Source organism: Ruminococcus sp. AF17-12, from assembly GCF_003479245.1.
Classification (GTDB): Bacteria; Bacillota; Clostridia; order Lachnospirales; family Lachnospiraceae; genus Blautia_A; species Blautia_A fusiformis.
This window is the reverse complement of record NZ_QUGY01000010.1, coordinates 1-57,671: the sequence shown is the minus strand read 5'-3', so window position 1 is coordinate 57,671 and position 57,671 is coordinate 1. Positions and strand designations below refer to the sequence as shown.

Genomic DNA, 57,671 nt, shown 5'->3' with positions numbered 1-57,671 from the left:
AGCGTGATATAGTTTTTAATCGCGTCAGGAGGTCCCCTGCTTCAAGTGTAAGAAGCAATAAGCAGCGGTTGGTGACTTGCTTGTATCAGGAAGAGTACAAGCAAGTTTTGATAAAATGCGAAGCAGTTATTCGGTGTAAAGCTGCGTAGCAACTGCGGATGCTTTTGTTTGTATGACTCGAATCAGGAGTTCCCCCCTGTTTTTGGCTTCAATTGCAAGAAACGATAAGCAGTGGTTGAAGAACTGCTTCTTATCAGGGAAGAGTAGCTTGTAGTCCTTTTGGTAAATCGCGAAGCAGTTATTCAGTGTAGAACAGCGAATGTGTTTACAGATGCTTTTATTCGCTTGATAATAATAGTAATGTTTTTAGTGTTCAGATAAAATTTGAAAATGCTATAAATGCTGTAAAAGAAAGGGATTTCGATGCCTATGTAGCAGTGTGCAAGGTTCCATAAAAGATAATATCTATACCGAGAAAATCGAATTATTTTCGAGATTACGATAAATCAGAACAATTTCAGCAAAATATCTATAAATGGGAACTTCATTTCTCGGTACGTTTTTATGGCGTAATGGCGTAAAATATATAGTCTGATTGAAAGCAAATAAAACTGGAAGTTTATGCGGAGTTGATGGACTTTATAATCGATGTACTGTTACTGTCAAACTTCTGTTTAGTCCGGAATGAGTTTGGGTATACTACACAATAAATAAAATAATTCAAAACCTATTTTCTATTGTTTCACGTGAAACATTATGTGGCAGTTTAAAAATAAAAGTGTTATAATGATATCCAATGAGTAAAAATCCCTTAAAAAAATAAAAAGGAGGGGTACAATGGGACGAATCATTGCAGTTGCCAATCAGAAAGGCGGGGTTGGAAAATCAACGACAGCCATCAATCTATCGGCCTGCCTTGCTGAAAAAGGGAAAAAGGTTCTTGCCATCGACATTGATCCGCAGGGAAATACGACCAGTGGACTTGGCGCAGACAAGAATGCAGTAGAAAACACCCTTTATGAGCTGCTGCTTGGAGAAGCAGAGACCAAGGATACCATTATAAAGAACGTTGTAGACAATGTTGACCTGATACCATCGAATATGAATCTTTCCGGTGCAGAAATTGAACTGGTTGATCTTGAGGATAAAGAATTTATTCTGAAAAAGATCACGGATAAACTTCGCCGGAAATATGATTACATAATCATGGATTGTCCGCCGTCACTGAGTATGCTTACAATTAATGCTTTGACAGCCGCAACCTCCGTTCTGGTGCCGATTCAGTGTGAGTATTATGCATTGGAAGGTTTGTCACAGTTGATACATACCATCGAACTGGTAAGAGACCGATTGAATAAGAGATTGAAGATCGAAGGCGTGGTCTTTACTATGTATGATGCCAGAACAAATCTGTCACTTCAGGTTGTAGAAAATGTAAAAGAAAACCTGGACCAGAATATATACAAAACGATCATACCGAGAAATGTACGACTTGCAGAGGCACCAAGCTATGGAAAACCGATCAATCTGTACGATTCACGATCTACAGGAGCAGAGAGTTATCGCCTCCTGGCAGAAGAAGTTATAGGCAGGGAGGGCGAGTGATGGCTGGAAGAAGAACAGGAGGCCTTGGAAAGGGTCTTGACGCACTGATCCCGAACAAAGCAGGCGGTCCGTCAAAGGAACCTGCAAAAAAGACAAGATCTGCAGTTGTAAAAAAAGACAAACCAACTGAAAAAGATAGTCCGGCCGCAGAACGACTTGTGAAAATTTCCAGCGTAGAACCAAATCTGAATCAGCCCAGAAGACATTTTGATGAGGATGCGCTGCTGGAACTTTCGGAATCCATTAAACAGTACGGTGTTCTTCAGCCGTTGTTGGTATCCGATAAGAAGGATTATTTTGAGATCATTGCAGGCGAACGCCGCTGGAGAGCTGCCAAGATGGCAGGGCTCAAGGAAGTTCCTGTTGTTGTAAAAGAGTTTACAGACCAGGAAATCGTAGAAATTTCCTTGATCGAGAACATTCAGCGGGAAGACCTGAATCCTATAGAGGAAGCGATGGCATACAAACGTCTGATGGAAGAGTTTCACCTGAAACAGGATGAAATCGCAGACAGAGTTGCCAAAAGCAGAACTGCAGTAACTAATTCCATGCGTCTTCTGAAGCTTTCTTCAAAAGTTCAGGAAATGGTAATTGCAGATATGATCTCAGCTGGTCATGCGAGAGCACTTCTGGGAATTTCTGATGAAGCTCTTCAGGAAACAACAGCCATGAAGGTTTTTGATGAAAAACTCAGTGTTCGTGAGACGGAAAAACTTGTAAAGAATCTGGTTTCTCCTGCGAAAAAAGTAAAAACAGAGAGAAACACAGCAGAAGATGCCATTTATGAGAGCCTGGAAGAAAAAATGAAAGGTATCATGGGAACAAAGGTATCCATTCAGCGAAAGAAAAACAACAAAGGTAAAATTGAAATTGAATATTATTCCAGAGATGAACTGGAGAGGATCATTGATCTGTTCGAATCTATCAGATAGGAGGCAGAATGAGCGGGATTTTTGAAAGCATGGGAATTGATTCCGGGATTGTGATCATTGTTTTGCTGATCCTTACCATCATTCTTCTGATCAATGTGGTGAGTAGCAATATGCGTCTCAGCCGTTTGGAACGGAAGTACAAGATGTTTATGAGAGGCGGAGATGCACAGTCACTGGAAAAAGTTTTTGTAAGAAAATTTGCACAGATCGACCGGCTGTATGAAGCAAAGGAAGATCATGATCATGACATCAGCTTTATCAAAAAAAATATGAATGTAATGTTCAGCAAATATGGCGTTGAAAAGTATGATGCATTTGATGATGTAGGTGGAAAACTCAGCTTTGCACTGGCGCTTCTTGATAAAAACAATACGGGTCTGATCTTGAATGCGGTTCACAGCCGCGATAACTGTTTCCTTTATTTAAAGGAGATCGTAAAAGGTGAGTCCTATGTTGTACTTAGTCAGGAAGAAGTGGAAGCTTTGAGAAAAGCAGTAAACTTTGGACTTGGTGAGATTGAGAAGGAATAAAAAACTGCAAAGAGTAAGAATATTTTTAATACAGGAGGAATATCATGTTAGACATTAAGTTTGTGAGAGAGAATCCGGAGGTTGTAAAGCAGAATATCCGCAATAAGTTCCAGGACAGCAAACTGGAGCTGGTTGACAAGGTTCTCGAACTTGATAAAGAAAACAGAGAGATCAAGCAGGAGGTTGAGGCTCTCCGTGCTGAGAGAAACAAGATCTCCAAACAGATCGGTGCTCTTATGGGCCAGGGAAAAAGAGAAGAGGCAGAAGAGGTTAAAAAACAGGTTGCTGCATCCGGAACTCGTATTGAGGAACTTTCTCAGAGAGAGAAAGAGGTTGAGGAAGAGCTTCTGAAAGATATGATGGTGATCCCGAACATCATCGATCCTTCTGTACCAATCGGTAAAGACGACAGCCAGAACGTAGAGATTGAGAAATTTGGTGAGCCGGTTGTTCCGGATTTTGAGGTTCCGTATCATACAGATATCATGGAGAATTTTGATGGAATCGATCTTGACAGCGCAAGACGTGTTGCCGGTAACGGATTCTATTATCTGATGGGTGATATCGCACGCCTTCATTCCGCAGTAATTTCCTATGCAAGAGATTTCATGATCAACCGGGGATTTACTTACTGCGTACCGCCTTTCATGATCAGAAGCAACGTTGTTACAGGCGTTATGAGCTTTGCGGAGATGGATGCTATGATGTACAAGATCGAAGGTGAGGATCTTTACCTGATCGGAACAAGTGAGCATTCCATGATCGGTAAATTCATTGACCAGATTATTCCGGAGGAAGAGCTTCCGAAGACACTTACAAGCTATTCTCCGTGCTTCCGTAAAGAGAAAGGTGCTCATGGACTTGAGGAGAGAGGTGTTTACCGTATCCATCAGTTCGAGAAACAGGAGATGATCGTTGTTTGCAAGCCAGAGGAGAGTAAGATGTGGTTCGACAAGCTGTGGCAGAATACAGTAGATCTGTTCCGTTCTCTTGATATTCCGGTTCGTACGCTTGAGTGCTGCTCCGGTGACCTTGCTGATCTTAAGGTAAAATCCCTCGATGTTGAAGCATGGTCTCCACGTCAGAAGAAATACTTTGAGGTAGGAAGCTGCTCCAACCTTGGAGATGCACAGGCACGTCGTTTGAAAATCCGTGTAAACGGCAAAGATGGCAAGAAATATCTTGCTCATACATTAAACAATACAGTAGTAGCACCTCCGAGAATGCTCATTGCTTTCCTGGAGAATAACCTGAATGCAGATGGATCTGTAAACATTCCAAAAGCTCTGCAGCCATATATGGGCGGTATGACAAAGATTGAGAAAAAGACACGCGCGTAAGAGAAACGCAGGCTTTTTCAGGGAGGTGTTCTTGTGCACAGTTATTTAAAGACCGTTGGTTTTTCACAGATTACCAGAAGAAGTGAAATAAAAGAGATCATTCGTGATGTGATCGCAAGCTACGATGAAAAGGTTTGCGTGGAAAATCATCCGGAAGGCGTATTTGTACAGTTTTCCAAGAATTATGGCTGTGACTGTGGAATCAGCGTTTGTGGTCAGTACGATGAGAACGGTGAGTTTCACGTGGAATATTATTTCCCATTTTTCAGGGGAACAGGAATCACATCCAGGGAAAAAGTGACTGTTGAACGTCATACAGATAAGGAATCTTATGCAGGAGCATGTGATGATTTGCGTATTGGCGTGACTATGATCTTTTATCTGCAGAATCTGGCAGAATATATGCAGGAGAAATACAAAGGCCTGAAAGACCCGGGGGACCGTCCGGTGACGGTTTCCGGTCTGGCTTCTGAGGGAAAGATCCTGTTTCCGCTGCAGAAGGATAAGGAAGCGGTAAAGGTGGAGAGAGAACTTTCCAAAAACAGGACTAATCTGATCGCAGCAGCGCGTAATGGTGATGAGGAAGCTATGGAGAGCCTTACAATGGAGGATATGGATACTTACTCCATGATTTCCCAGAGAATTGTTACAGATGATGTTCTCACGATCGTGGACTCTTATTTCATGCCTTATGGAATTGAATGTGATCAGTATAATGTTCTTGGTGAGATTCTGGATATCATGAAATTTAAGAATATCCTGACAGGTGAAGAAATCTGCCAGATGACTATAGAGAGCAATGATATACAGTTTGATATCTGCATCAACAGCAAAGATCTTCTCGGTGAACCGGCAGTTGGACGCCGCTTCAAAGGAACAATCTGGCTGCAGGGTCAGCTGCACTATTAAGTTTTCAAATTTAGAATTAATTCTTGTAATTTCAAAATAAATATAGTAAAATAATGGTTGTGAAACTTTTGGAAGTGTTCGAAATGTTTCACAACTATATATGTCCATATAGCTCAGCTGGATAGAGCACTCGCCTCCTAAGAGAAAGCCGAGGCATTCCCCAAAGGGAAAAAATGAAAAACAACTTTCAGTTCGAATCTATTCTGAAAAATGCTAATGGTGACAACAAAGCATTCCCCAAATTGGGGAACGTTCTAATGTTACCAAATCAAAAAAATCTGTAGATTGACAACTCGAAAAAGAGTTGATAATCTTATATATGGCCGAAGGGAAAAATCCTAGAAACCCAGTAAAATCAAGGGTTTGCGGCATGTGTCGTCATAGCTCAGCTGGATAGAGCACTCGCCTCCTAAGCGAGGGGTCGGAGGTTCAAATCCTCTTGGCGACGGGCTTCAAAGCGTTCGAAAATGTTAGCTGGATTAGCTGACAACGAACGCTTTTGTTATTTTCTAATCACGTTCGTGACATGATTTTCCATTCAAAATGATCAATTTCCAGCTAACGCAATCTGATTTTTGTTAGCTGACAGCTAATCAAAATTACCGGTTTGCAAACATGGGTTTTAGGAAGTTCAGCTAACATTTGGGTTCCGCTCTGTTGTCACCCCTTATTCGGGGATGTAAATCAGAGAAAAGGCGGGAAAAGAAACAATCTCTCCCAAACCTGCAAACATGAATTAGCTGAAACAGTATTCAATTCTATTAGCTACAGCTAATGGTCAAACAGCAATGTCTGTTTGGAACTTTACTATCTATAAAAGTTCCAGGCAGGCATTTTTTATTTCCTGAATCCTGGAGGAAAGGAGTCAAGATGACTGAACCAAACAGACAATCAGAAGAAAACGAAGAAAGAATCATAGAAATTGAGATTGAGCGTCTTCGACCGTTCAAAGAGCATCCGTTTCAGGTGAAGGATGATAAGGAAATGTTTCTTCTGCAGGAAAGCATTGAAAAGTATGGAATATTAAATCCGCTGATCGTCAGACCGGTACCGGATGGATACTATGAGATCATATCCGGCCACAGAAGAAAACATGCTGCGGAGAAACTGGGATACCGTAAAGTACCGGTAATCATCCGGGTATTAAGTGAAGATGATTCCATCTTGAGCATGGTAGATTCCAATCTTCACAGAGAACGGATCAGCTACAGTGAAAAAGCTTTTGCTTACAAACTGAAGAATGACGTATTAAAAAGAAAAAGTGGTCGAAAAAAGAGCCAAGTTGACCACAAAACACCAAGAAAGCGGGCAATAGAAATCATCAGTGAAGATTGTGGTGATAGCCCAAAACAAGTGCAGCGTTATATCTCACTGACAAAACTGATACCGGAAATGTTGCAGAAACTGGATGATGAGATCATTTCTTTTTGTCCGGCTGTAGAGATAGCTGCATTAAGTGAAAAAGAACAAAGAGAACTGCTTGTAGCAATGGAGTATGCACAGGCAATCCCATCACTCTCACAGGCCCAGAGGATCCGGCAACTGAGTAAAGAAAAACAGTTGTCACTGGAAAAGATGGAAGAGATCATGTGTGAAGTGAAAAAGGGTGAGATCACAAGAGTGGCATTCACAAACGAGCAGTTGCACAAGTATTTTCCAAATTCTTATACACCGGCAATGATGAAACGGGAAATACTGGCACTGTTGAAATTATGGAAAAAAGAATCATGGGATAGTTAAAGGAGGAAGAAATCATGTGTAAAGTTATATCCGTAGTAAACCAGAAAGGTGGCGTCGGAAAGACCACCACAACCGTAAATGTAGGCATTGGACTGGCAAGAGAAGGTAAGAAAGTGTTGCTGATCGACGCGGATCCACAGGGAAGTTTAACCGCAAGTCTTGGATATGAGGAACCGGATGATCTTCGCATCACACTGGCAACGATTATGATGGATGTCATTAACGAAGAAGAAATCTCTCTGGAAGATGGTATCTTACATCACCAGGAAAATGTAGATCTACTTCCGGCAAATATTGAGCTTTCTGCCCTGGAAGTAACGATGGGAAATGTTATGAGCAGAGAAATGATCATGAAGGAATATATCGATGCGATAAGAGGCCGATACGATTATATCCTGATCGACTGTATGCCAAGTCTTGGTATGATGACAATCAATGCACTGGTCTCTTCCGATTCCGTGCTGATACCTGTACAGGCCGCATATCTGCCGGTGAAAGGACTTCAGCAGCTGATCAAGACCATTCTTACAGTAAAGAAAAGGCTGAACCGGAAACTGGCGATTGAGGGCATTCTGTTGACTATGGTTGATTTCAGAACCAATTACGCAAGGGACATTGCATCGAGAGTACATACAACATACGGAAGCCAGATAGAAGTATTTGAAAATGTGATTCCGATGTCTGTAAAAGCAGCTGAGACCAGTGCAGAGGGAAAAAGCATCTACATGCACTGCCCGAAAGGAAAAGTTGCCGAAGCATATAAGAACTTAACACAGGAGGTTTTGAAAAATGAAAAATAGAAGTGGCGAAAAGATTAAACTGGCAAGCATTGATGAACTGCTTGGTGTGGTAAATGAAGAATCTGCAATGGAGATAGAGATTAGTAAGATCCATCCGTTTAAAAATCATCCGTTCAAGGTGCTGGATGATGAAAAGATGCAGGATCTGGTTGAAAGTGTAAGGATCAATGGAGTACTGACACCGGTACTGCTTCGAATGGATGATAATGAAGAATATGAAATGGTATCCGGTCACAGAAGAATGCATGCAGCACAGCTTGCAGGACTTACAACTATTCCGGCAATCGTAAGAGAATTATCGGATGATGATGCCATTGTGGCTATGGTGGATGCTAACATTCAGCGAGAGGAATTGTTGCCGAGTGAGAAAGCATTTGCTTATAAGATGAAACTAGAGGCAATGAAAAGACAGGGAGTTAGAACAGATTTAACTTTGTCTCAAAATGAGACGAAGTTGAGATCTGATGAAGTCTTGAGCAAGCAAGTTGGGGAAAGTAGAGCTCAGGTTCAAAGATTTGTACGATTAACAGAACTTATTCCGGAACTTCTTGATCTGGTAGATAACAAGAAGCTTCAGTTTACGGTTGCTGTCAATATCTCCTACATCGATAAGGAAGTACAGGGATGGATCTACGAATATATCAGCGACACCGGATTCATCAAACCAAAACAGATTGCAGCACTCAGAAATCAGCTGAATGATGGACCAATCAATCAGATTCAGATGTTATCGATTTTCAATAACTGTGTGATGGCAAAGAAAGTATCCCGGTCTCTTACTTTCTCAGAAAAGAAACTGACAAAGTATTTTCCGGATGATTATACAGCCAAAGATATGGAGCAGGTGATTGAATCATTATTAGAAAAGTGGATGCAGGAACAGTCCTGTTAAGGAGAGAAAAAGCTAAGAAAACAATGTCAAAGAAGTTTAAAAAGAGGACTTCTTAGCAGAAAATGAAAGGAGGAAATTATGGAGAAAAAAATGACATTTAATTATTTTTACGGTACCGAAGCTGATCAGTTCAGCTTCTACCGCATACCAAAAGCATTATTTACAGACAGCTATTTTAAAGATTTATCAAGCGATGCTAAAATTTTATATGGACTGATGTTGGATCGAATGTCTCTTTCCATCAAAAATCAGTGGTTTGACGACAAAAACAGAGCATATATCTACTTTTCCATCGAAGATATCATGGAATTACTGAACTGTGGCAGAAATAAAGCCATCAAATCCATGAGAGAGCTGGATGACGAAACAGGAATTGGTCTGATTGAGAAACGCAGGCAGGGATTTGGAAAGGTGAATGTTATCTACGTAAAAACCTTTATGCCTGAGAAAACAGATGAGAAAAAATTTGGAGAGGAATTAGAGAAGTTTAAAAAACAAACTTCTGTGGAAAATGAAGAGCCTGCAGAAGTTTACAATTTAAACTTCATGAAGTCCCAAAATCAAACTTCTAGAAGTCCCGAAAACAAACTTCAAGAAGTTTACATTTCAAACCCTAATAATACTAATCTTAGTTATACTGAAATGAATGATAATAAATCTAATCCTATCATATCTGTGGATGAGAAAAGATTTGATAGCGATAACCGCTCTGAGGATTATCAGGCTTATGAAAACCTTGTCAAAGAGACCATTGATTATGAATCACTGGAAGTAACCCATCATGACGATATGCGACAGGTAGATGAAATCGTGAACCTGATCGTAGAAACTGTGATGTGTAAAAATGACAAGATATTGATTGCCAGCAACTGGTATCCGGCATCACTGGTGAAGAAAAAATTTCTGATGCTGACCTATTCACATATCGAGTATGTCTTACACTGTATGCGTGGTAACACCACCAAAGTGAAGAACATCAAGAAATATTTATTAGCATCCCTGTTTAATGCACCGTCTACGATGAACGGGTATTATCAGGCAGAGGTGAACCATGATATGCCAGGACTGGTAAGATAGGAGGTGCACATGTTTATTTTAAAACTTGCTGGGAAAATATTATTACTGCCGGTATGGCTGATCCTTTTTGTGATCGGACTGGCAGTAAAGATGACAGTACAGACTTATGCGGTTGTCAGAGGGATCCTTGGGTTTATATTCACTTTGTTGATTATAGCGACTGCATACTGTTACCATGACTGGGTACAGGTTGCATTTCTGTTTTCGCTGAGTGTAATTCTGTATCTGATCCTTTTTGCAGGAGTGTTCGTAGATACTGTACTGGACATGACAAGAGAACGCATTATTGATTTTATTATATCGTGAGGAGGATATGAAAATGAGCGAAAACAATGATTATATTCAGTTACCACCACTTAAAAAAGACACACCGTCCGATGTGGTAGCATTTATGTGGGAGTACATAAAAGTACCGGAGGATTCAAGAGAAAAAGTTAAGAATCTGCTTAAAGATGCAAATGAAAATGGCGTAAAATTAAGTCATCAGGCACCAACACTGTATGATGTTGTCCCAAAAGAAGAAATTACTGAATTTGAAGAGCTTATGCGCAAAACCATAGCTGACATTGTATCAGAAGCCAGTAGCATTGCCTGTTGGGTGTATGTGCAGAAATATGTGAAACAGAAAACTCTTGACGAAATGCTACAAGAATTGCCAGGAGCAGGCCAGTTTATCATTGTCATGGATACCTGGTTCGAAAGACTGATGGCGGAATAATGGATGCTATGATAGAATAAAGAAAACGATTTGAAGTGCAAATCGGAAGTTGTGGAGGTGCTTTATGAACGAGAGAGAAAAAATTATCCGATTATGGTTTGATATGTGGATTAAGAAAGCAGATTTAGGAATTGACAATATTTTTACAGATGATGTTGTATATACTGAGAGTTGGAGTCCTAAATATGAAAACCGCAAAACGGTAAAGCACTGGTTTGACGAATGGAATACACGTGGAAGTGTTCTTGTCTGGGAGATTAAGCAATTTTTTCATCAAGGCAATCAAACAATCGTGGAGTGGTATTTTAAAAACAAAATGAATAATGGAAATGTTGAAGAATTTGACGGAATATCTTTAATTGTATGGACACAGGATAACAAAATAAAATCATTAAAAGAGTTTGGTTGCAATCTTCATAATTACAATCCATATCGAGATAGTGATATTCCCGTATTTCGAGAAGAAAAAGCAAATTGGTTTTGAGAGGACTATAAATTCAAGTTTACAGAACTGAATCAAAAGAGTTCGAAGGAGCTCTTTTTCCTTTTTTATAATAGTATCTGGGACTGTTGTTCCGTTGATAAGATTTTCAAGTTGTTGTGCGACTTCGGCTTGTTTGTTTGGATACAGACGACTATAAGTATTTAAGGTTTGAAAGAATTGTAGAGCAGATGAAACAGGCACAGGGGATCACGGAACAGTTAAAGGCAGAAAATCAGATGGAATGGGTAGCGAGAATGAACAATATGTAATCGTGTGCAAGGGAGATTGTGGATACAGAGATGGTTTATCAATAATGGAAATAAAATGAAGGAGAAAAGGCGGCAGTTTAGAAAGGCTGTTGCCTTTTAGGAATTGTTGTTTATTTGTTGTTTTTTATAAGATATACTATAAAGAAAAGATAGCATTATAGCCAGAGGTGGAATTTATGAACTATAAAATTTTAATGGTTGATGATGATAGAGAATTGCTAAAAATGTTGAATCAATACTTTACATTGAAGAATTATACAGTGATTATTGCAGAAAATGGCATAGAAGCAATGGAAAAGATAAGTGTAAATCCCGATATTATTTTATTGGATGTAAATATGCCGGGAATGGACGGAATTGAAGTGTGCAGAAGAATCAGAGATATGGTTTCCTGTCCGATTATTTTTTTGACTGCAAAAGTAGAAGAACAGGATCGAGTAATGGGATTGTTGTCTGGTGGCGATGATTATGTTTTAAAACCATTCAGTTTGAAAGAATTAGATGCCAGAATTATTGCCCATTTGAAACGTGAGGAACGTTTACATAGAAAAACAGAACAACGGTTTTATGGGGAATTAGTAATTGACTATGCCAGTAAATGCGTACATATTAAAGGAAATGCTTTAGGGCTTACTAAATTAGAATATGAGATTATAGAACTTTTATCCATGAACCCTGAAATGGTGTTTGATAAGGAACGTATTTATGAAAAGATTAGTGGATACGATGCAGAAGGAGATAGCCGAGTGGTGACAGAGTTAATTCGTAGAATTCGTAAAAAAATCAATCAATATACGGAGCATGAATATATTGAAACGATATGGGGGATGGGATATAAATGGACAAAATAAGAAATCTTTCGTTGAGAAAAACTATAGTTTTGTATATGATTGTTAGTTTGATAGTTAGTTTTTATCTTTCAGCATTGATTATGCGAATGGCAGCCACTATACAAGATGACATTTGGTGGAAATATGTAGATCAAGAAAAGTATTTTGAAATGGCAGAAGGTGAAGGTAGAAAGTATTTGACAGATGTTCCGAGACCGAATTCTTATGAAATGAAAAAATTTGATTATCATGTATCAGAGATATGCGATTTCCTTCAGACGTTTACAGTACTTATCGTGTCTGTGGTAGGCAATATCATAGCAGTGTTTCTTTTTTATAAGCATAAATTGAAAAATCCCATTGAAGAATTAGAACTGGCATCACAACAAGTTGGTCGAAATAATTTGGATTTTCATATTACCTATGAAAATAAAGATGAAATGGGAAGATTGTGCAGAGAATTTGAACGGATGAAGGAGCAGCTTGCAGAAAATAACCATCAATTATGGAAAATGATTGAGGAAGAAAAGGCTTTGCGAACAGCGATTGCACATGATATACGTTCTCCACTATCTGTGCTGGAGGGGTATCAGGAAATGCTTTCAGAATATCTCCCTAAGAAAGAGATAAATATGGAGCAAGCCCTAGATATGGTAAATGAAAGCAAAAAACAGATTGAACGTATGGATATATTTGTGGAAACAATGCGAAAGATGAGCAGTTTAGATGCAAGGGAGTTGGTGGCAGAAAAAATTACAAGTAAGCAGTTAGAAACAGACATACGTGCAGAGATGAATGTGTTTGAGAAAAAATTTGGAAAGCAATACGATTTAGAATGTTCGGAAACAGCAGAAAAATTTTCGGGAGATAAGGAAGTGATTTTAGAGGTTATAGAAAATCTTTTGTCAAATGCCTTTCGTTATGCCAAAACAAAAGTGGAAATGGAAGTTCTCCTTACTTATTCTGAATTACAAATCAGAGTAAAGGATGATGGAGTGGGATTTACAGTAGACAAACAAAAGGCAACAGAGCTTTTTTATCAGCAAAATGTGAAAGATAGTTTGAAACATTCAGGAATGGGTATGTATATCAGCAGATTGTATTGTGAAAAGCATGGCGGACAGTTACTTATAGAAAACGAAAAACAGAGTGGAGCTGTAATAACAGCAGTATTTCATCGGATTGCATAAGCAGTCCGATTTTTTTATGCTGTTGTCTTTTTATTGTGATTTATATTTTATGATGTCTATAACAAGGAAAGGAGGCAAACGTATGATTGCTATTTTTAAAAGAGAGATTAAGAATTATCTAAAGCGACCGTTATTTTGGGTAGGTATTCTGCTTGTGATTTATGGTGTGTTTAATACGACAAGTCCATATTTAACCACACATTATTTAGGGCAAGGCGAGAAAATTATCAATGATTATCCTGATACAGTTCGCTTAGGAGATGTTTATGAAGGATATATTCCTGCGAATCCTGAAAAACATCGAGAAATATGGAGTGGACAGATAAAACAAGCACTAATTGATGAATTAGAAATGTCTGATTTAGAGGCACAATCCGTAATGAGCAAACTTGTTGATATGGAGTTAGAAGAAGCATTCGTATATCTGGAGGAAAAATATGATTGGTATAGTGCAAGATATATGTACGAAGATAGTGCCTATTACAAAGGAACGCCAGAAGAAATCAACACATATCTGAACGAAAAAATGAAAAATAAGGCGTTTTCTTTTTATTACTCAAGAAAATTTGCTGATTTTGCAGGGTTGTTTATGTGTTTTTTTGCAACAATTATGTTAGCGGTTCTGTTTTTACAGGATACGAAAAAGCATACTTATGAATTGCTTCACACGAAACCGATCACTGCCGGAAAGTATGTATTTGGAAAAGTAAGCGCAGGATTTGCAATTTGTTTGATTGCTCTGACTATTATAAATCTATTATTTTGGGCATTGTGTGTTATTTATACAAAAGACAGTGGGTTTGAAGTGCGGTTCTGGGATTTTATAGTTTCTACTGTACTTTATATACTTCCCAATATGCTGATGATTGTAAGTGTATATACATTGATTTCACTCATATTTAAAAATCCACTTCCGGGAGTGCCGCTTCTGATTCTTTACATGGTATATTCCAATATGGGCGGAAGAAATGCGGAAGGAGTTTATGGATATTGGGGAAGACCTTTTGCGATTATGGTTCGATTCCCTGATCAGCTTTTCGATACGACACCGCCACCAATGGCATTTTTAAATCAGAGTCTACTTATTTTAGCATCTGTAGTGATTATTCTGATTTCAATACAGATTTGGAAGAGGAGGCGGATGTAAATGAAGAAGGAAATGAAGATTGTTCTGCCGTTTTATAAGATTGCTTATGCAGTATCTTTTGTTGTGATTTTAAGCTTGATACGTGGGGTTGTATTCACAAATGAAATAGGACTTTCCATTGAGGCACCTTTTGCTATATTGACTGCTGTTTTTTGTGCGGACACTTATGTGCAGGAAATTACAAGCAAGAGATCAGAAATCCATAGGCTGTATCCAATAAGAAAGAGAATTTGCTCCATCATGCAGCGAATAATGATACAGGAAGTTTTTTTATTACTGCTTGCTGTTTTAGGTTACGGATTGTTTTTTGTGTTTCAAAAACCGGTCACACATCCGGCAACAGAAAGTGAAATACTTCAGTTTATTGCCTATTTTTTAGCGATTGTAGTAACCATTTTCTTTTGGGGAATATTGGTCAATACATTGTCTATGCTTTTTCGCAATATGTGGATGGGGATTGGAAGCTGTCTTCTGATATGGGTAGCAACAAATTCCACGGGAGGAGATAAACTTTTTGGGGCATGGAATCTGTTTTCCTATGCTTTCAGAGATATAGAAAATACTGCTGATGTTACATGGCTGCAAGGGAAAGCTTTGTGTATTGGTATTGGATTGATTTTATTGGTAGTATTGCCGAAAATAGTTAGAAAGAGAGGGTAAGTTTATGAGTATTCATATTGAGGATTTAACAGTAAGATTTAAAAATGGTGTGACAGCAATCAATCATGCGAATTTAAATATACCGAATGGAATTTTTGGATTATTGGGAGAAAATGGAGCAGGAAAGACAACTTTGATGAGGGTTTTAACTACTGTACTTAAACCTACAAGTGGAACGGTCACATTGGACAGGATTTTATATAGTGAAGGAAACTATGAAAAAATCCAGAGAAAAATAGGGTATCTGCCACAGGAAATTGATCTTTACCCGAATTTGACAGTTCAGGAGTGTTTAGAGTATATGGGGGATTTGGCAGGTGTTCCAAAAGCGGAGTGCAAGAAACGAATAGAATATTATTTGAAAAAGACCAGTCTTGCAGAACACCGGAAAAAGAAAATGAAACAGTTGTCAGGCGGGATGAAACGACGGGTAGGATTAGTGCAGGCGCTTTTAAATGAACCGGAATTTTTGATTGTGGATGAGCCGACTACCGGTTTAGATCCAGAGGAACGTATTCGCATCCGCAATTTGTTAGTAGATTTTTCTGAAAACAGAACGGTTTTGTTTTCAACTCATGTGGTGGAAGATTTGGCTGCTACCTGTAACCAACTTGCAATTATGCACAAAGGTAGTTTCTTATATGCGGGTTCTATGAAGAATTTGACAGAAGAAGCACAGGGGAAAATCTGGATTTGCAAAGTACCTGATGAGAGAAAAGCAAGAGAAGTGGAACAGAAGTATCGTATTACATCAAAACAGTATGTTGAGGGGGGATTGCAGTTAAGAGTGATTTCTGAAATACAGCCAGAATTGGAGTGTATGTCAATTCCTGCAACGTTGGAAGATGCTTATATTTATGTGACGAATCAATACGAGTAGATAAAGCACCATCTGATGCTTTACTACCAGTTGCACGTTGTTCGCTTTGAATATTTGTGGAGAAAAAGTATGTATTATTTTGACTTTCTATAAAACCTATAAACCAGCCATTTATATCCTGCCCGTTCACTCGTCCGGTTCCGGTTTTTCCATAAATTCTCCATTTTCAGAGGCGGTAAGATGGATGGAATTTTTGACGGCATGAATATTAGCAGGAGTAAAGTTGAAGTTGTTTCGATATAAATTTTTCAAAAGTTCAACTTGTTCTACTGGTGAAATCTTTAAGGATGACTGCATCCAGTAGGAAGAGAAATCTCCGGATATATTTTCATTGCCATATCCTATTTGCTGAAGGTATGAATTTATAGTGGAAGCTCCGAGCTGCTTGTCGATTGATTCAAAATACCAGTTTGTATATATATTTTAAAAGGTATATGATTAAGAAAAACGGCAGGAGGTATCTGAATGAAAGCACATAAATATTGGTCTATCAGTGCACTGATTACAATGCTTGGAACTTTTTATACAGGTTATAAGGGATCAAAAGAAGGCCATAAGTACTTTGCAGCAAGTACTTTGCTTTGCATGATTATGGCTATTTATACAGGACACAAGATGATTTCTGGTAAAAGTAGGAAGAAAAAAGAAGTTTCAGTAGAGAGTGTTGAAGATTAAAAAACAAAATATTTTAATAAATAACGCCGGTGCGGGATTTTTGATATCCAGTACTGGCGTTATTTATTCTACAGGGGCTTGGGGGTGTAGCCACCAAATATACTATTCGTTTTCTGCTTCAGCAAGTTTGTTAAGAATCCACTCCCGATTGATAACAATATCCTCATCATCTCGGAGATCTTTGAAATCAGTGCAGTGTGAAGAAGCAAATTCATACATATCGTCAATGTCAACTGCACCAGTGGTCTCACCCTTATTAATGATTACAAGAATATTTGTTCCGTCATCGTCGACAGCAAAGCGCAGTTCATCAAATTCTTCATCAGGATTATTTTCGAGAAGAGAATCTGTCGCAAGTAATTTAACAAGTTCCATTATCCTGTCATCTTTACCTGCATCAAAAATCTGTATCTTTTCAACGAGCTGATTTGGTGACGTTACGATTCGGGATAAATATTTTTCAGTACGAAAATCAAACAAAGCATTTTCACCATAAAACATTTCATATGTCTTTTTTACTTCTGATTCAGAAACCAGATAAATCATGATAAGATCTTCCATCTGGTGATAGAGTGTAGGATAGTTTAAACGAAAGGTCTCTCCACAGCTCGGGCAAGTATAAAGGAAAATAGATTTATTAAGTACCTTCTCTTTCATTTCAGGATCCAGTGCAGTATTAATACTGTCCCAGAGCTCAAAATCCCCCTCATGATGGCAGGAAGGACAAGTTACTTTTTCAATATGATGTCTTGACATAAATGTTCCTCCTTTCAGTGAGATAAATCTATAGTTTTCTTATTGTAGAATGCGCTTATCCTTTATTATTTTGCCAGGAAATTACTCTGAATCTCCATCGGCATATGATAAGCCTGGCCTCGTTTTGTCAGGCTGTATAGTTTAAAGCTCATGAGTTCCGGAGTTGCATTCAGAGAACTGCAGAGTCCGAAGTAATCCAGGTCTTCGTTCTGAACCATATCTTCGATCTCCTCATCATCAATCAGAAGATCGGCAGCAAACAGATTGGCCTGGTATTCTGTATTATCCGTCATATTGTAGAGTGTATCATCTTGCATCGGAGCCATTTTCAGCTGGGAACGATGCAGGATGATATGCCCTAATTCATGGGCGGCAACGATCATCTTTTCTTCTTCTGAAAGGAAACTGCTGATCATGACATAGATCGTCTTGCAGCTCATAAAACAATATCCTTTCAGTGTCTTATATCTGGAAGTTTCCCCGACAACAATGTTCATCTGATCCATGATCTCAAATGGATCTCGGGTTCCATATTTCTTGATTAATTTCTTTGTTTCTGTATATATGTAAGTGTTTCTCAAATAAATCACCTCAAAAGTAAAAAATAAAAGGGCAGAAATATCCTTGTAACTATAAGGTAACAGATTAGGTGTACAATAATCCCGCCTTCTATTATTTTTCCTCTTGGTTTTTCAGATATTTTTTCGGTGTAAATTTCTTTGCACGTCTTTTGGAATCCAGATAAAGGCTCTGGATCTCATCCATAAAAGCTATTTTATCTTCGTCGGTCAGTGATCCACCGGCAAACATAGCTGCAGCCTGTTCCAGAATCTGCTGAGCCTGTCTGGCACCACGGTTACCAAACTGTTCGGATGCTTCTGTGATAAAAGCTTCATTCTCACTCATGAGATAAGAAACGTCACACTGTAATGCATCTGCCAGTTTCTGATACAGAACATTTTGTTTTGGAAAACGTCCTTCTACTTCCCAGGATCGAATGGTCCTATATGAAACACCAACCATACTGGCCAGTTCCTGCTGACTCATCTTTTTTTCTTTTCTTAATGATCTTACTTTTTCACCGAATGTCATAAACATACCTCTTTCTAAGCCTTGTCTTATAAGTTTCATTAGCCGCTTCAAGGCAAAACGGGAAATGTGTCTCCTAAAAAATAAAAATTAATCTTGACAAAGGGAAATATCTCTCCTATAATGTGAATCACAGATAAGGGAAACATCTTTCCTATAAGATACACAATATTTCCTCTTTTGTCAATGAATATGTGAAATGAATTTCCTGTATTTTGAAGAAAACAGGAAAGATAGACAATCATTGATAGTTAAAATGGGATACATGTTACAAAAAGAGGAAAGACGTATGGGAGGTGGCAATGTGAGTCAAGATCAGACTTCTATTATCTGTATTGATCTGAAGTCCTTTTATGCTTCTGTAGAATGCGTAGAGCGTGGACTGGATCCATTTAAAGCAAACCTGGTGGTTGCAGATCCGACCAGATCAAAGTCAACAATCTGTCTGGCAATCACTCCGGCCATGAAGGCGCTTGGCATCAAGAACCGGTGCCGGATCCATGAGATACCGGATTGTGTGAAGTACATTACAGCCATGCCGAGGATGCAGCTGTACATGGATTATTCCGCAAAGATCTATGGAATCTATCTGCGGTATGTCTCAAAAGAAGATATTCATGTGTACAGTGTCGATGAATGTTTTATTGATGTGACAAACTATCTGCAGCTTTATCATCTCACTGCAAAAGAAATGGCGGTAAAGCTTATGCAGGCAGTCATGGAGGAAACTGGCATCACTGCAACTGCAGGTGTGGGAACCAATCTGTATCTTGCTAAGATCGCAATGGATATCGTAGCAAAGCATGTGGATGACCACATTGGAATCCTGGATGAATTCTCTTACAGAGAGAAGCTATGGGATCATAAACCATTAAGTGACTTCTGGAGGATTGGATCCCGGACTGAAAAAAAACTGGCCGGTTATGGAATCCATACGATGGGCGATATTGCAATGGCTTCTTTAAGATCCGAAGACTGGCTGTATAAGATGTTTGGGATTGATGCAGAGCTGTTGATCGATCATGCATGGGGCTATGAAACATGCCGGATGAGTGACATCAAGAACTATCATTCGGAGGAACACAGCCTTTCAAATGGTCAGGTGCTGATGCGAAATTATTCTTTTGACGAAGCACTTGTGATCGTAAGGGAAATGACAGATAATCTGGTCCTGGATCTGTTTGAAAAAGGACTGGTAACAAGCTCTCTCACCTTATGGATCGCATATGACCACAGGTATGAGCATGAGGCATCCAAAGGAACAGTAAAACTCGAAAGAGGAAGTAATAGTTCAAAAAAAATCATAGATGCAGTGGCAGATTTATATCTCAGGATTGCAGACAGATATACCGGAATCCGAAGAATCGAGGTGTGTGCGAACAGGGTTGCTCCTGAAAGTTATGTGCAGTACAGCCTGTTTGATGATCCCAAACAGACCGATAAGGAACGGCATTTACAGGAAGCAGTATTGAATGTAAAGCAGCGTTATGGAAAGAATGCGATCATGCGTGGATCCAATCTGCTGGAGTGTTCCACCTATAGAGAACGCAATGAACAGATTGGTGGTCACCGTGCTTAGAGGAGGTGCAAAAAGTGCTAGCAAGTGCATATCAACCGTATTTATATTTACCAAGACCGGTTTCCAGGAGGCATCCCATGGATGTAGGACGCAGGGCAAAACAGTTTGCTCCATTTGCGGCACTTCGTGGACTGGATGAAACGATCCGGCAACAGGAAATCATTTACGAACCAAAAAGAGATTTATCTGAGGAAAAGAAAAATGAGCTGGATATGAAATTAAGAATCCTGGCATATGGAATGAAGATACAGGCAACTTATTTTCAAAAATCCTGGAAGGATCCATTAATTGGTCAGTACCATACATTATCTGGAACCGTAGAATTTTTTGATCCATCAGTCCACTTACGGATTGATGATACCGAGATTCAGATCCAGGACATCTGTGATCTGACTGGTGATGTATTTGAAACTATTGAAATATCATGTTAATTAATCACAGCGGAATTTTTTATACCGGAAAGAGTGAGTGGTAGCTGGTGAAAGGATAAAAAAGGATGCACAGATCGACAAAGCAGATCTGATCAGAATAGAAATCGTGCTGTTCGTGCAGCTTTGGCACTTACGGAATGGATGGCATGATGCTCATAAGGCGGATTTGATTTCCCTTTGGTCCGTTGAGTAATAAATGGAGAAATATCTTATTGCTTAAAGGAGGAAGCCTATATGGGATCAGGTGCTATTAAATGGCATGTACACTGCTCTGTATGTGGAGCATTTATTGAAAAGAGCGCACAAAGCGATTCAGAAGTGGAGTGCAAAAAATGTCGCAGTACATTGGAGATATTTGTAAAGGATGATATTGTGTCGGTTCGTCCGATCCACATCCGAAATGAACAATTAAAGTCCAGGATGCGGACGTATTCCCGAAAGATGATGAATCAGGGATCATAACAGAATAGAATGAGCTGTCTGTAGTAAGCGTTGGATTTGGCAGGAACCATCAAGAACGCACCAGACAGCAAGAGTTTGTCAAGGAGCTGAACCTGACTGGAATCACTAAGAGCCCGGCAAAACATTTACGGATACACTGCAAGATCAGAAGTATTTTCTGGTTTTGGAGATTGTTGAAGTATTTGTTTTGTCGGGTTTTTTTGACGTATTTCGAAAAATTTTTAAATTTTTTTGTCGTACCCCACTGTAAAACAGGCTCTCAGCGTTTCGTTATATAGAGGTTGAATTCTTTTTTGCAAAAATAATTGTAAATAGAGATTTTGATAACATGACGCAAAGGAGGAAGCAAAGATGACTGAAATCGAATACCAGGAATTTGTAAGGCATTGTCCTTACGATGCTATGGGCGATTATTCCCTGTTTCGCAAAGAGCAAACAGAGAATAAATCAGAAGATGCACATAGCAACTGAATAAGCCAGGCAATCTGGCAAACTTAATCTAAACGCAGATACATGCGTTACAAAGGAGTCACGGACTCCCGTTCAAAAAAAACGGGTGAGTTCGTGATCTCTTGTGCTGCAGTTCTTTATGTCTGTGCAGGAATTTTATAAAAGATGGAATGGACCACCCGGAGCCGAAAGGCAGAAAGGTGGTCTTTATGTTGACATTAAAAGAACTGAAAAAAATCGTGAAAGTTGCTGATGTGGAGAAGAGAATCCCAAGCGTGAAATCCTTGAAGGAACACAAAGTTGTAGTAAAGGAAATGATCAATGCAGATACAACAATCTCTGTTTATGATCACGGATATGTACTTTATACAGCAGGAAATCAATCAACCGTATTTCCACTTCATAGTTGTGATGACTATGAATATGTGAGTGTAACTGGTGATAACAAGGAATTCAATAAAGAGTTCTTTGATAATGAAAACTGGTATATCCGTCTGCTGATGGAGGCTGAAGACCGTATGGCATACAGCCAGAGCAAAATCAGCACCAATCATGGTGTATTTTCTAACAGCGATGTTACAGATGATGCGGAGATTATGAGAGGATCTTCAAAAGATTTTGTTGACGATGTTATCGACAGAGAAATTCTGAACGCTTTGATCAAAGAGTTAACAGAGAGACAAAAGACGGTACTCAATCTGGTTTATTTCGAGGAAATGCGTCAGCAGGATGTTGCAGATTATCTGGGAATCAAACAGCAGAGTGTAAATGACCTCCTGAACAGGGCATTAAAAACGATGAAAAAAAAGGCGGAAAACGAAGAATTTTAAAAAAATTTCAAAAAAATTGAATCAGACCACTGTAAAACAGGCTCTCAGCGTTTCGTTATATGAAGGGTTTGCATAGAACACCTTCATGTACCTTGAAAAATGAATAGCCTGCCCGGAGTGATATTCGGTTTGAACATGCATAGAGCGAAAAGCTGCGTGTCTGCCAGAAGAAAACGTATCAGAGATGGAAACTGATATAGGAACGGATTCGGGAAAGAAAACAGGAAAACGCTTAAATCTTAAATCAAAATAAAATGTCTGAATCTGAAAAGAGGATGACAGTAGAAATCATGTGGCGGTATTTGTGATAAACAGGTACCGCCATATATTTGTGCTGTTATCTCAGCTTGTGCTGACTGTCCCAAATAGCGCAAATTTCAGGAAAGGAGGCGATCATCTTCGTATAAAAGATAATACGCAGACACGAACAGATAATCATATACAAAAAATCAGAAAGGAAGGATTTAAGAGAATGAACGTGAAAAAGAAAGCACGCAGGGTGATGTCCGGTTTATTGACTGCAGTAACGGTTCTATCGACGGTACTCTCTCCCGCAGTTGCCTATGCTTCTGATGATGCCGGATCTGTAAAAAAGATTCCGTATTATGAGGAGATCAAGGATCAGCTGGATGAAGATGAAGTGGTAACTGCAAAGGATTATGAGATCAAGGTTGGAGACAATTTCGATGTAAAGAGTGATTATACCGGTCTTACGATCCAGGATGACAGCAAAGTAAAAGTTACATTTCAGGAAGCAAAAGATACGGACGGGAATGACTTTTCTACCGATTATGCCAATTCCTATAAGGCAGTCTATTATGTAGAACCACAGACAACGGATCACCCAACCTACCAGATCAATCGAAAGATCGTAGTAAAAGAAGCGGATCAGCAGAAAGATTCGCAGTCAGAAAGTTCTTCTGATCAGGATGCTGGTTCTTCCGATGAGACAGAAACAGAGGATTCTGAGGCTGGCTCGTCTACAGAGGAAACTGGTGATGCTAAAACGGAGAGCAAAACAGAACTGACAGAAAAAGAATTTGATGCAGAGATCGAAGCAACGGAGAATCAGGAGACCGTTGATCCGGAAACAGGGATCACACTCTCAGAGGTTATGCAGGAAGCTGTTGACCAGGAAGTTGCTCTTGCAGATCTTGAAGCAGGTGAAAGTATTACTTTCGATATGCCAATGATGCTTGCTTCTGGTGAGACAGGAACAAAATCAGTCACTGTTACAGCGGGTTCCTGGTACTATTATGCAGACTATGGATTAGGTTCGTATCTGACTTGTCCATATTATGTGAAATGGGGAAGCATCAATGCGACAGCATACTGTGTTGAACCATCCAAAAAAGGACCGGGAAATGGAACTTATACGATCCAGAAACTTGCCGATGGAAAGACACTTGCAAAGGTCTGCTATTACGGAACAAAAGCAAGTGATGAGAATGGTTTCTTTGATGAGAAACATCCGGATTTCCCGGCAGGAAAGAGATTCATTATTACTCATATCGCAGCGGCATATGCAAATGGATCCAGTGACTGGGCATCCGGAACCAATGCAACAGGAAAGAACCTGGCAATGGAACTTTATAATTATTGTGTAAATATGCCGGACATTCCGTCTGTAGATATGAGCTTTTCCGAATCTAATGTAAAGGCTTATGTGGAAGGAAACAGCCAGCGAACAAGCGTGATCACATTCAAAGCAGATAAACTGCAGACAATCACATTTAAGTTGCCAAACGGTGTAAAGCTTGTAAATGTGACAACCGGTAAAACCAGTGCTGCAGGAGCAAGTGTAGAAATCAGTGGAGGTACACAGTTTTATCTGACAGCACCACTTGATCAGGCAGAGAGCGTCAGTGCTACATTTTCTTCTCGGATGAAGGGAAGCATTGATAAAGAATACTCTGCTTACAAGATTGTAACAGGATCTGGAACACAGGACCTGGCTCTTGTTTTCGGTGAAGGTGTCGGAAATGAGAAATATGTGGATTTTAAAGTAACCTGGACAAAAGAATGCAAGGTATCCATTGTAAAGAAAGACCAGGATACAGGAAATGCACTGGCTGGTGCAGTGTACGGGATCTATTCCGATGCTGCATGTACAAAGCTGATCGCAGAGATGCCTGCAACTGATCAGAATGGTGCTTCACAGCTCACAATGGAAAAGACACAGGAAGTTGTTTATCTGAAAGAAATCTCTGTTCCAACAGGGTATCAGATCGATACAAAGTCTTATAATGTGACTCTTGCTATCGGAAAGACAACAACCAAAAATGCAACGGATAAGCGAACAAATGCAAAGCTCAACATTGCAAAACAGGATGCTGAGAGAGGCAATGAAGCCCAGGGAGATGCAACACTGGAAGGTGCGGTATATGGCCTTTATGCAAGAGAAGACATTGTTCATCCGGATGGAAGAACCGGAACAATCCATAAGAAAGACAGCCTGATCACATCCCTGACAACGGATAAGAATGGCGAAGCTTCTGTATCGGATCTCTATCTTGGAAAGTATTATCTGAAAGAGCTTAGTGCTCCAGTGGGATATGTACTGGATCCGACAGAACATGATGTGGACTGTACTTACGAAGGTGCTACTGTTCCGACAGTAGAAAGAACTTCTGTATGTAAAGAAACCGTCATCAAGCAGCCGTTCCAGATCATCAAGGCAGCAAACAACGGAAAGACCGATGCAGATCTTCTGCAGGGAGTTGGTTTTTCAGCATGGCTTGTCAGTGATCTGAAAGTAAAAGCAGATGGAAGTTATGATTTTGATTCAGCCAGACCAGTTGTACTGACTGCAGATGGTCAGACAGAAATGTTTACCGATGAAAAAGGATATGCAAGATCGATTCCGCTTCCATATGGAACTTATGTGGTAAGAGAAACCACAAGCAAACACAACTATGCACCGGTCGATGATTTTGTAGTGAAGATCACAGAGAATCATCCGGATACACCGCAGACATGGCGAGTGCTGCTGGATAAAGAATTCAAAGCAAAATTAAAGATCATCAAAAAGGATGCAGAAACACAGAAATCTGTACTCCTGGCTAATACTGAGTTCAAGGTATACGACCTGGATAATCAGAAATATGTGGAACAGACAACATCCTATCCGAAGCCAACGGTACACAAATCCTATTTCACAAATGAGGAAGGATACCTGGTACTGCCAAAGAATCTGAAACCTGGTAACTACAGGATTGAGGAAGTGACGGCACCTGATGGGTACACAATATCCAAAAACTATGTGACAGTTGCCGTTGATACAGATACTGCTTATCTGACAGATCCTGTCACAGGAGATGCAGTCATTGATGTGGAATATACCAATGCCCCGGTCAAAGGTCAGTTAAAGATCTATAAACAGGGTGAAGTGTTAAAGGGATTTGAGAAGGATTTCCAGTATGAAATGGCTGGCCTTGCAGGTGCAGAATTTGAAGTCTATGCGGCAGAGGATATCTATACTGCCGATCATCAGGTAGATGCAGATGGACAGAGAACTCTGTATTTTGCAAAGGATGCACTGGTAGCAACCGTCACAACCAATGCAGATGGTTATGCAACCGTAAAGAATCTTCCGCTTGGTAGATACTATGTCAAAGAGAAGAATGCACCGGACACTTATGTGTTAAATACTGTGTCGGAAAATGTCGAATTTGCTTATGCGGATCAGGATACTGCAGTGATCGAGAAAGAAATCTCTGTCACAGATGAACGACAGAAAGTATCGATTACTGTCGAAAAACAGGATGTCGAGACAGGCAATACAGTAGCCGGAGCAGTATTCGGTATTTATAACGCAAAAGACATCCAGACAAAAGATGGAAACGTGATCGTCAAAGCAGATACTCTTTTACAGGAAATGACTTCTGATGAAAAAGGTCAGGCAGCTTGTACGCTGGATCTACCACTTGGAAGCTATTATGTAAAAGAACTGAAAGCACCGGACGGATTTGTATTATCTGAGGAAGTATTGAGATTTGATGCTTCTTATCAGGGTCAGGAAGTACAGACAGTGAAACTGAAATCTGCAGTGAAGAACCAGCCGACAACTGTTGAGATCACAAAATCAGATGCAACAACCGGTGTAGAACTGGATGGAGCTTATCTGAAAGTAACGGATAAAGATGGAAATGTAGTAGATAGCTGGACATCTTCCAAAGATGCACCGCATGTGATCAAATATCTGAAAGTGGGTGAGACTTATACCCTACATGAAGAGTTTGCACCGCATGGTTATCTGGTAGCCAATAATGTGACATTCACAGTCAAAGATACCGGAGAAGTTCAGAAAGTGGAAATGAAGGACGAGGTACCGGTTGGTGAACTCATCATCAACAAAAAGGGAGAATTCCTGGATTCTGTTACACTGGCCGATAAGGTCAAAGGTGTGGTGGAACACATTTTCAACTATGTAACCGGAAAACTGACAGATGTTACGTTTGAAGTCTATGCTGAGGAAGACATTAAGGCTGCCGATGGCGTCAGTGACGATTACTATAAAAAGGATGAACTGATTGCAACGATCAAGACAGATGAAACCGGTATTGCAAAACTGGAAAATCTTCCACTTGGTAAATACTATGTGAAAGAAACAGGAACTGCTTACGGTCATGTACTGGATGGTGAGATCCGTCATGTAGATCTGACTTACGTGGATCAGAATACACCAGTTGTAGTCTATGACAAAGACTGGCAGAACAACCGCCAGAGAGTAGAAGTCACTGTACTTAAGAAAGAAAAAGATTCTGACCGTACATTGGAAGGCGCTATCTTTGGATTATTTGCCAAAGAAGACATTAAGTCTGAGACAACAGGTAAAGTCCTGATCGAAGCCGATGAGATCATTGAACTGAAATCTACGGATGAAGAAGGAAAGATCACATTTGTTGCAGATCTTCCAATAGGAGCAACTTACTATGTAAAAGAGCTCTATGCACCGGACGGATTCGTAACCAACGATGAAGTAAAGGAATTTACCTTTGAGTATGCAGGTGAGGATCAGCCGACAGTCACTTATGATTTTACCTTTGATAATCAGCCAACCGTCGTTGAATTTACCAAATCCAGTCTGACAACCGGAAAAGAACTTCCAGGATGTAAGCTGAAAGTGGTAGATGCTGATGGAAATATCGTGGATGAATGGACTTCCGGTAAAGAAGCACATGTGATCCGTGAGCTGACTGTCGGAAAAGAATACACACTGGTTGAAACAAAACCTGCTGATGGTTACGTGACAGCTGAAAGCGTGAAGTTCACGATCAAAGATACTGCCGATGTGCAGAAAGTTGAGATGAAGGATGATGTAACGAAGGTGAAAATCTCCAAACAGGATATCGCCGGAAAAGAACTTCCGGGAGCGAAACTCACAATCCTTGATCAGGATGGAAAAGTTGTGGAAAGCTGGACCAGTACAGAGAAAGCACATTACATCGAAATGCTTCCGATCGGAAAATACACTCTCCGTGAAGAAACAGCACCGGATGGCTATCTGGTTGCAAAAGATGTGGGATTCGAAGTAAAGGATACCAGTGAAGTACAGCATGTAACCATGGTAGATGAGGAAAAACCGGCAGAAAAGACACCGGAAGGTGGAAAACCTGTCAGTGATTCACCAAAGACTGGGGATAACACCAATCTGTGGCTGTGGTTTATGCTTCTCGGCATTGGTGCGACTGGTACAGGAGCCCTTGCATTTATGAGAAAAAAGAAACACTAATTAAATAAGAATGAGCGTTCATGGAAACCGAAAGGAATCTGTGGACGCTTTTTTAGATGGGAGAAACCATGAGAAATATCATTATTTTTGTTGCTCTTCTGGGAGCAGCGGCAATATTTACAGTTTTGTATTGTCTCATTGCTGCCGGAAGTCAGGCAGAGAAAAAACTGACAGAAATCATGAGAAAAGAGGAAGAACAGAATGAAGACTAATAAAGATCTGATCATAGAACCAAATGCAGCTATTGAGGGAAGAAAGTACAGCGAAGAAAAGCCATGGTCCTGCAAGTACTGTTACTGGTGGGGAGGAAAAAAGAAAGGCTGTAGCTTGAAACAGTGCCACTATCTGCTTCCGGAAAAGAAAAAAGCAGTAAAAACAACACCATGTGGTGGCTGTCCGTATGGAAAACATGTTCCATGCATCGGATATTGTATTGCCCGTCTTTATTCTGAGATGAAAGGAAAGAAAGGACGTGGGTAATTGCAGGAAGAAGTAAATCAGAAAGTGATCAGCCTGAGCATCCAGGGAGTCAAGATCACTGCCAGTGTGCTAAAAGCAGCCCTTCGGAAGTTCCTGGAAATGGACAACCGTAGGAAACAGAAAGCAACGCAGGTGAAAATGGCTGAAAAGACCGGACGAGCTCAGGAGAAAGGAAGGGAAAAAGCCCGGAAAAAGATTGAAAAGAAAAAGCCACATGGAAAGCAGACCATCAAGCAGCTGAATGCACAGGGAGTACAGCTTTCCAACTTAAAGATCACAGATGAAAATATCAAATCTTTTGATCGTGTGGCAAGAAAATACGGCATTGATTACAGCCTGAAAAAAGAGGTTGGTGCGGATCCACCGAAATTTCTGGTCTTCTTTAAGGCCAAAGATGTGGATGTGATGACAGCGGCTTTCCGGGAATATGCCGGAGTAGAACTGAAAAAGAAACAGTCGAAGAAACCATCCGTCAGAAAGAAACTGCAGAAATCTGTAGAAAGAAAAGCAAAGCACCGCCAGCGTGTGAAGCAGAGACAAAAATCCAGAGGTCAGGAACGATGATCCGGGAAAAATTACAGAAGATCCAGGTCAAACGGCTGGTGATCTTAAATCTCCCATATTTCTTTATTTTCTATGTAGCAGATAAAGGATCCTGGCTGTACCGGCATTGCCTGGGAGAAAGCATGGTCCAGAGACTTGGCGTGATGTTAGTCAATTTCCGACTGGCATTTTTAAGCTGGCTGCCAAGTGTCGCTTTGCAGGACCTTGCAGTAGGTGTTCTGGTTGCAGGTGCATTAAAACTGGTGGTCTACTATCGTTCAAAAAATGCAAAGAAGTTCCGACAAGGTGTGGAGTATGGATCGGCCAGATGGGGAAATAGAAAAGATATCGAACCCTTCATGGATCCGGTCTTTGAAAACAATGTCATCCTCACAGAAACGGAACGTCTGACCATGAACAGCCGACCAAAAGCTCCGAAGTATGCCAGAAATAAGAATGTGATCGTTATCGGTGGTTCCGGATCTGGTAAGACAAGATTCTATGTGAAGCCCAACCTTATGCAGATGACGGATCACGTATCCTATGTGGTCACTGATCCGAAGGGTACGATCATCGTCGAATGCGGGAAGATGTTGGTAAATGGAGGATACCGGATCAAGGTATTAAATACGATCAACTTTAAAAAGTCCATGCATTACAATCCGTTCCATTATATCCGGAGTGAAAAAGACATCTTGAAGCTGGTCAATACCATTATCGCAAATACCAAGGGTGAAGGCGAAAAATCAACGGAAGATTTCTGGGTCAAGGCCGAACGTCTTTTGTATTCTGCACTGATCGGATACATCTGGTATGAGGCACCAGAGGAAGAACAGAACTTTTCTACTCTGTTGGAATTTATCAATGCCAGTGAGACCAGGGAGGATGATGAAGAATTTAAAAATGCAGTGGATGAATTGTTTGAAGAACTGGAAGCAGAAAATCCGGAACACTTTGCAGTAAGGCAATATCGCAAGTACAAGCTTGCGGCCGGCAAAACTGCAAAATCGATTTTGATTTCCTGTGGTGCCAGACTTGCACCATTTGATATTCAGGAGCTTCGAGAAATCATGTCGTATGACGAAATGGAACTGGATATGATCGGTGATCAGAGAACAGCCATGTTTGTCATCATCAGCGACACAGATGACACATTTAACTTTGTGGTAGCGATCATGTACACCCAGCTTTTTAACCTGCTTTGTGATAAGGCGGATGATGAGCATGGCGGCAGGCTTCCTTATCATGTACGGCTACTTCTTGATGAGTTCAGTAATATCGGACAGATTCCAAAATTCGACAAATTGATTGCTACGATCCGAAGCAGGGAAATCTCAGCTTCTATCATCTTGCAGTCACAATCTCAGCTGAAAACTATCTATAAGGATGCTGCTGAGACGATCACAGGCAACTGTGACACCGTTCTTTTCTTGGGCGGAAAGGAAAGTTCCACACTGAAAGAAATATCAGAAACCCTGGGAAAGGAAACCATTGATCTTTACAACACATCAGATACCAGAGGCAGCAACCGATCCTATGGGCTGAACTATCAAAAGACTGGAAAAGAACTGATGAGTAGAGATGAGCTGGCGGTTATGGACGGAGAAAAATGTATCTTACAGCTTCGAGGAGTCCGGCCGTTTTTAAGCAACAAATATGACATCACAAAGCATAAACGGTACAAAGAGCTTGCCGATTTTAATAAGAATAATGCGTTTGATGTCGAAAAATATCTGGCACACCGACTGGTGATGTCAGAAGATACAGAATTTGAAATGTATGAAGTAACTGTAACACAAGAAGACGTATCAGCGATTGAAGCTGAGGAAAGTGAGGACTGATATGAAAGAAAGAATTCGAGCACCCTGCTACTACTGATAAGGGTATAAAAAGGTCTGAATAAAAGGGAAAGGAGTAGAGCCAAACGCTTACAGACCATAAGAAAAAGCGTTTGTTCATACATTTGATTATGGCTTTTTTTAGCAGTGCAATCAATATCCTTCAGACACTGGTCGTTGCAATCGGTGCCGGTCTTGGTGTCTGGGGCGTAATCAACCTGATGGAAGGTTATGGAAACGACAACCCGGGTGCAAAATCCCAGGGAATTAAACAGCTGATGAGCGGTGGTGGTGTTATCCTGATTGGAACACAGCTGATTCCGCTTCTGAGTGGATTATTTGGTTAAGAGAAAGGAGTAGAAATCCATGTTCAGTCAGATTTTTGATGCGATTGAGGAATGGATGAGGGAACTCTTAACCGGGATGATCACTTCCAACCTGGACACGATGTTTACTGATGTCAATCAAAAGACCGGTGAGATTGCTACCCAAGTTGGACAGACCCCGCAAGGGTGGAACAGCAGCATATTCAGTATGATCCGGAATCTATCGGATTCTGTGATCATGCCGATCGCAGGTATTATTATCACACTCGTACTCTGCTACGAATTGATTTCTATGCTGACCGAGCGTAACAACATGCATGATATTGATACCTGGATGTTTTTCAAGTACTTCGTAAAAATGTGGATCGCTGTATATCTGGTGAGTAACACATTTACGATCACAATGGCGGTATTCGATGTGGGCCAGCACGTAGTTAATTCTGCAGCCGGTGTTATCAGAGGAAGTACCGCCATTGATATTTCTTCGGCATTGACGGATCTTTCCGCAACACTGGAAAGTATGGAAATCGGAGAACTTGTTGTATTAGCGCTGGAAACCCTTATTGCCGGCTTCTGTATGAGAATCCTGTCTGTACTTATCACAGTGATCATGTATGGACGTATGATAGAGATTTACTTATATACCTCAGTTGCGCCGATTCCATTCGCAACTATGAGTAACAGAGAATGGGGACAGATCGGCACGAATTATTTCAGAGGACTCTTTGCCCTGGCTTTCCAGGCATTTCTGATGATGGTATGCGTTGCAATCTATGCAGTGCTTGTTGCAGGTATCCAGTATTCAGATAATCTGAGTTCTTCATTATTTGGCGTTATGGCTTATACGGTGATCTTATGTTACAGCCTCTTTAAGACAGCATCATTAAGTAAGTCGATATTTAACGCGCACTAATTTATAGGAAGGAGTGAAAATCATGGCATATGTCAGCGTACCGAAAGACTTAACGAAGGTAAAAAATAAAGTAGCATTTAACCTGACCAAAAGACAGCTGATCTGTATTGGGATTGGTGCTGCAATGGGAATTCCAAGCTATTTCCTCTTGCGTAATGTGATGGGAAACAGTAATGCGGCAACGGTCATGGTGCTTTTGATGTTACCGGCATTTTTATTTGCCATGTACGAAAAAGACGGGATGCATCTGGAAGATGTTCTGATGCATATGATCCGGGTGAAGTTTCTTCGTCCACCCGTCAGAAAATATGAAACTGAAAACTATTATGAAACAGATCCGGAACAGATCAGACAGTCTCCGGATGCAGGAAAACCGAAAGGAGGAAAAACGGTTGCGAAAAAAGAAAAATAAGAAAACCGTCGCAGATACCGGATACAAAAAAGTAGACAGAAAAGAGAAAAAGAAAAAAGAAAAGCAGGAGGAAAAACGCAGGCAGAAAAAACTGTCCGTCCAGCAGTCGATCGCTTATAAGGAAATGGGAAGAGATGGAATCTGCAGGGTACAGGGAAAAACTTATTCTAAGTGTATCCGCTTTTATGACATCAACTACCAGCTGGCTCAGAATGAAGATAAAAATGCAATCTTTGAAAACTGGTGTGATTTCCTCAATTACTTTGATGCCAGTATCCATTTTCAGCTGAGCTTTATCAATCATAAAAGCAGCATGAAAGAATTTGAACAGGTCATCCGGATCCGTCCTCAGGATGATGCTTTTGACGATGTCCGTATGGAATACGCAAAGATGTTGAAACAGCAGCTGGCAAAAGGAAACAACGGTCTGGTGAAGTCAAAATATATCACATTTGCCATTGAAGCAGAAAATATCCGGGAGGCAAAACCAAAGCTGGAACGTATCGAGTCGGATATCCTGAATAACTTTAAGATCCTGGGAGTTCCGGCATATCCGCTGAATGGCGTGGAACGTCTGCAGATACTGTATGAGACATTCAATCCGGATGTGATGACAGATTTTCAGTTTGACTATGGATCCATGATCCGGACAGGACTCAATACAAAGGATTATGTGGCACCGACCAGTTTTGTATTCCGAGACAGAAATACGTTCCAGATGGGAAATACTATCGGGGCTGTCTCTTATCTGCAGATCCTGGCACCGGAGCTTACGGATAAGATGCTGGCAGAATTTCTGGATATCGATAAGAACCTGATCGTCAACCTGCATGTGCAGTCAGTAGATCAGATGAAGGCAATCAAGCTGGTAAAAAGCAAAGTGACGGATATCAACCGTATGAAAATCGAAGAACAGAAAAAAGCAGTCCGGGCCGGATACGATATGGATATCATTCCATCGGATCTGAACACGTATGGCGGAGAAGCTAAGCGTCTGTTAGAAGACCTGCAGTCACGAAATGAGCGTATGTTCCTTGTAACAGCGCTCTTTTTAAATACAGCAAAGACCAAACAGGCACTGGACAATGCCATCTTCCAGACTGCCGGAATTGCATAGAAATACAATTGTGTACTGAAACGTCTGGACTATCAGCAGGAAGAAGGACTGATGAGCAGTGTTCCGCTGGGAGTCAATCATATCCCCATCAAACGTGCACTGACCACGACCAGCACTGCTATCTTCGTACCGTTTACCACCCAGGAACTTTTTATGGCAGGAGAATCCCTGTATTACGGATTAAATGCACTCAGCAACAACATGATCATGGTGGACCGCAAGAAACTGAAAAATCCGAATGGCCTGATCCTTGGTACTCCTGGATCCGGTAAATCCTTTGCTGCCAAAAGAGAGATCACCAATGCTTTCTTTGTTACGAAGGATGACATTATCATCGGAGATCCGGAAGGTGAATATTATCCGCTGGTCCACGCACTGGGAGGACAGGTCGTTCATATCTCACCTACCAGTAAGGACTATATCAATCCAATGGATATCAATATGGATTATTCCGATGATGACAATCCACTTGGTGTGAAATCTGATTTTGTCCTGTCCTTATGTGAGCTGATCATGGGAAGCAGGGACGGTATTGAAGCAGAGGAAAAATCAGTGATCGACCGCTGTCTTCCACTGGTGTATCAGAAGTACTTTGCAGATCCAAAACCGGAAAACATGCCGGTCCTCGGTGACCTATATGACTGCCTCAGAAAGCAGAAAGAACCACAGGCCCAGAGAATTGCAACAGCACTGGAAATCTATGTAAATGGATCACTGAAAGTATTCAACCATAGAACCAATGTGGAACTGAATAACCGTATTGTCTGCTTTGACATCAAGGAGCTTGGAAAACAGCTGAAAAAAATCGGAATGCTCATCGTCCAGGATCAGGTATGGAACAGAGTTACAATCAACCGTGGCATCAAATCTACCAGGTACTATATCGATGAGTTTCACCTTCTGCTCAAAGAAGAACAGACAGCAGCTTATTCCGTAGAAATCTGGAAGAGATTCCGTAAATGGGGAGGTGTACCGACTGGTATCACTCAGAACATTAAGGATCTTCTTGCCAGCAGGGAGATTGAAAATATCTTTGAGAACAGTGATTTTATCCTGATGCTGAATCAGGCTGCAGGTGACAGACAGATCCTTGCAAAACAGCTGAATATTTCCCCATATCAGTTGTCTTATGTGACGAATTCCGGGGAAGGTGAAGGACTTCTCTTCTATGGAACAACGATCATTCCATTTAAGGATAAGTTCGATAAGACATTGAAATTGTATGGTCTGATGACCACGAAGCCTGAGGAAACATTGAAACGAGATAAAGAAATGAGGGATGCAAATGAAGGAAATCGATAAGATCCGAATCAAGCAGTGGAATCAGGACAATCCTTACATTCAGATGAAAAATCTGGAAAATGTGCAGCCAGGATACCGTGTTCATACAGTCAATGACGATCATCATCTGTATGAACTGCCACTGGAAACACAGAACATTATTCTTGACTGGGTATTCTGGAACTTCTATCCGGCACAGAAAATCTATCCACATCTTACAAGTGATGATCTGAAAGAAGTTTTATATAAACGTACCCAGATCCATCTGTACAATAACCAGTTCAAGGAAGCTATGCTGATCAATGGATTCTGGCCGAGAGATCCGAGTGAACTGAACTGGGTATTTCATATCCAGGCAAGCTCTCCGGCAATCAGGACACAGGCAGATGGTTATCCTGGAATCCCGATCATTGGACGCCAGGAACTGAATGAGTACAGAAAGAAAAGTTGTGCCAGGAGGTGATGACCTATAGCCGGAAAAGAATTTAAAGGCAAAGATAAAAAGGTCGCAAAGATGACCAGAGATGGTCTGACAGAAGAAAATCTCCGTGATGGTAGTGTAAAAGATATCAGTCACAGGAGTCGAGGGCGACCGGAAAATAAGGAAGAATTTGTTCCTGAACGAGAACGAAAAAAGGCTGAGAATGAAGATTCAAAATCAGGAAAAGGAAAACGACTGCAGATGGAGAAAATTCGTAAATCGTCTGCTCAGCAGGAAGCTGTTGAGGATACAGTTGAAGTCACACTGGAAGAAAAAGTATCCGGATATCGAAAGAAACTGCATCGTTATGAAAAAATCCCGGATGGTGATAACAGCCTGAACAGTCAAAAGAAATCCATTCGGAAGAAGCAGCTGCAAAAACAGATGACTAAAGAACAGGCAAAAGCCGGAAGATTATCCTTTGATGATGAAGGAAATCAGATGGTGAAAGGTGTTGGCATGAAACCAGGAGGGACAGCCGGAAAATACATTGCCACACAAGCTGTTATATCTGGTATGAAAGCAGTTACTTCCGAAGAGGAAGAAACAGATGAAAATGCAGGTGTGGAAAGTGCCAGACTCGCAGAGCGTGAAACAGAAGCTGCGTTACGTGGTCTGCGTCATGCTCAGATCCGGAGCAAACGAACGGATGTGAAAACCCATCGCAGAGGTTATCGTGAGGCTACCGTAGAAAAGAAACTGAAATTTGGTTCTGTAGAAAGTATGGAAGGAGCCAAACATGCAGAAACGGTAAAGAAAGCCGAACAAAAGAGACATTCCTATAACCGCTTCTTTCAGAAAAAACGATATAAGGATGCTTACCGGGCAGCCAGAGCTGGAAAATCCGCTGGCAGTCTGGGTGGAGCAACAACCATTGCCGGTGTCGAGAACATGACGGTAAAAGCAAAGATTGCCTTGAAAGAGATTGTAAAGCGTAGTCGTGCCATGTTCGCAGGCATCGGTATTTTTGCGCTTCTTTTTCTTGTCATAGCAGTATCTCTGGGGAGCTGCAGTGCTTCTATCGAGGGTGCTGGATCTGTGATTGGTATTACAACGTATCCAAGTTCAGACGAGGATATTTATGCTGCCGAAAACAGATATGCTGCTTTGGAAAGTGCCTTGAATCAGCAGATAAATGAGATGGAACGAAGACATCCAAATTATGACGAGTATCAGTACAACATTGCAGAAATTGGTCATAATCCATACCATCTTATCTCGTATCTTACCGCAAAATATGGGGACTGGACGTACTCAGATGTTGAAAACGAACTTCAAGCTCTTTTTGAAGCACAATATCATCTGAATACAGAAGGTCGAACAGAAACGGTGACAGAAACCAGAAATGTTCGAGTCGGAGAATCATTGGGACAGGTAGTGACCAGTGGATACTGTAACTGTCGAATCTGTTGTGGAGTATGGTCCGGAGGTCCAACTGCCAGTGGTGCATATCCAACTGCAAACCATACCATTGCTGTAGATGCTTCCAATCCGTTTGTGCCGATTGGAACAAAGGTAGTAATGAATGGTGTGGAATACACAGTTGAGGATACCGGAGCCTTTGCACGATATGGTGTGCAGTTTGACGTTTACTATGATAACCATGCTGCCGCTTCTGCTCATGGACACCAGACCTGGGAAGCCTATATCGCAGATGACAATGGCAGTCAGGAAGTAACGGTTACAAGTACAAGCACTAAGAAGATTCTATATGTGACACTGACAAATGGAAGCTTTGATGCTGTGGCAAGAGCCAATCTGAATGCAGAGCAGCTGATCATCTACAATGCATTAAATACGACCTATGGAAACAGAAATTATCTGTGGGATGTAAACAATGTGACCAGTGGATCAAGCGGTAATGGAATGAGCTATGAGATTCCACCGGAAGCACTGCAGGATGAAGAATTTGCCCGGATGATCCGAGAAGCGGAAAAATATCTGGGAGTACCTTATGTATGGGGTGGTTACTCTCCGTCCGGATTTGATTGCTCAGGATTCGTATCTTATGTCATTAACCACTGTGGTAATGGCTGGAACTATGGACGATTGACCGCAGATGGATTAAGAGGCGTATGTACTTATGTATCACCGCAAGAAGCAAAACCAGGAGATCTGATCTTCTTCCAGGGAACGTATAACACATCCGGTGCAAGCCATGTGGGTATCTATGTCGGTAACAATATGATGATCCATTGTGGGGATCCGATCCATTACTCAAATATCAGCACATCCTACTGGCAGCAACACTTCATGTGCTTTGGAAGACTGCCATAAATGGGTGATTGAAGGGAGGTGAAAGTTTGAATAAAAAGATTAAAAAATATCTGGATGAAATTGCCAAGACAGAGAAAAAGATCGCGGATCTGCAGCAATATCTTAGTGGTGTCCAGGCTGCATTAAAGCAGGAAGAGGACAATGAGATGATCAGGTGCATCCGTGGTATGAAGATGGAGAATGGTCAGTTGTATGATCTTTTGGATGGTATCCAGAATGGAACAGTTAAATTTCAGGTAAGCAGGGAGTCTGACGAAGAAGGTTCAGGCTCCTTTGTATTCACAAATGAAAATATGGAGGAATATCAGAATGGTGAAATGGAAGAAAATGAATAAGAAAATGGCAGGACTGCTGTTAGGAGTCATGATGCTTTTTACTGCATCAACCACAGCATTTGCCTATGTGGATGAATCAGCAGAGGCATCCAAAGTAGAGACAACTCAGACAGATCAATCAACAGACAAAGAAGAGAAAAAGGATGAGGCGGCAAGTACAAATGAGGTGCTGCCGGAAGATGGAACAGACCAGGGAACTGCATTTACGACACCTGGAAATGGCGAAGTTAAGGATGACATTACCGATGATTCCACAAAGGAGTTTCTTACAGTTACAACGAAGAATAATAATACTTTCTATATCGTGATCGACCGCAGTGCCACATCCCAGAATGTCTATATGTTATCCCAGATTGATGAAAATGATCTGTCAGAGTTTCTGGATAAAGACAGCACTGCTACTGTCGTAACACCACAGCCAGATACATCAAAGGTTGTGCTGGATGAAACAAATAATGAGGATATAGGCAAGGAAGCTACCATTGATCCGGAGAAAACAGCATCTGCAAAAACCAATATGGGTGCAATGGCAACAATCCTGATTTTGGCTCTCGGCGGTGTGGCAGCTTACTACTACTTCAAGATCTATAAACCTAAAAAAGAGGAAGATGAGGATGATCAGCCGGAAGGTTTGGAAACAGGTGGACTGGAAGAAGTTCCGGATGAGGAAGAGTCTGAAGACGAAGATTTTGAAGAAAATGAAAAATAAATAAACTTTTTTAGCGGAGGGGGCTGTAAAACATGCTCTCTCCGTTTCGTTATATGAAGGAGGTAATACATCATGTATTTAGTAATTGCAGAAAAACCAAGTGTATCAAGAGCAATCGCAGAAGTGATTGGAGCACAGGAACGAGAAGACGGATATTTAAGAGGAACCGACTGTATGGTCAGCTGGTGTTTCGGACATCTGGTCGAGTATGTTTCACCGGATGCTTACGATGAGAAATTTAACCAGTGGAGATATGAAGATCTCCCGATCATCCCGAAAGACTGGAAAGTTACAGTCTCAGAAGATAAGAAAGATCAGTTCTATATCTTAAAAAGACTGCTCAACAGTCCGGAAATTGAATACGTCGTAAATGCCTGTGATGCCGGACGTGAAGGAGAATTAATCTTCAAACATGTCTATGACTTATCCGGAAGTAAAAAGCCGGTGAAACGATTATGGATCAGTTCTCTGGAAGATTCAGCAATCTTTGATGGAATGCAGCATCTGAGATCCGCAGAGGAATACCGACATCTGGCCGAAGCTGCTGTATGCCGTTCTCAGGCTGACTGGCTGGTAGGAATGAATGCAACCAGAGCTTACACCACAAAGTACTTCAAAAAGCTGACCGTTGGAAGGGTTCAGACACCGACACTTGCCATGTTGGTGGAACGTGCCGGACAGATCAGCAATTTCCAAAAAGAAAAGTATTTCAATGTGGAACTGGATTGTGACGGAATTCCGGCAGTAAAGTCAAAGATCTTTGATCCGGATGAGGCGGAACAGTTAAGAAGCAGATGCCAGGGAAGTGAAGCTATTGTCACTGCTGTAAAAGAAGCCGAAAAGAAAGTAAAAGCCCCAAAGCTTTATGATCTGACCACACTGCAGAGAGAAGCAAACCGTATCTATGGAATGACAGCCAAACAGACATTAGATACCGCCCAGAGCCTGTACGAAAAGAAGCTGATCACTTATCCAAGAACGGACAGTCAGTATCTGACCGAAGATATGGAGCAGACCGCAAGAAATGTGGTACGTCAGATTTATGAGAAATATCAGCTGACAGGTCCTTTCGATCAGCCGGAACAGCCAGATGTGAAGAAAGTCATGAATAACAGCAAAGTGACAGATCACCATGCAATCATCCCAACGATGGAACTTACATCCTGCCATATGGATGAACTGAAATCCTGGGAAGAAAAGATTCTGTTTCTGATCGCAGTCCATACGGTCATGGCAATGAGTAAAGATCACATTTACCAGGAAACAGAGATTGAAGTGGAATGCCAGGGAGAAGTCTTCAAGACAAAAGGAAAAACTGTCCTGCAGGATGGATGGAAAATCTTTGAAAACTGCTTCAAAAATAAGGACCGCATGGCAATAGCAGATCCAGATCAAGAAATGAAAGAGAGGATTCCGAAAGTAACCAAAGGACAGACTTTCTATGCTGTAGCTGCAGAAAAGACAGAACATTTCACATCACCGCCAAAACCATACAGTGAAGATACGCTCCTTGCGGCAATGGAAACTGCTGGAAATAAGGAATTCGATGAAGATACAGAAAAGAAAGGATTAGGAACTCCGGCAACAAGAGCCGGTATCATCGAAAAACTGATCTATTCCCAGTATGCCACCCGAAAAGGAAAACAGATCATTCCAACAGATGATGGAAAAGTCCTTGTTGAGATTCTTCCAGACTTCCTGAAATCTGCAAGTATGACTGCAGAATGGGAAAATCAGCTGCTCTTGATGGAGCATGGAGAAATTGCACCGGAACAGTTTATGACTGGGATCAAAAATATGCTCACCATGATGCTGAATGGATGTGATGCGATCTCCGAAGAAGAAACAAGAAGATTTCAGACCAGAGAAAGCATTGGAACCTGTCCGGTATGCGGCAGCCTGGTATACGAAAGCAAGACCAACTTCTATTGCAGCAACCACGATTGCCACTTTGCTCTCTGGAAAGATAACCGCTATCTGCAGAGCATGGAAAAAACCATGGATAAAAAGATGGCTGCAGAACTTCTGAAAAACGGAAGTGTGCATGTAAAAGACCTGTATTCCAGAAAGAAAAATATGTACTTTGAGGCAGATCTTCATATGGATGCAGATGAAACCGGAAGGGTGAATTTCTCTTTATCCTTTCCACAAAAGAAACCAAAAAACAAAAGCAAAAAGAAATAAGAAAACAGATTAGAGGAGAAAACGAAGAATGAATTTTAATGAATTTGTAAATGAAGTGAAGGACAATATCAAACTCTTTTTACCAAGGGATTATGAGAATGCAGAGGTATCAACGATGGAGTGTCATAAACTGAACCGTGCCTATACGGGACTGATGGTGAGAAAAGAAGGTGAGATGCTTACCCCGACGATCAATCTTAACCGGCTGTATGAAGCATATAAAGCACAGCCTGGCGTAACAATGGAAACTGTATGCAGAAAGATTGCAGATATAGTTATTGAGGCACCGATACAGGTTGATCTGAAAGCTATTTTAAACTATGAAGATGTGAAGGACAAGCTGTTTATCCGTGTGTCATCAGCCGAAGCAAATAAGGAAGTCCTCGAAATTGTGCCACACCAGTTAAAGGAAGATCTTGCAATTACCTATCATGTGGCAGTAGGCAAGAATCAGGATGGATTAAGTTCCATGCTGATTACAAATGAAATGATGAAGGAATATGGAGTGACACAGGAGCAGATTCATGAAGACGCTATGAAAAGTTCACCGCGTGTCATGGTCCCAGAGGTATCAAGTATAGGTGTACTGATAGATGAAATATATCAGAAAAATATTCTCATGCTGACACCAGATGAACGTGAAATGCTGCTAGAAACATTGCAGGAGTCAAGCGAGATGCCGACATTCTTTGTTGTTACGAATACAGAAAGAATTGATGGAGCCGGTGTGATCTTTTATCCGGAATTCATGGATAACATGGGGGAACTTCTGGGAAATGATTTCTTCATTTTGCCATCATCCATCCATCAAATGCTGATCTTGCCGGATGACGGTCAAGTGGATGCGGAAATGTTAAGAGATATGGTAAAAGAAGTTAATGCCACTCAGGTAGCACCAGCAGAACGCCTTACCAATGATGTATATCACTTTGACACAAAGGATCACGTCTTTGAAAAGGCAGACAGGTTCACAGAACGTCAGAAAGAAAAAGAAGCGCAGGTTGCAAAAACAGAGAAAGTTGGAAAAGAACAGCCGGATCAGAAACCGAAAACAAAGAAGCACGATATGGAACTCTAATAAAAAATAATCATCTCATCAACTAATAAAAAGCCCTGCGGCATAAGCACAATGTCGTAGGGCGTTTTTGGAAAGGAGTATTATGACAGAACAAAAAAAAACTACTACTATTCCACTGCCGGTCCAGGGAAAAGATATGGACAGCATTATGCAGTCACTGGAATCCGGTGTGGAAGAACTTTTTACAAGTAACCGCTATCAGGAATTTCTTAAAACCATGGCAAAGTTTCACAATTATTCCTTTAATAATACAATGCTGATCGCTATGCAACGACCGGATGCCACACTTGTTACCAGTTACAAAAACTGGCAGTCCATGGGTAGACAGGTCATGAAAGGGGAAAAAGGAATTACAATCATTGCACCGGCACCATATAAGAAAATGAAGGAAAAAGAGGTTCTGGATGAAAATCAGCGACCAATCATGGGAACTGATGGAAAACTTAAGACTGAAAAAGTGGAAGTTACAGTTCCACATTTTAAAGCAGTTACCGTCTTTGATATTGCTCAGACATCCGGGGAACCAATCCAGACACTAGCACCGGAATTACTGACTGCAGCTGTACAGGATTTTGATTCTTTCATGCAGGCTATTCAGAAAATATCCCCAGTGCCGATTCGATTCGATGAGATCGATGGCAATGCCAATGGATATTATCACAATGCAGACAAGGAAATCGTGATCAAAAAAGGGCTCAGTGAAAGCCAGACCTTAAAGACTGCTATTCATGAAACAGCCCATGCTAAACTGCATGACAAGGAAATCATGGAAAGCCTGGGTGTAGAAAAAGACCGTCTGACAAAAGAGGTTGAAGCAGAATCCGTTGCTTACTGTGTGTGTTCTTCCTTTGGTTTGGATACATCGGATTATAGTTTTCCTTATATTGCAGGTTGGAGCAGCAGCCGGGAAATGAAGGAAATGAAAGCATCTATGGATGTGATCCGCAAGACAGCCGGTGAAATGATCGATCAGCTTACAGAAGAACTGGAAATCATTCTTGAAGAAAAACAAAAAACAGAATTACATGAAAAATACGGCATTCTGGTAGATGCACTGGAGGCAGCCGGATACCGCTATGATTATCGGGAAAGCGAACCGGGACATATTGTACTGGCACCGGATGGGACACATGAAATTGCTGGGTATTTGCAGTTTGAATCATGGGGAGATATCAAAGACTGGCTGGAAGATACGATTGCAGAAGGAACGGATATTTCGGAAAGAGTTGATCGGGCTTTGTATCCATTTAAGTTTGATTATACCCTAGAGGAAGAAATGTTCAGAGGTAATGGTGACCGCTTTGCGATTTACCATGTGGATGAAGGCACACCGGGAAAACAACATTTATTTATGAATATGGCAATGGTCAAAGAAGATGGCATTACAATCGATGCAGCAAATTATAAATGTGTCTATTCTGGCAGATTACATGAAAATGAAAAGCTGGATGATTTGTATGCCGTATTCAACGATAATCCACCGGCAGATTATAAAGCACATTCTATGTCGGTCAGTGATGTTATCATTACAAACCGTGGTGGGGATATGCAGGCATATTACGTGGATCGATTTGGATTTGCAGAACTTCCAGACTTTGCAGCACAAAGAGAAAAAATACTCGATATTGTCCCGGAAATAGAAAATGTGGATTATGAAAATGATCTTACATGTATCAGCTTTTATGCGGCTGAATGTGCTGAATTTCCTGTAATGGGTGAAGTACATTATGACCTGACATTACCAGAAGCCTTGGAAGCTTATGAGAAAATCCCATCAGAACGTATGCATGGACTGAAATGTGTTGGCTTTGATCTGAAAGACGGAAGTGATTATGAAGGAATGCAGAGTCTGATGATTGAAGGAAAAATACAGAAAGAATTTTTGAATTCGATTCCTGGATTTAGAGAAAATTCTTATGTGCAAAATGCAATCAGTCGTGTGGAAAAGTACTTGGAAGAAAGACATCCAAATGTGGAAAATCCTCTGAAATCCAATAAGAAAGTGGATAACGAAAAAAATATAAGCAAAGAAAAAAACGAGAAGGAGCTGAATATACAGATGAAACCAATACCGAAAAAGAAAAGGGGGGAAATGAGCCTATGAGAAATGTAAACCTGGAAGAAAACGAACTGACTATTACTGCTATCTTCCAGCAGCACACAAAGGAAGAAACAATCCAAACACTGAAAGAAGCTTTGGAAGTTTTGGAACAGGAAGAAAGTGATCCTGAGAATGATGAAATGATTGAGATCATCAATTCTACAGTTGGAAAATTACAGCAGATCGAAGACAAATACTACTATTCTCTGGATCTGAATTATTATCTGAATAACTTGGAGGACGATGCCTATGAAGCTTAATCAATTTGCAGTCTACCGAGTAGATCAGCAGACAGCAGGAAAAGCACTGTGGCATCTGCCATATCAAGAGGCAAGACAGCAGAATGTGTTGATTACTGTCGAAAATTACCGATTAGTCTCGATTCATGAAATGCAGGAAGAAGAAAAAGTCGCTGACATCTGGAAACGGATGAAAAAACAATGCGAAGTCAGTGACGTGCTTGTATTGAACAAAAATGGAGAAATCAGCTGCTACTATGTAGATGAAAACTATCCGCAGTATTTGGCCGGATTCATTCGTATCAATACATCCGGTGCACTGATCACTATGGAAACTGAGAATTATCAGATTGATGGGAAAAAGGGGAACTGGATTGCAACAGACACCGTCATTATTGATGGAAAACAGTTTTATTTGATGGAACATCAGGTATACCGAGATCAGGCCCAGGGTGTTATCCTGGATGCCTATGGAAAAATGGTTGTCGAAGAATGTAAGAAATTCGATGAAAAGACAAAACAAAAGATTCATGATTACATCCAACAGCAGGTACCGCTAAATCCGGTCGAACAGCTAAAACAAGATGGTAAAATCCGTCTGGAACATTACCAGAAATTCTACCAGAACGGCACTTATGAACGAAGCAGAGAATCTGGTACAGAAGCTAACTATGATATGGTGGACGGTCTGGTGAATAATCAGAAGAAGAACCTGGAAAAAATTTCTGATGCACGCAACAACAAACAGACGTCCCGAAATCAACAAAATAATAAACCTAAGAAACGAAGGTCCGTAATCAAACGACTGCATCAGAAACAGATTGCCATTGCTCGCCGGTCCGGAAAGTCGATACCAAAGTACCTGGATCAGGAAATGGAAAGAAAGCGGGGATAGAATATGCGAAGGTTAAAGTGTGAAAAAGAAACGATTATTCTGACTAATGAAGATGATGAATTCTATGATGTGTATACCTTCAATCAGAGCTTGCAGAAACGGTTGAGGTCTTTTGCGGAGAAGTATCCGGATGATTGCTGGTTGAAAGGATCTTCGGAGGATGGTAGTGAAACGTATATGATTAAAAAAGGGCGGTTATCATTGAATTTAAGACCACCCTATTCCAAGGATAGAATTCATAAAGCAACCGAACGAATTATTGAAGAACAGAAAGAGCAATCGAAGGATTCATAGAATGCGATTTAAGAGAAAAAAGCCTCATGACCATGAGAAAAAATGAAAGCAAAATACGTTAGCTGATAAAGTGTATAGGCTCAAAAGGGAAAGTGCCCTTTTGGGCCTTTTTTCAGCTTGTTACAAAAAAATATATAGATTATACTGTAAGTAGGTGGTGAATACGATGACTGATATTATGACAAAAGAACAAAGAAGTAGAACAATGAGTCATATTCATAAAAAAGATACTTCCATAGAATTAAAGTTAAGAAAAGCTTTATGGCATAAAGGGTATAGATATCGAAAAAATTATTCTGCTTTACCAGGATCACCGGATATAGCGTTAACGAAATATAAAATTGCAATATTTTGTGATAGTGAATTTTTTCATGGAAAAGATTGGGAAATATTAAAACCCAAATTAGAAAAAGGAAATAATTCTGAATATTGGGTAAAAAAAATCAGTAGAAATATTGAACGGGACAAAGAAAAAGATCAAGCGTTATTGTTTCTTGGATGGACAATTATTCATTTTTGGGGAAAAGATATTCTGAATAATGTGGAGGAATGCATTACCGTTGTCGAAGAAACCGTCTTTGATGAAAAAATGACAGAGGATTTGTTTATCGAATGATATGGAGGGGTATATGGAGTTTCACGATAAGTATTTTACAAAGGAAGAATTAGAAAAAAAATTTGAGATTTTGGAACGAGATAAAACTTTTGGAGAGATAGATGCAAAAGATGTATTCCATAAGCAAACACCTGCGAAAGGTATTCTCGGATGTGTTATTGAACAGAGCGTTCTAGGAATGAAACAAAACTCACTTCAGGAAGCAGATTTGGAAATTCTACAAAAAAATGGAAAATATAAAGCTACGGAATTAAAAGTTACTGGTGTACAACCGTCTAATAAAGAAGGTTGCAAATATGAAGCGAAAGAGCCAATGTCTCTTACGGCTGTAAGTATAGGAACGATTGAAACAGAAGAATTTATAGAGTCTCATTTTTATAATAAAATAGCACACATGTTATGGGTATTTTATTTGTATGACAGAAAGCAAGGACAAAAGGTTGTTCCATATTCTGAATATGAAAGATTTCCTGCTTTAGGATATAAGTTTCTTGATATTGCAGACGATGAAGCTGAATTGACTAAATTTAAAAACGATTGGCTTCTGACACAGCAATATATAATTGCTGCAAATAAAAGCGATAAACCAGAGGAATTGTATCCATTGTTGCATACTTCTATCAAAGATAGATTGTTCTACATTGATATAGCTCCTAGATACAAAGTATTCCCAAAGCAGACACCTAGATTCAGGTTGAAAAAATCCTATGTTGATACTATTTTTCAAGAGTATTTCAATTCAAAAGGAAAAAAGAAAAAACAATTGGAAAAATTACCAATTGATATAAATTCTTTTGATGAGTTGGAGAATAAACTAAGAGAGTTGACTTTTTTATATAAAAATAAAACGGTTGAGGAATTGGTTAATCATTTTGGCATTAAATATCAAGGATTATCACAAGTTTGTAAAAAGAACGAAAAGCCGAAAGCATTGATACCTAAACAAGTAACAGAAACAATAGCAGTAAATATGCTTGGTGGAACATCAAAAAAAATAAGTAATATAGAATTGTTTGAAAAAATTGGTGTAATCGGAAAATCTGTTGTTGTTACACAGACAGAAAAGAGAACAGAGGATACCAAGTTTTTTACATTAGATATCGAAGAACTATTAGATGAACATATGATGTTTGAGAACTCTTCTTTTTATCAATACTTTAATGAACACAAAATTCTTTGTATTATGTACGAAGAACCAAGTTCAGAAGCACCGTTAAATGATAATAAATTTCTTGGATTTAAGTGGTTTACTTTCAGTGAAGAATTTATTAACACAACAATAAAAGAAGTTTATGAAATTATCAGAGATAGACTTATCAATCATACATTAGAAGAAAAGTATGTTTATAAAAAAGATGGAACAAAGCGAATAAATAAAACAGGAGTTCCAATGGTGGAATTAAATTTTCCAAAAAGTTCAGAATACAACATCTTTGTTAGAGGTACAAGTAGTGATAGCACTCATAAACCATGGATTCTAAATGGCACAGCTGCTGATGGTACAAAGACAATTCATTCATATACACAGCAAATTTGGATAAAAGGAAGTTTTTTGGTGAATGAGTTAAACAAAATTGAGTATATTTAGAAAGGATTGAGCATGGCAGGATATATAATGAGTTTAGGAGCTATTGATGATGGCACCTTAGCTTCATTTCAAGGATGTAATAAGACAAAAGAAATATTATTAAAAGAAAAAGCTTTGGAGAAGTGTATAGAAAATGGGATTTATGCCACATTTATAAAAAGTACAAGCGGAAGTGCTTTTCTAGGAACGAGAGCTGATTATTTAGGAATGAGACCTGGAGAGAATATTTATTTCTTTTTTAACCGGTGTATTTATGGTATCGGAGAAATAATTGGAATAGATAATAATGCTGCATTTGGAAATAAAAATGGTGACTTATATTCATTTAGTGATGACGAAAACTATCCATTTTTTTGCTTGTTTAAAGCTGCTCCTTATTTTTTTAAAAATGGCGTAGATATGGATGAAGTATTACTTTCTAATCCAGAGGATTTTAGAATGTTGAGATTTTTCCATAAGAGATCCTTCATTAAATTGGATGATATAGAAAATAAGGCATTGAAAACGTTTATTATTCAAAAGAATGAACTGGCACTTGAAAAATTTGATAAGAATAAGCATTATGATGCATCTAATCAAGAAAAAACATTTACAGATATTCAAAATAAATTTTTGTTGAACAAAAGCGAATATGTATTAAATGCTGCAAATATATTCAAGGAAGGTGTAAAAGTAAAAAAACATCCGAATAGAATTTCTTCTGAAACTTATGTTGAAGGTCTTATATTAGATTATGTAAAAAAACCAAACCGATTACTTGGATATTGGGATTTTATCACAAGACAATATCCAGCTTCTCCAGCAAAACCCTCAGAATATGTGGATTATATGGATGTGTTTGGATATCGATATGTTAAAGGTTATGAAAAGGAAGGTATTATATCAAAATATGTTGTAATGGAATTAAAATCCAAAGAAGTAAATGAAGACACAATACTTCAAGTTATGAAATATGTAGATTGGATTTGTAAAGAGTTTGCGCACAATGATTATTCAATGATAGAAGCATATATAGTTGGAGAGGAACAAAGAGAAGAAAACTTATTAAGTGCAAACGAAAAATTGTATACAAGAAATTACATAAAAGGTTCTAAGCATAATGCTAACAGGGGAATTGATGTTGAAACCGGTGAATGGAAAAATGTTAAATTCATTAATTATGTAGATATACTAAATGATTTTAAGTAAAATGTATATATATTTTTTGCAAACTGAAATGTTATAATAAACAGTTGATCAATTTATGAAAATGTGTTATGATAAATTGAAATCAATTTAGGAGGAAATATATGCAGAAGACAGTTTGCGAATTGTTTGCCGGAGTAGGCGGCTTTAGATGTGGACTTAATAATATAAAAACAGCAGAAGACTATAATAAAAAAGAAAAATGGGATACAGTTTGGTTTAGTCAATGGGAGCCAGCCGAGAAAAGTACACAGTACGCACATGATTGTTATGTATATCGGTTTGGAACACGATTAGATAACAATGGTGAGGATACCACAAATTACAATATTGAAGATGTTGATAAAACAGCACTCCCCGATTTTAACTTATTAGTAGGTGGATTCCCTTGTCAAGATTACTCAGTTGCATCCTCATTAGCTACATCTAAAGGGCTTGAAGGAAAAAAAGGAATTTTATGGTGGTCAATACGAGAAATACTAGAAGTGAAAAAACCACCGTTTGTATTATTAGAAAACGTGGATAGATTATTAAAATCTCCTGCAAAACAAAGAGGAAGAGATTTTGGCGTGATTTTGGCTTGCTTTCGAGATGAAGGATATACCGTAGAGTGGCGTGTGATTAATGCCGCAGAATACGGATATCAGCAAAGAAGACGTCGAACATTTATTTTTGCTTACAAAAATACCACGAACTATGCTGATAGTATTTTAAAATCTATAGGATACACAGACACATCAAAAGAAGAATGTATGGAAAGTATAATCCTAAATGAAGGTTTTTTTGCAAAAGCTTTCCCTGTAAATAAAGTAGAAGCTGCTAAAATGAAAATCAAAGAACTTCCATCAGAAGTAGGCGAAGTGTCTGATACATTCCAATGTGCTTTTGAAAATACTGGTATAATGAAAGACGGAATAATATATACTATGAAAACTGTGCCTAATTATAGTGGAGAACAAATAACACTTGGAGATGTCATGGAAATTGGCGAGGTAGACGAACAGTATTTTATTCCTGAAGAAAAATTATACTATACGGATCCATCTGTTACACATAGTGATGAAACTGAACAACGTCTTCCGAAAGAAGACAGACAAACTTGGCAATATCTGAAGGGTGCAAAAAAACTGTTACGTACCAGTTCGACAGGGCATGAATATGTATTTTCAGAAGGTGCTATTTCTATGATTGATCAAGAAGATAAACCAGCACGAACAATGCTGACATCGGAAGGCGGATTTAGTAGAACCACTCATATTGTGAAAGACAAAATGACTGGAAGAATACGATTACTTACTGCTTCTGAAACAGAACGAATCCAGGGATTTCCTACAGATCATACAAAATATTGTTTGATTAAAGGGGAAACTGTAGAAATGCCATTGCGAAAACGTCGATTTATGATGGGAAATGCTTTGGTAGTAAATTTAATACAGCAAATGGAAGAAGAATTATCAAGAATTTTTGAACAGGAAGATTAAAGACAGACAGAGAAAATGTTATGGCATTTTCTCTGCTTGTTTTTACAAATGATTTAAGAAGGGAGGAATGAGTTTTGTCTGAAGCTAATGATATTATAAAAGATTTCAGTGAACGAGAATTCCGTAGTTTCGGATCTACTGCCTTATTTGCTAATTTGAAATGGTGGGCCAATGAAGAAAATAATCAATGTAATCCAGAAACGTTAGACAAAGCTTTAGTGATACTAGATGATATTATTTTAAATGAATATAAAGACGATTTCTTAGTAAAAGTAGTTAAGGGTGATGTGTTTTATCGTGCACGCACAGTTTCAATTGACGACTATGGTAATATTGAAAAAGGCGTTTATTCCTCAAAAACAAGATTACATGGATATGATTGGAAAGAATCTAAAGAACCTCCTGCTAAATATGCAGCAGCAGGCAGAAATAGTAAGCAGAAAGAAAGAGCATTATATATGGCTTCAAATGAGATTACAGCTTGTGCTGAGGTTCGTCCGCCAATTCGTGCATTGGTATCAATAGCAAAGTTTACAGCAGATAAAGAAATGACAATACTTGATTTTTCAAAAAAACAGGGATATTCAAAACCATTAAATATAAAAGATAGAGAGTATGATATCGATACAAGAAAATATATATCTAAGGTGTTATCATTATTCTCAGTACCAGTTTATAATACAGAAGAATATAAGATTACACAAAAAATAATATCCCATTATAGAAAAAAAGGATATTATGGAGTTAAATATAAAAGTTTTTATGCCGATGGATGCAATTTTACTTTTTTTGATGAGTATATTAATAATTTTTCATGGGAAGATAGTAGAGTTGTTTTAAACTATGCAACATCAAATTTATTTATTTCATTGGATCAAGAAGAAAAGTGCCAGGATATTGATAATATAGATAATGTAAAAAAAGAAATAACATCTGATTTACGAAACCAAATGTGGAAAGACATAAAAAATGCCTGGAATTTTTCTTTGCCTATAGATGAATTTAAAATTGCGTTTTCTATGCATAAATCAATTGTGTCAGGAGAACACCTAACCCAAAAACAGCTTGCTGAAAAGGAAAATGTTGATATAAAAAAGGTTCAATTAGTCCAAAAAAAGTTAAAAAAGGCAAAGAAAATTAAATATGTTGGAGTTGGCAAAAACGGACATTGGGAATGGAACGACAACTAGATAAAGCTGGGGCATGTTTTGCCTCAGCTTTATTTGTAAAATCAATCCATCTCCGCCCCTAGCTCATACCTCTAATACTCCGCCGCTTCATACTCCCTAGGTTCTGAGAGTACCGGTACGGTAAAGAATTCAATCGGAACGCCGAGTGTTGATGCGAAGAGTTTCATAAAATCCTCTTTCGGTGTTCGGATGTCGCTTTCATACTGAGTAATCCGGACATCAGCGTAGCTGTCGGGGAATCCAACAGCCATGCCGAGTTCTTTCTGAGCGAGATGATTTTTCTGTCTTAACAATCGAAGGATTCATAGAATGCGATTTAAGAGAAAAATGCCTCGTGACCATGAGGAAAAATGAAAGTGAAATACGTTAGCTGATAAAGTGTATAGGCTCAAAAGGGAAAGTGCCCTTTTGGGCCTTTTTAATGTTTTTAATTTGAAATAGTTCCAAAGAACAAGTTGACAATCTGTAGATTCTGTATGTTTTAAAAATCAATCGTTATACTAATTTTAGACCGAATTATCGTTCTAAAGGAGGTGTCACAATGGATTTAAAGGCGGTTGGTCAGAGAATAAAAGCTGCAAGGGAAGCTAAGAATCTTACACAAGAAGAATTGGCAGCACTGGTAAACTTAAGTCCAACTCATGTAAGTGTTATAGAGAGAGGACTGAAAGTAACAAAACTTGATACCTTTATTGCGATTGCAAATGCATTAGATGTTTCGGCAGATACACTATTGATTGATGTTGTGACACACTCGGTTACTGGTGTTACGAATGAATTATCTGAAATGATAGAGAAACTACCGAAAGAAAAGCAACAGAGAATTATCAATGCAGTGAGAGCATTGGTGGAATAAATACGTGAATAAGAAGATGGAAGGGCTTATTGCTCTTCTTTTTTTATTTGGTTCAACGTGAAAAAATATGATATAGTAGTTCTAAAGACTTATATGTAACTCTAAGGAACTTAATAAAATGAAGAAAAAAAATATAACACTTGTATTTGTTGCTATCGTTTTTTCGATTATTGTTGGAATGATAATTGGGAAAAGCTTATTAAAGTATAAAGAAGGTGAGCCAGATGTAGTTGGCAGTTTTTCTATGAATAGAGATGAAAATCTTACAGTAGTTGCTAATAGAAAAAATATTTCTGATAAAGAAGCATTTGCAAGACTGCTTTTAAAAATGTACAAAGAGAATTCATTTCATTCAATAAAATTTTCTACAGATCATGGATATGCAACCAGCCTTGATATGACCGTATATTCTTGGAAAGAAGATATCGAAAATGGAAAATCCATTATGCAGATAGAATTTAGACCGATTGAATATGGAAAAGATTATGATATTGTTCATAATCTAGATAAATATGTGCTTTTTATCGATGGAACAGAAATAAAATGAAATATATAGATATGCAGATAAAGCGCAGAAAAAGAGGATTGCTCAACGCAGGATATTTTCAATTATTACCCCAAAAAATGATAAGAGAGAGGCAGCGGAAAAGCCGTTGCCTCATTTCAGTATTATGACACTTAATCTAGTTCTGCCCCTAACTCATACCTCCAATACTCCGCTGCCTCATACTCCCTGGGTTCTGAGAGTACCGGTACGGTAAAGAGTTCAACCGGAACACCGAGTTTTGATGCGAAGAGTTTCATAAGATCCTCTTTCGGTGTTCGGACATCGCTTTCATACTGAGAAATCCGGACATCAGCACAGCTTTCTGGAAATCCAACAGCCATGCCGAGTTCTTTCTGGGTGAGATGATTTTTCTGTCTTAAGTGTTTTAATTTTCTTCCAAATGTAATCATAGTATTATTCTCCTGTACTTCCAAAAGCCCCGGTTCCTCGTTCATTACCAAGGTCCAGGACAAAATCTGCGATCACGACTGGTGTAATCACCAGCTGACCGACGCGTGTGTCTTTATGAATGGTCTGAGAAGATGTGCTTACGTTGCTGATAATGGCATGGATCTCACCACGGTAACCGGAGTCGATCGGTGGAAGTTCGCATACCAGTCCTTTTGCTGCCATGCTGCTTCGTGGAAAGACATATCCGGCAAATCCATCGGGGATGATGAGACCAAATCCAAGTGGAATTCTTGCAACCTCACCTGGTTTTAATACGCAATCATAAGGCATGAATACATCAGCACCGGCATCATTTTCATGTGGCCGGAAGGGATAATGATCTGCTTTCAGACCAAAGTCAATCAGTTTAATCTTTATGGCTGCTCACCTCCCTTCTGATGAGCAATGGATAATCTGCTTTTAAGATATCTGACGGTATCCAAAGTTTTGAAATAGGATTCTGGCAGGACATCTGTTTTTCCATACAGCTTCCTCTCTGACAGAATGGACCGGTCAGATCCGGTGCAAAAAGAATCGGGCTTAATTTGTACAATCTCTGCCAGATCTGTAGCATCACAATCCTTGTTTCATCCGTATTTCTTCTGCAGGTTCTCTGACCGATCATATGCTTCCACTGGTAAGGCGTTGCACTGATGATCAGTACGTTTCGAAGTCCCTGAGGTGTGGCATATCCGGCTGAATCATGATCAATGCCTAAGGCACAGAGTTCTGTATAGTGGTCCAGATCTGACTGACAGCTTTTTTTGTAAATATCCTGGATTTCTTTATCTGCTTTCATGATCCCATATGGAATAGCAAATGCAGCGTGACCGGAATAATTGCTGTACTGCAGAGATGCACTCATGTACTTTACTTCGTTCTGATGCCTTGTGATCTGTGCCAGGAAGCGTCTGCTTGCACCAACAACAGCCACGGTAATGACCATGAATTTCTGTACGGTTGGATGTGGAAGCCCCGCAATGTTTTCTACGGTCTTCTGACTGTAGGATTGATGGTAAAGGTCCATCAGATCTGCCATGCTCTGAATCGTATGACCGTGTTGTGTGAGCCTGGCAGCAAAGACCATATTTTGTTCTGCTTCCCGGATTCCATAGCAGTTTAAGATAGCTGTTTCAATATGATCCATAGGCCTGTTCCTCCTTTACCAGAGCTTTTAAAAGGATCAGATAATTGATGCAGTCTGTGATTTTTTCATCCCACTGTTCCATGTCAAAATGTAACAGAGTGGAATAACACATATCGTAAAGGGATACGACATGTTTCGACATCATGCCGGCCAGTGCTGCTTTTGGATCACAGTTCTGTAAAGCGGCAGCAATCTTGAATGCACTGAGGCGGTCAATATTATCACCGGTATATTCTTTCTTTTTATGTGCCAGAATATCGGCACACTTTCTCATCTGAAGTTCAAATACAACATTAAATTCTTCTTGTGTCATGTGATAGTTCCTCCTTTGTTTTGTAATAGTTATCGTTCGAGATCTTTGGTTTTTGATTTCACTGGTTCTGGAATCTGCATCTGAAGAATGGCATCAACATTCTGATCGGCAGTGTCCAGATCTTTTAATTTTTCTTTCAAGCTGCTTATTGCTTCTTCTTCGGAAGCTATCTGCTGTTGCAGTTTTTCTTTTTGTAAAGTCAGGGTTTTTAGGCTTGTCATCTTTCCATCCTGATAAAAGGATCTCAGCCAATCTCTGGCTTCTTCATATTTCTGAATTTCTTTCGCATGTTCTTTCCGGTACTTTCCTTTGTACTTTGCATTTGAAAATTGGGAATAAATTTCCTTGTTTGCATAGTACTGTCCGGTGTAGCGGATCTGATCATTGCGAGTCCTTAGATTGGACCGATGCTGAGCAAACTGTGTCTGCATTTCTTTCAATTCCTGCTTTGATGCAAGCAGTGTGTTTTTCAAATCTGACTGCGTATCAAATCCATGTTCCTGCACATAGATAATGGTATTTGCCATTTGCTGCAGATTAGAAAGTTTTACCCGATGAGCATAAGCCGGGCTCTGCATTGCTTTCACATTTGTCTGGAGATTTACAACCAGGCACAGGTGAGATCTGACGTAGAGAATGGCCAATGGATCCTTGCGTAAGAAGGTCTGTTCCAGGTGTTCTTTTCCATATCGTGTTCCAAGTGCACGTTCAGAAATCCGCTTCTGTCGATCAGGATGAAGATAGCTGTATCTGCCACGATGCTCAATCACAGAGATCTGAAATAGTTCCAGAAGTTTAGATTGGAATTCATCAAAATTACTGGAAGTGACAGCACATTCATCAATCGCTTGTCGCAAATATTCTTTCTGCGTAAGGAATACGGTGGATGTTGGTTTGAGACCATCTTCGATAATTTTCCGATTGATCTCATCTATTGTTTGCTGGCCGTGTTTCTGTGCCATATACTCTTTCTGAGTGATTTTTCTTTCAGCCGGAGCAAGAAGATCTATCTGGTGAAGTCCTTCCTGTAGGCAACGATCCATGACAGTTTTCTTAAAAGTGTTCATGAATTTATCCGTGGAACGATGCTTGTATCCGGCAACTTCTTCATGTGGTTTATCCATATAAGGCTGCCTTTCCACTGCAGTCTTCCTCACACTGTTGATGACGATGTGAGTATGGATATTTCCGGATTCATTGTGGCCATCGGTGTGAGTAACTACCAGTGCCTGATATCCAGGAAACATCTGCTTTGCAAGTTCCAAACTGATTGCTTGTGCTCTCTCGCCGGTAAGTCCATTTTCTGTAACATCGGATGGATCGTAGCTGATAATGTAGTGGTGACTTTTGATATCTTCACGTTTCTTATTTTTGTGAAAATGAGCATTTGTCAGTTCGCATTCCTTGTCAAAAGACATCGGATCACAGTTCAGTCCATCCATATAAAACTCTTTTCGCAGGATGCTTCGTCCGGATTCATCTACAATCTTTTTCCCGGTTTTTTCATCATGTTCAAACAGAAGATAATTGATAGCAGCCGAGTAATTTGCATTTCTGCTTTTAATGTGTTTTACGATTGCCATTTATACCACCTGCCAGTTTCAGTACCTCTTTTCTTAATAGGAATAAGTCCGTGATGCACTGATGAATCTCATTTTCTATAGCACGTGACTGACTGCCACCACTGTTAAAATGCTTGGCAATCTGATTGAGATTCGATCCAATCTTTCCATATTCACTGACCAGTTTTCTGAGATCGTTCATGTCTGCAACAACTTTAATCTGATGATTGATTTGCTTCTCAAGCAGAAGTTTTCTCAGATATTCAGATCGTGAGATTGAAAAACAAGTAGCTCCTTGATCCAGCAAATTGAGTTCGACATCTGTCAGTCGTACTGCAACAAAATGTCTGTGATTTAGTTCTTTATCTTTGTTTTTTGTTCTCATACTCCTCCTTCCGTTGCTACTATTCCGCCCACTGGGAGTCCACGTATTTCAATATCGGCTGTCCCTTCCGATATTAGAAATAGTGCTGTGAACACCTTTAGGTGAAACCAACAGACAAGTGAAACGTCTGTTATGAAGAGGGTATGGGGAGATCCCCATCAAGATAAAACCCATAGGAGAACAGGATGCCAAGTGGCAATACTGTTAAACACGGGTGGATCTTGCTCTTATTTGTACCCCTCTATATAACGAAACGCTCAGAGGCTGTTTTACAGTGGGGGGAAAGAAAAAATATCAAAAAATTGATGATAATGGTGAGCTTGTGATAGAATGGAAAAAAGAGAAAAGCATAAAGGATGTAGTTGTGGAGAATATTTGTTATGATTAGAAAATTACTGAACGGAGATATCGATAGAGTTGCTGACATATGGTTAAAGACAAATCTGAAAGCACATTATTTTATTTCCAATCAATACTGAAAAAGTAATTATGAATTAGTGAAAGAAATGATGTCACAAAAAGGGCAATGGAAACTTTGTGTTCAGATGAGCTCTCACTATCTTGGTAACAACCGCAAGCTGCAGTGAAATATTGACGATGCATTCCGTATATATTCCACACATGGCTAAGCCCGACTAGAATGTGGGTGAAAAATTTCACGAGTGCCAGAGTTTCCTCTGGCACTCATTTTATTTTTGCTGTGCGTTTTTTCTGTACTCCAGTGGCAACAATCCAGTGCTTTTACGGAATAATTCTGCAAATCGGCTTGAAGTGGAATAACCTACTGTTTGGGCAACTTGCCCGACTGTCAGCTCTGTATATGCCAGCAGATATTCTGC

At 39.7% G+C, this 57,671-nt stretch carries 59 protein-coding genes, 1 tRNA gene and 2 pseudogenes; 49 read left to right on the top strand and 13 right to left on the bottom strand.

Annotated elements, in window-relative coordinates; translation table 11 throughout:
- Nucleotides 1–837: 837 nt before the first annotated feature.
- The 19 genes from DWW77_RS11885 (at nt 838) to DWW77_RS11785 (ending at nt 16,003) form a co-directional block, all read left to right on the top strand.
- Nucleotides 838–1,605 carry a ParA family protein gene (locus tag DWW77_RS11885; RefSeq protein ID WP_092072358.1) on the top strand — a complete coding sequence of 256 codons (768 nt, stop codon included), beginning with the start codon at nt 838–840 and terminating at the stop codon, nt 1,603–1,605.
- A complete protein-coding gene (locus DWW77_RS11880; RefSeq protein ID WP_092072353.1) occupies nt 1,605–2,537 on the top strand; it encodes a ParB/RepB/Spo0J family partition protein in 933 nt (310 codons plus the stop codon). The genes DWW77_RS11885 and DWW77_RS11880 overlap by 1 nt, the downstream gene beginning before the upstream one ends.
- Before the next feature lie 8 nt (nt 2,538–2,545).
- Nucleotides 2,546–3,067, top strand: a complete 522-nt coding sequence (locus DWW77_RS11875; protein WP_015526535.1) for a DUF4446 family protein — start codon at nt 2,546–2,548, stop codon at nt 3,065–3,067.
- A 44-nt stretch (nt 3,068–3,111) separates the two neighbouring features.
- A complete protein-coding gene (gene serS / locus DWW77_RS11870) occupies nt 3,112–4,407 on the top strand; it encodes a serine--tRNA ligase (RefSeq protein ID WP_015526534.1) in 1,296 nt (431 codons plus the stop codon).
- A gap of 33 nt (nt 4,408–4,440) precedes the next feature.
- Nucleotides 4,441–5,316, top strand: a complete 876-nt coding sequence (locus DWW77_RS11865; RefSeq protein ID WP_059086529.1) for a DUF3881 family protein — start codon at nt 4,441–4,443, stop codon at nt 5,314–5,316.
- A 374-nt stretch (nt 5,317–5,690) separates the two neighbouring features.
- Nucleotides 5,691–5,764, top strand: a tRNA-Arg gene (locus DWW77_RS11860).
- A 422-nt stretch (nt 5,765–6,186) separates the two neighbouring features.
- Entirely contained in the window at nt 6,187–7,056 is an 870-nt protein-coding gene (locus DWW77_RS11850) for a ParB/RepB/Spo0J family partition protein (protein ID WP_195993176.1), read from the top strand.
- Between the two features lie 14 nt (nt 7,057–7,070).
- On the top strand, nt 7,071–7,856 hold the full coding sequence (locus tag DWW77_RS11845; RefSeq protein WP_005334870.1) for a ParA family protein: 786 nt from the start codon (nt 7,071–7,073) through the stop codon (nt 7,854–7,856).
- Nucleotides 7,846–8,748: a ParB/RepB/Spo0J family partition protein gene (locus tag DWW77_RS11840; RefSeq protein WP_005334867.1), complete on the top strand. Its 903-nt coding sequence runs from the start codon at nt 7,846–7,848 to the stop codon at nt 8,746–8,748. Before DWW77_RS11845 ends, DWW77_RS11840 begins: the two co-directional genes overlap by 11 nt.
- A gap of 78 nt (nt 8,749–8,826) precedes the next feature.
- Nucleotides 8,827–9,825, top strand: a complete 999-nt coding sequence (locus tag DWW77_RS11835) for a DUF6017 domain-containing protein (protein WP_005334866.1) — start codon at nt 8,827–8,829, stop codon at nt 9,823–9,825.
- 9 nt (nt 9,826–9,834) lie between these two features.
- A complete protein-coding gene (locus tag DWW77_RS11830; protein ID WP_005334864.1) occupies nt 9,835–10,131 on the top strand; it encodes a hypothetical protein in 297 nt (98 codons plus the stop codon).
- Nucleotides 10,132–10,144: 13 nt separating this feature from the next.
- Nucleotides 10,145–10,543, top strand: a complete 399-nt coding sequence (locus tag DWW77_RS11825; protein ID WP_330371202.1) for a hypothetical protein — start codon at nt 10,145–10,147, stop codon at nt 10,541–10,543.
- A 64-nt stretch (nt 10,544–10,607) separates the two neighbouring features.
- A complete protein-coding gene (locus DWW77_RS11820) occupies nt 10,608–11,027 on the top strand; it encodes a nuclear transport factor 2 family protein (protein ID WP_006573504.1) in 420 nt (139 codons plus the stop codon).
- A 116-nt stretch (nt 11,028–11,143) separates the two neighbouring features.
- Nucleotides 11,144–11,296, top strand: a complete 153-nt coding sequence (locus DWW77_RS11810; protein WP_330371201.1) for a TnpV protein — start codon at nt 11,144–11,146, stop codon at nt 11,294–11,296.
- A gap of 176 nt (nt 11,297–11,472) precedes the next feature.
- Nucleotides 11,473–12,147 (top strand): response regulator transcription factor, encoded by a 675-nt coding sequence (locus tag DWW77_RS11805; protein WP_005334858.1) that lies wholly within the window; start codon nt 11,473–11,475, stop codon nt 12,145–12,147.
- Nucleotides 12,135–13,316 (top strand): HAMP domain-containing sensor histidine kinase, encoded by a 1,182-nt coding sequence (locus tag DWW77_RS11800; RefSeq protein WP_005334857.1) that lies wholly within the window; start codon nt 12,135–12,137, stop codon nt 13,314–13,316. The genes DWW77_RS11805 and DWW77_RS11800 overlap by 13 nt, the downstream gene beginning before the upstream one ends.
- Before the next feature lie 82 nt (nt 13,317–13,398).
- Nucleotides 13,399–14,463 carry an ABC transporter permease gene (locus tag DWW77_RS11795; RefSeq protein WP_118085137.1) on the top strand — a complete coding sequence of 355 codons (1,065 nt, stop codon included), beginning with the start codon at nt 13,399–13,401 and terminating at the stop codon, nt 14,461–14,463.
- Nucleotides 14,464–15,123 (top strand): hypothetical protein, encoded by a 660-nt coding sequence (locus DWW77_RS11790; RefSeq protein WP_005334852.1) that lies wholly within the window; start codon nt 14,464–14,466, stop codon nt 15,121–15,123.
- 4 nt (nt 15,124–15,127) lie between these two features.
- Entirely contained in the window at nt 15,128–16,003 is an 876-nt protein-coding gene (locus tag DWW77_RS11785; RefSeq protein ID WP_005334851.1) for an ABC transporter ATP-binding protein, read from the top strand.
- 73 nt (nt 16,004–16,076) lie between these two features.
- Here the strand turns inward: DWW77_RS11785 and DWW77_RS18540 are convergent.
- Nucleotides 16,077–16,133 (bottom strand): annotated as a pseudogene (locus tag DWW77_RS18540) (hypothetical protein); the annotation flags it as partial.
- The gene (locus tag DWW77_RS18535) at nt 16,130–16,369 is read right to left on the bottom strand and encodes a penicillin-binding transpeptidase domain-containing protein (protein ID WP_334285710.1); all 240 of its coding nucleotides are present in this window, start codon (nt 16,367–16,369) and stop codon (nt 16,130–16,132) included. The gene DWW77_RS18535 and the pseudogene DWW77_RS18540, both read right to left, overlap by 4 nt.
- A gap of 99 nt (nt 16,370–16,468) precedes the next feature.
- Between DWW77_RS18535 and DWW77_RS11775 the strand changes: the two genes are divergently transcribed.
- Complete coding sequence (locus DWW77_RS11775) at nt 16,469–16,678, top strand: DUF6219 family protein (RefSeq protein WP_005334849.1); 210 nt, start codon at nt 16,469–16,471, stop codon at nt 16,676–16,678.
- A 102-nt stretch (nt 16,679–16,780) separates the two neighbouring features.
- Here the strand turns inward: DWW77_RS11775 and DWW77_RS11770 are convergent, their stop codons facing one another.
- From DWW77_RS11770 to DWW77_RS11760, 3 genes are all read right to left on the bottom strand, one after another.
- Entirely contained in the window at nt 16,781–17,434 is a 654-nt protein-coding gene (locus DWW77_RS11770; protein ID WP_118608759.1) for a CpXC domain-containing protein, read from the bottom strand.
- Nucleotides 17,435–17,499: 65 nt separating this feature from the next.
- Complete coding sequence (locus DWW77_RS11765; RefSeq protein WP_225876977.1) at nt 17,500–18,015, bottom strand: ImmA/IrrE family metallo-endopeptidase; 516 nt, start codon at nt 18,013–18,015, stop codon at nt 17,500–17,502.
- A gap of 91 nt (nt 18,016–18,106) precedes the next feature.
- Nucleotides 18,107–18,526, bottom strand: coding sequence for a helix-turn-helix domain-containing protein (locus DWW77_RS11760; RefSeq protein ID WP_033126080.1), 420 nt, complete (start codon nt 18,524–18,526; stop codon nt 18,107–18,109).
- Nucleotides 18,527–18,827: 301 nt separating this feature from the next.
- Between DWW77_RS11760 and DWW77_RS11755 the strand changes: the two genes are divergently transcribed.
- The 27 genes and pseudogenes from DWW77_RS11755 to DWW77_RS11625 all read left to right on the top strand — a co-directional run bounded on the left by DWW77_RS11755 (nt 18,828) and on the right by DWW77_RS11625 (nt 51,572).
- Nucleotides 18,828–20,102 (top strand): Y-family DNA polymerase, encoded by a 1,275-nt coding sequence (locus DWW77_RS11755; RefSeq protein WP_502696231.1) that lies wholly within the window; start codon nt 18,828–18,830, stop codon nt 20,100–20,102.
- 77 nt (nt 20,103–20,179) lie between these two features.
- Nucleotides 20,180–20,533 carry a hypothetical protein gene (locus tag DWW77_RS11750; protein ID WP_096240143.1) on the top strand — a complete coding sequence of 118 codons (354 nt, stop codon included), beginning with the start codon at nt 20,180–20,182 and terminating at the stop codon, nt 20,531–20,533.
- Between the two features lie 234 nt (nt 20,534–20,767).
- A complete protein-coding gene (locus DWW77_RS11745; RefSeq protein ID WP_118085139.1) occupies nt 20,768–20,995 on the top strand; it encodes a hypothetical protein in 228 nt (75 codons plus the stop codon).
- A gap of 659 nt (nt 20,996–21,654) precedes the next feature.
- A complete protein-coding gene (locus DWW77_RS11740; RefSeq protein ID WP_226820970.1) occupies nt 21,655–22,275 on the top strand; it encodes a sigma-70 family RNA polymerase sigma factor in 621 nt (206 codons plus the stop codon).
- A gap of 472 nt (nt 22,276–22,747) precedes the next feature.
- Nucleotides 22,748–28,009, top strand: a complete 5,262-nt coding sequence (locus tag DWW77_RS11735) for a SpaA isopeptide-forming pilin-related protein (protein ID WP_118608783.1) — start codon at nt 22,748–22,750, stop codon at nt 28,007–28,009.
- Between the two features lie 68 nt (nt 28,010–28,077).
- Entirely contained in the window at nt 28,078–28,221 is a 144-nt protein-coding gene (locus DWW77_RS18100) for a hypothetical protein (protein WP_164492145.1), read from the top strand.
- A complete protein-coding gene (locus DWW77_RS11730; RefSeq protein ID WP_005423569.1) occupies nt 28,211–28,489 on the top strand; it encodes a hypothetical protein in 279 nt (92 codons plus the stop codon). The genes DWW77_RS18100 and DWW77_RS11730 overlap by 11 nt, the downstream gene beginning before the upstream one ends.
- The gene (locus tag DWW77_RS11725) at nt 28,490–29,053 is read left to right on the top strand and encodes a PcfB family protein (RefSeq protein WP_117639997.1); all 564 of its coding nucleotides are present in this window, start codon (nt 28,490–28,492) and stop codon (nt 29,051–29,053) included.
- Nucleotides 29,050–30,873 (top strand): VirD4-like conjugal transfer protein, CD1115 family, encoded by a 1,824-nt coding sequence (locus DWW77_RS11720; RefSeq protein ID WP_118608758.1) that lies wholly within the window; start codon nt 29,050–29,052, stop codon nt 30,871–30,873. The genes DWW77_RS11725 and DWW77_RS11720 overlap by 4 nt, the downstream gene beginning before the upstream one ends.
- Nucleotides 30,874–31,001: 128 nt before the next feature.
- Nucleotides 31,002–31,217, top strand: a complete 216-nt coding sequence (locus DWW77_RS11715) for a Maff2 family mobile element protein (RefSeq protein ID WP_005334815.1) — start codon at nt 31,002–31,004, stop codon at nt 31,215–31,217.
- 19 nt (nt 31,218–31,236) lie between these two features.
- A complete protein-coding gene (locus DWW77_RS11710) occupies nt 31,237–32,109 on the top strand; it encodes a VirB6/TrbL-like conjugal transfer protein, CD1112 family (protein WP_117683025.1) in 873 nt (290 codons plus the stop codon).
- A gap of 22 nt (nt 32,110–32,131) precedes the next feature.
- Nucleotides 32,132–32,521: a PrgI family protein gene (locus tag DWW77_RS11705; protein ID WP_005334813.1), complete on the top strand. Its 390-nt coding sequence runs from the start codon at nt 32,132–32,134 to the stop codon at nt 32,519–32,521.
- Nucleotides 32,472–34,940: pseudogene (locus tag DWW77_RS11700) on the top strand (VirB4-like conjugal transfer ATPase, CD1110 family). The gene DWW77_RS11705 and the pseudogene DWW77_RS11700 overlap by 50 nt, the downstream one beginning before the upstream one ends.
- Nucleotides 34,924–35,382, top strand: a complete 459-nt coding sequence (locus tag DWW77_RS11695) for a hypothetical protein (protein WP_118608757.1) — start codon at nt 34,924–34,926, stop codon at nt 35,380–35,382. Before DWW77_RS11700 ends, DWW77_RS11695 begins: the two are co-directional and overlap by 17 nt.
- A 51-nt stretch (nt 35,383–35,433) precedes the next feature.
- The gene (locus DWW77_RS11690) at nt 35,434–37,677 is read left to right on the top strand and encodes a C40 family peptidase (RefSeq protein ID WP_118608756.1); all 2,244 of its coding nucleotides are present in this window, start codon (nt 35,434–35,436) and stop codon (nt 37,675–37,677) included.
- Between the two features lie 26 nt (nt 37,678–37,703).
- Complete coding sequence (locus DWW77_RS11685; RefSeq protein WP_118608755.1) at nt 37,704–38,012, top strand: DUF4315 family protein; 309 nt, start codon at nt 37,704–37,706, stop codon at nt 38,010–38,012.
- Nucleotides 37,987–38,721 (top strand): DUF4366 domain-containing protein, encoded by a 735-nt coding sequence (locus DWW77_RS11680; RefSeq protein ID WP_118608754.1) that lies wholly within the window; start codon nt 37,987–37,989, stop codon nt 38,719–38,721. The genes DWW77_RS11685 and DWW77_RS11680 overlap by 26 nt, the downstream gene beginning before the upstream one ends.
- Before the next feature lie 72 nt (nt 38,722–38,793).
- Nucleotides 38,794–40,905: a DNA topoisomerase 3 gene (locus DWW77_RS11675; RefSeq protein ID WP_029471610.1), complete on the top strand. Its 2,112-nt coding sequence runs from the start codon at nt 38,794–38,796 to the stop codon at nt 40,903–40,905.
- Between the two features lie 28 nt (nt 40,906–40,933).
- Nucleotides 40,934–41,983, top strand: coding sequence for a DUF5688 family protein (locus tag DWW77_RS11670; RefSeq protein ID WP_029471611.1), 1,050 nt, complete (start codon nt 40,934–40,936; stop codon nt 41,981–41,983).
- Between the two features lie 82 nt (nt 41,984–42,065).
- Entirely contained in the window at nt 42,066–44,087 is a 2,022-nt protein-coding gene (locus tag DWW77_RS11665; RefSeq protein ID WP_118608753.1) for a YodL domain-containing protein, read from the top strand.
- Nucleotides 44,084–44,344, top strand: a complete 261-nt coding sequence (locus tag DWW77_RS11660) for a transposon-transfer assisting family protein (RefSeq protein ID WP_005423594.1) — start codon at nt 44,084–44,086, stop codon at nt 44,342–44,344. Before DWW77_RS11665 ends, DWW77_RS11660 begins: the two co-directional genes overlap by 4 nt.
- Nucleotides 44,334–45,218: a YodL domain-containing protein gene (locus DWW77_RS11655; RefSeq protein WP_118608752.1), complete on the top strand. Its 885-nt coding sequence runs from the start codon at nt 44,334–44,336 to the stop codon at nt 45,216–45,218. The genes DWW77_RS11660 and DWW77_RS11655 overlap by 11 nt, the downstream gene beginning before the upstream one ends.
- A 460-nt stretch (nt 45,219–45,678) precedes the next feature.
- Nucleotides 45,679–46,128: a very short patch repair endonuclease gene (locus tag DWW77_RS11645; RefSeq protein ID WP_117836044.1), complete on the top strand. Its 450-nt coding sequence runs from the start codon at nt 45,679–45,681 to the stop codon at nt 46,126–46,128.
- A 13-nt stretch (nt 46,129–46,141) separates the two neighbouring features.
- Nucleotides 46,142–47,716 (top strand): MutH/Sau3AI family endonuclease, encoded by a 1,575-nt coding sequence (locus DWW77_RS11640; RefSeq protein WP_182431221.1) that lies wholly within the window; start codon nt 46,142–46,144, stop codon nt 47,714–47,716.
- A gap of 12 nt (nt 47,717–47,728) precedes the next feature.
- Nucleotides 47,729–48,904, top strand: a complete 1,176-nt coding sequence (locus DWW77_RS11635; RefSeq protein WP_117836304.1) for a hypothetical protein — start codon at nt 47,729–47,731, stop codon at nt 48,902–48,904.
- A 101-nt stretch (nt 48,905–49,005) separates the two neighbouring features.
- Nucleotides 49,006–50,382 carry a DNA (cytosine-5-)-methyltransferase gene (gene dcm / locus DWW77_RS11630; protein ID WP_117836302.1) on the top strand — a complete coding sequence of 459 codons (1,377 nt, stop codon included), beginning with the start codon at nt 49,006–49,008 and terminating at the stop codon, nt 50,380–50,382.
- Between the two features lie 74 nt (nt 50,383–50,456).
- Nucleotides 50,457–51,572 (top strand): RES domain-containing protein, encoded by a 1,116-nt coding sequence (locus DWW77_RS11625; protein WP_117836300.1) that lies wholly within the window; start codon nt 50,457–50,459, stop codon nt 51,570–51,572.
- A gap of 71 nt (nt 51,573–51,643) precedes the next feature.
- Here the strand turns inward: DWW77_RS11625 and DWW77_RS11620 are convergent, their stop codons facing one another.
- Complete coding sequence (locus DWW77_RS11620) at nt 51,644–51,865, bottom strand: helix-turn-helix domain-containing protein (RefSeq protein WP_270391018.1); 222 nt, start codon at nt 51,863–51,865, stop codon at nt 51,644–51,646.
- Between the two features lie 248 nt (nt 51,866–52,113).
- On the opposite strand from DWW77_RS11620, the gene DWW77_RS11615 reads away from it, so the two are divergent.
- Nucleotides 52,114–52,428, top strand: coding sequence for a helix-turn-helix domain-containing protein (locus tag DWW77_RS11615; protein WP_055183024.1), 315 nt, complete (start codon nt 52,114–52,116; stop codon nt 52,426–52,428).
- Between the two features lie 118 nt (nt 52,429–52,546).
- Nucleotides 52,547–52,975 (top strand): hypothetical protein, encoded by a 429-nt coding sequence (locus tag DWW77_RS11610; RefSeq protein WP_117836296.1) that lies wholly within the window; start codon nt 52,547–52,549, stop codon nt 52,973–52,975.
- Nucleotides 52,976–53,106: 131 nt separating this feature from the next.
- Here the strand turns inward: DWW77_RS11610 and DWW77_RS11605 are convergent, their stop codons facing one another.
- The 7 genes from DWW77_RS11605 to DWW77_RS11570 form a co-directional block, all read right to left on the bottom strand.
- Nucleotides 53,107–53,385, bottom strand: a complete 279-nt coding sequence (locus DWW77_RS11605) for a helix-turn-helix domain-containing protein (protein WP_029471616.1) — start codon at nt 53,383–53,385, stop codon at nt 53,107–53,109.
- 4 nt (nt 53,386–53,389) lie between these two features.
- Complete coding sequence (locus tag DWW77_RS11600) at nt 53,390–53,776, bottom strand: dUTP diphosphatase (protein WP_255494011.1); 387 nt, start codon at nt 53,774–53,776, stop codon at nt 53,390–53,392.
- A gap of 16 nt (nt 53,777–53,792) precedes the next feature.
- Nucleotides 53,793–54,572 carry an FAD-dependent thymidylate synthase gene (locus DWW77_RS11595; RefSeq protein ID WP_029471618.1) on the bottom strand — a complete coding sequence of 260 codons (780 nt, stop codon included), beginning with the start codon at nt 54,570–54,572 and terminating at the stop codon, nt 53,793–53,795.
- Nucleotides 54,559–54,885, bottom strand: coding sequence for a hypothetical protein (locus DWW77_RS11590; RefSeq protein WP_118608747.1), 327 nt, complete (start codon nt 54,883–54,885; stop codon nt 54,559–54,561). Before DWW77_RS11590 ends, DWW77_RS11595 begins: the two co-directional genes overlap by 14 nt.
- A 29-nt stretch (nt 54,886–54,914) precedes the next feature.
- Entirely contained in the window at nt 54,915–56,468 is a 1,554-nt protein-coding gene (locus DWW77_RS11585) for a relaxase/mobilization nuclease domain-containing protein (RefSeq protein WP_118608746.1), read from the bottom strand.
- Nucleotides 56,446–56,832, bottom strand: coding sequence for a plasmid mobilization protein (locus DWW77_RS11580; protein ID WP_118608745.1), 387 nt, complete (start codon nt 56,830–56,832; stop codon nt 56,446–56,448). Before DWW77_RS11580 ends, DWW77_RS11585 begins: the two co-directional genes overlap by 23 nt.
- Nucleotides 56,833–57,521: 689 nt before the next feature.
- Nucleotides 57,522–57,671: helix-turn-helix domain-containing protein (locus DWW77_RS11570; RefSeq protein ID WP_118608744.1), on the bottom strand; the 150-nt coding region annotated here is incomplete at its 5' end.

Coding starts and splice junctions, on each gene's coding strand:
- DWW77_RS11825 (WP_330371202.1), top strand. CDS start 10,145: ATGAGCGAAAACAATGATTATATTCAGTTACCACCACTTAAAAAAGAC.
- DWW77_RS11660 (WP_005423594.1), top strand. CDS start 44,084: ATGAGAAATGTAAACCTGGAAGAAAACGAACTGACTATTACTGCTATC.
- DWW77_RS11775 (WP_005334849.1), top strand. CDS start 16,469: ATGAAAGCACATAAATATTGGTCTATCAGTGCACTGATTACAATGCTT.
- DWW77_RS11785 (WP_005334851.1), top strand. CDS start 15,128: ATGAGTATTCATATTGAGGATTTAACAGTAAGATTTAAAAATGGTGTG.
- DWW77_RS11805 (WP_005334858.1), top strand. CDS start 11,473: ATGAACTATAAAATTTTAATGGTTGATGATGATAGAGAATTGCTAAAA.
- DWW77_RS11835 (WP_005334866.1), top strand. CDS start 8,827: ATGGAGAAAAAAATGACATTTAATTATTTTTACGGTACCGAAGCTGAT.
- DWW77_RS11735 (WP_118608783.1), top strand. CDS start 22,748: ATGAACGTGAAAAAGAAAGCACGCAGGGTGATGTCCGGTTTATTGACT.
- DWW77_RS11580 (WP_118608745.1), bottom strand. CDS start 56,832: ATGAGAACAAAAAACAAAGATAAAGAACTAAATCACAGACATTTTGTT.
- DWW77_RS11840 (WP_005334867.1), top strand. CDS start 7,846: ATGAAAAATAGAAGTGGCGAAAAGATTAAACTGGCAAGCATTGATGAA.
- DWW77_RS11885 (WP_092072358.1), top strand. CDS start 838: ATGGGACGAATCATTGCAGTTGCCAATCAGAAAGGCGGGGTTGGAAAA.
- DWW77_RS11695 (WP_118608757.1), top strand. CDS start 34,924: ATGAAGGAAATCGATAAGATCCGAATCAAGCAGTGGAATCAGGACAAT.
- DWW77_RS11590 (WP_118608747.1), bottom strand. CDS start 54,885: ATGACACAAGAAGAATTTAATGTTGTATTTGAACTTCAGATGAGAAAG.
- DWW77_RS11880 (WP_092072353.1), top strand. CDS start 1,605: ATGGCTGGAAGAAGAACAGGAGGCCTTGGAAAGGGTCTTGACGCACTG.
- DWW77_RS11770 (WP_118608759.1), bottom strand. CDS start 17,434: ATGTCAAGACATCATATTGAAAAAGTAACTTGTCCTTCCTGCCATCAT.
- DWW77_RS11760 (WP_033126080.1), bottom strand. CDS start 18,526: ATGACATTCGGTGAAAAAGTAAGATCATTAAGAAAAGAAAAAAAGATG.
- DWW77_RS11635 (WP_117836304.1), top strand. CDS start 47,729: ATGGCAGGATATATAATGAGTTTAGGAGCTATTGATGATGGCACCTTA.
- DWW77_RS11820 (WP_006573504.1), top strand. CDS start 10,608: ATGAACGAGAGAGAAAAAATTATCCGATTATGGTTTGATATGTGGATT.
- DWW77_RS11875 (WP_015526535.1), top strand. CDS start 2,546: ATGAGCGGGATTTTTGAAAGCATGGGAATTGATTCCGGGATTGTGATC.
- DWW77_RS11800 (WP_005334857.1), top strand. CDS start 12,135: ATGGACAAAATAAGAAATCTTTCGTTGAGAAAAACTATAGTTTTGTAT.
- DWW77_RS11680 (WP_118608754.1), top strand. CDS start 37,987: ATGGTGAAATGGAAGAAAATGAATAAGAAAATGGCAGGACTGCTGTTA.
- dcm (WP_117836302.1), top strand. CDS start 49,006: ATGCAGAAGACAGTTTGCGAATTGTTTGCCGGAGTAGGCGGCTTTAGA.
- DWW77_RS11610 (WP_117836296.1), top strand. CDS start 52,547: ATGAAGAAAAAAAATATAACACTTGTATTTGTTGCTATCGTTTTTTCG.
- DWW77_RS11710 (WP_117683025.1), top strand. CDS start 31,237: ATGTTCAGTCAGATTTTTGATGCGATTGAGGAATGGATGAGGGAACTC.
- DWW77_RS11675 (WP_029471610.1), top strand. CDS start 38,794: ATGTATTTAGTAATTGCAGAAAAACCAAGTGTATCAAGAGCAATCGCA.
- DWW77_RS11830 (WP_005334864.1), top strand. CDS start 9,835: ATGTTTATTTTAAAACTTGCTGGGAAAATATTATTACTGCCGGTATGG.
- DWW77_RS11750 (WP_096240143.1), top strand. CDS start 20,180: ATGGATGTAGGACGCAGGGCAAAACAGTTTGCTCCATTTGCGGCACTT.
- DWW77_RS11665 (WP_118608753.1), top strand. CDS start 42,066: ATGACAGAACAAAAAAAAACTACTACTATTCCACTGCCGGTCCAGGGA.
- DWW77_RS11720 (WP_118608758.1), top strand. CDS start 29,050: ATGATCCGGGAAAAATTACAGAAGATCCAGGTCAAACGGCTGGTGATC.
- DWW77_RS11595 (WP_029471618.1), bottom strand. CDS start 54,572: ATGGATCATATTGAAACAGCTATCTTAAACTGCTATGGAATCCGGGAA.
- DWW77_RS18100 (WP_164492145.1), top strand. CDS start 28,078: ATGAGAAATATCATTATTTTTGTTGCTCTTCTGGGAGCAGCGGCAATA.
- DWW77_RS11850 (WP_195993176.1), top strand. CDS start 6,187: ATGACTGAACCAAACAGACAATCAGAAGAAAACGAAGAAAGAATCATA.
- DWW77_RS11605 (WP_029471616.1), bottom strand. CDS start 53,385: ATGATTACATTTGGAAGAAAATTAAAACACTTAAGACAGAAAAATCAT.
- DWW77_RS11670 (WP_029471611.1), top strand. CDS start 40,934: ATGAATTTTAATGAATTTGTAAATGAAGTGAAGGACAATATCAAACTC.
- DWW77_RS11640 (WP_182431221.1), top strand. CDS start 46,142: ATGGAGTTTCACGATAAGTATTTTACAAAGGAAGAATTAGAAAAAAAA.
- DWW77_RS11730 (WP_005423569.1), top strand. CDS start 28,211: ATGAAGACTAATAAAGATCTGATCATAGAACCAAATGCAGCTATTGAG.
- DWW77_RS11715 (WP_005334815.1), top strand. CDS start 31,002: ATGGCTTTTTTTAGCAGTGCAATCAATATCCTTCAGACACTGGTCGTT.
- DWW77_RS11585 (WP_118608746.1), bottom strand. CDS start 56,468: ATGGCAATCGTAAAACACATTAAAAGCAGAAATGCAAATTACTCGGCT.
- DWW77_RS11690 (WP_118608756.1), top strand. CDS start 35,434: ATGACCAGAGATGGTCTGACAGAAGAAAATCTCCGTGATGGTAGTGTA.
- DWW77_RS11615 (WP_055183024.1), top strand. CDS start 52,114: ATGGATTTAAAGGCGGTTGGTCAGAGAATAAAAGCTGCAAGGGAAGCT.
- DWW77_RS11705 (WP_005334813.1), top strand. CDS start 32,132: ATGGCATATGTCAGCGTACCGAAAGACTTAACGAAGGTAAAAAATAAA.
- DWW77_RS11845 (WP_005334870.1), top strand. CDS start 7,071: ATGTGTAAAGTTATATCCGTAGTAAACCAGAAAGGTGGCGTCGGAAAG.
- DWW77_RS11655 (WP_118608752.1), top strand. CDS start 44,334: ATGAAGCTTAATCAATTTGCAGTCTACCGAGTAGATCAGCAGACAGCA.
- DWW77_RS11795 (WP_118085137.1), top strand. CDS start 13,399: ATGATTGCTATTTTTAAAAGAGAGATTAAGAATTATCTAAAGCGACCG.
- DWW77_RS11645 (WP_117836044.1), top strand. CDS start 45,679: ATGACTGATATTATGACAAAAGAACAAAGAAGTAGAACAATGAGTCAT.
- DWW77_RS11790 (WP_005334852.1), top strand. CDS start 14,464: ATGAAGAAGGAAATGAAGATTGTTCTGCCGTTTTATAAGATTGCTTAT.
- serS (WP_015526534.1), top strand. CDS start 3,112: ATGTTAGACATTAAGTTTGTGAGAGAGAATCCGGAGGTTGTAAAGCAG.
- DWW77_RS11740 (WP_226820970.1), top strand. CDS start 21,655: ATGTTGACATTAAAAGAACTGAAAAAAATCGTGAAAGTTGCTGATGTG.
- DWW77_RS11745 (WP_118085139.1), top strand. CDS start 20,768: ATGGGATCAGGTGCTATTAAATGGCATGTACACTGCTCTGTATGTGGA.